The following is a 57,671-nucleotide window of genomic DNA, read 5'->3' on the forward strand; positions in this document are numbered from 1 at the left end:
GTGCTTAGTGGTGGTCTCAAACACGAAGAACGGTAATACTCGTCATAATTCGCGCTGTGGCGGTGTTGGCTTCGCTCGACTACTCGGGTCACATACTTGTGTATGCTCCCCGAGATATCCTCGTTCGCCGCCTTGCCACAACGCAAATTATTTAGAGTATTACGGGCATTAATTATTAAATAAAACCCATTAAAATAATTAAAGTTTTAAGAAAAAACATATCCGAACATAGATGGTTTCTCGAGGAGTTGCTGTGGCTAAAGGTGCAAAAAGGGCGTTTGTGTGTAATGACTGCGGGGCGGACTATCCGCGTTGGCAGGGGCAATGTAGCGCTTGTCAGGCATGGAATACCATTACGGAAGTGCGCCTTGCTGCCAGTAGTTCATCATCTCGTACTGATCGTTTGACGGGGTATGCCGGAAATTCAGCAGGTATCAGCAAAGTTCAAAAATTGTCGGATATCAGCCTTGATGAATTGCCTCGCTTCACAACGGGTTTTAAAGAATTTGATCGGGTACTTGGCGGTGGTGTGGTGCCGGGTAGTGCCATTTTGATTGGAGGAAGCCCCGGCGCAGGGAAAAGTACCCTATTATTGCAAACCATCTGCTTGTTATCTCGTGAGATGAAAACTCTGTACGTCACCGGGGAAGAGTCACTGCAACAAGTTGCTATGCGAGCACATCGCTTAGGGTTGCCGACGGATTCTGTCAATATGTTGTCGGAAACCAGTATTGAGCAAATTTGCCTAACCGCAGAGCAAGAACAACCTAAACTGATGGTGATTGATTCCATTCAGGTCATGCATATGGCGGATATTCAGTCTTCGCCGGGCAGTGTGGCACAAGTAAGAGAAACTGCCGCGTATTTGACTCGCTTTGCCAAAACCCGGGGTGTCGCCATTATTATGGTGGGCCACGTCACCAAAGATGGCTCATTAGCTGGCCCAAAAGTGCTCGAGCACTGTATTGACTGTTCGATTATGCTTGATGGTGATGCAGATAACCGTTTTCGCACCTTACGCAGTCACAAAAACCGTTTTGGTGCAGTGAATGAACTGGGGGTTTTTGCCATGACCGAGCAAGGGCTAAAGGAAGTGAGCAATCCATCAGCCATTTTCTTAAGCCGTGGTGATGAAGTTACCTCGGGTAGTTCAGTCATGGTGGTGTGGGAAGGTACAAGACCGTTGCTGGTGGAAATCCAAGCCTTGGTTGATCACTCGATGATGTCCAATCCGCGCCGAGTTGCGGTAGGGCTTGAGCAGAACCGTTTAGCGATTTTATTAGCCGTACTGCATCGTCACGGTGGTTTACAAATGTCCGACCAAGACGTTTTCGTCAATGTCGTTGGGGGCGTAAAAGTCACCGAAACCAGTGCTGACCTTGCTTTATTATTATCGTTAGTTTCAAGCTTTCGCGATCGCCCATTACCTAGAGATTTAGTGGTATTTGGTGAAGTTGGGCTAGCCGGGGAAATTCGTCCTGTACCGAGTGGGCAAGAGCGTATATCCGAAGCGGCAAAACACGGGTTTAAACGCGCAATTGTGCCACATGCAAATATGCCTAAAAAGTTACCGACTGACATGAAAGTGTATGGTGTAAAAAAGTTAGCGGATGCGTTGAGCATATTAGATGATCTCTAAATACTCGTCATAATTCATGCTGTGGCGGTGTTGGCTACACTCGCAAGCCCTAGTCACGTAGTTATCTACGCTCCTAAGCTCTTGCTCATTTGCCGCCTAGCCACAACGTGAATTATTTAGAGTATTGCTGAATTATTTAGAATTTAAGGAAAAATAAATGGCTGAGTTTGACTATCTAAAAAACGCAATCAAGCGCGCTGGCTATACGCTACAGCAAGTTGCAGATGCGACAGAGATGACCAAAGGCTACCTCAGCCAATTGATAAATAACAAAATAAAAAGTCCGAGTGCGCAAAAAATTGATGCATTACATCGTTTTTTGAGACTCGAATATCCCAATAAACAAAAAAATATTGGGGTCGTTTTCGGAAAATTCTACCCTTTGCATACAGGGCATATATACCTTATTCAACGTGCTTGCAGCCAAGTGGACGAGTTACATATAATCTTGTGCCATGACGAACCTCGCGATAAAGATTTATTCGTCCACAGTTCTATGTCACAACAACCGACCGTTAGCGATCGACTACGTTGGTTACTGCAAACCTTTAAGTATCAGAAAAATATACATATTCACTCCTTTGATGAGCAAGGCATCGAACCCTATCCGCATGGTTGGGAAGTGTGGAGCGATGGCATGAAAGGATTCTTAAAAAAGCACAATATTAGCCCAAGCTTTATTTATTCTGGTGAACCCAACGATGTACAACGCTACAAAAAACACCTTGGAATAGAAACGGTATTAATTGACCCTGAACGCAGTTTTATGAATATCAGTGGTAACCAGATCCGCCAGGCGCCATTTCGTTATTGGGATTATATCCCAACGGAAGTTAAGCCATTTTTTGTGCGTAAAGTGGCGGTTTTAGGTGGTGAATCAAGTGGTAAATCCACCTTAGTTAACAAGCTTGCCAATATTTTTAATACCACCAGTGCGTGGGAATATGGTCGCGATTATGTGTTCAGCCATTTAGGCGGTAATGAGATGGCATTGCAATATTCTGATTATGATAAAATTGCACTAGGTCACGCTCAATATATTGATTTTTCAGTTAAATATGCCAATAAAGTTGCCTTCATTGATACGGACTTTGTCACCACTCAAGCATTTTGTTTACGCTATGAAGGTAAAGAGCATCCTTTTGTTCAGGCTCTGATTGATGAGTATCGCTTCGACTTAGTGATTGTATTAGAAAATAATACGCCGTGGGTCGCAGATGGGTTACGCAGTTTAGGCAGTGATAAAGACCGCCAAGCATTTCAAACATTACTGATAGAAATGCTTGAAAAAAATAATATTGAATTTGTTCGTGTTAAATCCCCAGACTACGATTCTCGGTTTTTAACATGCGTATCATTAGTTCAGCAATTATTAATGTTGGATGATTAAAACCTAAATATTTTCAATAAAAAAAACGGCATCGAAATTTATTCAGATGCCGTTGTTGTTGATTAAAAAATAAGCTACTTAACCATTCTTTTATATTTGATTCTGTGCGGCTGAAGTGCTTCAGCGCCTAAAGTGCGTTTTTTATAATCTTCATATTCAGAGAAGTTACCTTCGAAGAACGTAATATTACCTTCATCTTGATAATCAATGATATGTGTTGCAATACGGTCAAGGAACCAACGGTCATGGGAAATAACCATGGCACAGCCCGGGAACTCTAACAAGGCGTTCTCAAGCGCTCGCAAAGTTTCGATATCAAGGTCGTTGGTTGGTTCATCGAGAAGCAGTACGTTACCGCCAACTTGCAGCAGTTTTGCTAAATGCAAACGTCCACGTTCACCACCAGATAGCTCGCCAACGCGTTTACCTTGGTCAATACCTTTAAAGTTAAAGCGGCCAACGTATGAACGGCTCGGGATCTCAAAGTTACCGATACGCATAATATCTTGACCGTTAGAAATTTCTTCCCAGACAGTCTTGCTATCATCCATGGAATCACGGAACTGATCGACAGAGGCAATTTTAACAGTATCACCTAAAGAGATAGAACCTGAATCGGGTTGCTCTTGGCCTGAAATCATGCGGAATAGCGTCGATTTACCTGCACCGTTAGGGCCGATAATACCGACGATAGCCCCTTTGGGAACTGAGAAACTCAGGTTATCGATCAGTACGCGGTCGCCGTAGGATTTGCTCAAGTTTTCGATTTCGATGACTTTATCACCTAAGCGAGGTCCCGGTGGAATGAACAGTTCGCTGGTTTCGTTACGTTTTTGGTACTCAACGTTATTAAGCTCTTCAAAGCGAGCCAAACGCGCTTTACCTTTCGATTGACGACCTTTTGGATTCTGACGGATCCACTCGAGCTCTTTTTCGATAGATTTACGACGAGCCGCTTCGCTTGATGCTTCTTGCGCGAGACGTTCATCTTTTTGTTCCAACCAAGAAGAGTAGTTACCTTCCCATGGAATACCTTCACCACGGTCAAGTTCAAGGATCCAGCCTGCTACGTTATCAAGGAAATAGCGGTCATGGGTAATCGCCACGACAGTTCCTTCATAGTCATGTAAGAAACGCTCTAACCAAGCAACGGATTCAGCATCCAAGTGGTTAGTTGGTTCATCGAGCAGCAGCATGTCCGGTTTTTCAAGCAACAGACGGCAAATGGCCACACGGCGGCGCTCACCACCCGATAAATTTTCAACTTTTGCATCCCAAGGTGGGAGGCGTAGCGCGTCAGCTGCCCGCTCTAGTTGATTATCAAGGTTATGACCATCTTGTGCCGAAATAATCCCTTCAAGGATACCTTGCTCTTTAGCTAATTTATCAAAGTCAGCATCAGGTTCGGCATAAGCAGCATAAACTTCATCCAAGCGAGTCAATGCATTTTTAACTTCACTAACCGCTTCTTCTACCGCTTCACGCACGGTATGTTCAAGATTCAGCTTAGGTTCTTGAGGCAGATAACCAATTTTAATACCTGGTTGAGGACGAGCTTCCCCCTCAATGTCAGTATCAATACCCGCCATAATGCGCAGTAGGGTTGATTTACCTGCTCCGTTAAGACCTAAAACACCGATCTTTGCGCCAGGAAAGAAGCTTAAAGAGATATTTTTTAAAATATGACGTTTCGGTGGAACAATTTTTCCAACCCGATACATAGAGTAGACGTATTGAGCCAATTTATTTTACCTTTTGTTTTATAAAGGGAATTTTGAAGTTTTTATTTGTTTATAATGCTTAAGCATTAATGCGTCGAAAAGCATTTGATAAACAGCAATAAATTGTTTGGTAGAACTATACCTTAACATGTGTGGATCATCCATCCCTCCCCATCATACTTCGAGCCGCAGCGTTGTTGGCTACGCTCGTTAACCTCAGTCACATACTTGTGTATGCTCCTAAGGATTAACTCTCTTGCCGCCTAGCTGCAACACGAATTATAACGGGGAGGATGTCGCATACTCCGAGCCGCAGCGTTGTTGGCTACGCTCGTTAACCTCAGTCACATACTTGTGTATGCTCCTAAGGATTAACTCTACTTGCCGCCTAGCTGCAACACGAATTATAACAGGGAGGATGTCGTATACTCCGAGCCGCAGCGTTGTTGGCTACGCTCGTTAACCTCAGTCACATACTTGTGTATGCTCCTAAGGATTAACTCTACTTGCCGCCTAGCTGCAACACGAATTATAACGGGGAGGATGTCGCATACTTCGAGCCGCAGCGTTGTTGGCTACGCTCGTTAATCTCAGTCACGTGTTTACTTTATGAACTGCTTTTCGTATAGTGATGCTATACGCTATACAGGGAGTTTGCCGTGATAAAAAGTTTTAAGCACAAAGGAATAGAGCGGTTTTTTAAAACGGGAATAACATCGGGTATTCAAGTAAAGCATATAACTAAACTACGGATACAGTTAACGGCGCTGAATACGGCTAAAAAACCTAACGACATGTCTGCGCCGAGTTGGAAGTTACATCAATTAAAGGGTGCTGATTTACAAAATCATTGGTCAATATCCGTAAATGGAAATTGGCGGTTAACGTTTAAATTTGAGGGTGAGAATGTCATTCTCGTCGACTACCAAGATTATCATTGAGAGGAAGATGATGAGCAAAATGCATAATCCAGAGCATCCAGGTTTAGTATTACGCGAATATTTAGATGGTATTTCTGTCACTGACGCAGCAAAAGCATTGGGTGTGACTCGAGCTACTTTATCTCGAATTTTGAATGGAAATAGTGGAATTTCAGCGGATATGGCATTAAGGCTTGAAATTGCGCTAGGGACGAGTGCAGAAATGTGGGTTAATATGCAAGCCCAGTATGAATTATGGCAAGCAGCCCAAGGTACAAGGCCTGTTGTAAAGGCAATCTTTGCGCACTGATTGCTTAGGTAAATGGTCATACTTCGAGCCGCAGCATTGTTGGCTACGCTCGTTAATCGCTTCAAATCATCACTCTTTCGTAAAAGACTGTAAACTCGGTTAATTCAAGAAATCTCCGCTGTTGCTCATTGAAAACTTTCGGTAGCATTAACATCATTAATATATATTTCGTTAGGGTTCTGACTAAATTTGGCATGGAGCGAGTGGATATGAAACGTTGGTTGGCGGCAGTTCCAGTGACGATGATGCTGGTATCCAGCACAGTATGGGCAGATTCTTTGCAGGCGCAGCGTGAGCGCTACCAAGCGATTAAAGTCGCTTGGGATGCTAAAAAAATGGATGAAGTGGAGCGTTTAATGCCCACTTTATATGAATATCCATTGTATCCTTATTTGGCTTATCGTGAATTGACGCAAGACCTTGATATTGTCTCTCCGAGTCAAGTTCAAGAATTTATTAATACCTACCCAACCTTACCGGTCGCAAAAAATTTAAAAACACGTTTTGTGAATGAATTAGCGCGTCGCCAAGAATGGAAATCACTGCTTGCATTTAGTCCGGAAGCACCAAAACCGGCAGAGGCTCAATGCAACTTTTACTTTGCAAATTGGGCTGAAGGTAACAAACAAATTGCTTGGCAAGGGGCAGAAAAAGCATGGTTGAACGGGCGTTCGATGCCGTCGGCTTGTGACAAACTGTTTAATGAATGGGAAAAAGCAGGTTATTTGACCTCTGAAATGATCCTTGAACGTATTAGCCTTGCGATAAAAGAAGGAAATACCGCGGTCGCAACCTACCTAGCAAAACGTTTACCGGCAAATTATAAAACTATCGGTGATGCTTTAGTTAAGCTACAAAACGATCCTGCATCAGTGGTCACCTTTGCTAAAACCGTTACTCCGACTGACTTTACTCGCCAAGCAACCCTTGCTGGCTTTAGCCGCTATGCAAGACAATCACCTGATGAGGCACGCGCTGCATTACGGGGTATTAGCTCGGCACAGAAAATGAATATGGCTGAAAGCCAGCAAATGAAAGACAGTATTGCTTGGCAATATATGGGGGATGTAACGCCGGAACAGGCGACGTGGCGCGATGAAACCATTCGTGAAACTAATTCCACATCGCTCAAAGAACGTCGTGTCCGTTTAGCATTAGGGCAAGGGGATAAAGCGGGTGTAGCAACATGGCTTAAACAATTGCCTGCTGAAGCTAAAAATAAAGAAGAATGGCAATATTGGCAAGCCATTACTTTGCTTAATGAAGGTAAAAAAGCCGAAGGGGAAACCATTTTACGTCAGCTCACAGAAAAACGTGGCTTTTACCCGATGGCGGCAGCACAAAAGCTGAATATTAGTTACCCAGTGAATGTTCAAAGTGCGGTTAAACCCGATGATAGCGTGGCTAAATTGGCACAAGTACAGCGTGTACGTGAATTGATGTATTGGGAAATGGATAACCTCGCACGTTCAGAGTGGGTAAGCTTAGTCGCATCATTACCAGCAAATCAACAAGAGCAATTAGCCCGTTATGCATTCGACAATAAATGGGCCGACTTGAGTGTTCAAGCCACTATTACTGCGAAATTGTGGGATCACTTAGAAGAGCGTTTCCCGTTAGCATGGGATAAAGAATTTAATCAATACACTAAAAATAAAGCTATCCAAAAAAGCTATGCGATGGCAATTGCACGTCAAGAAAGTGCTTGGAATCCACAAGCGCGTTCTCCTGTTGGCGCAACGGGACTAATGCAATTAATGCCTGCGACGGCGAAGCATACAGCGCAAAAGCAAGGTATCAGCGATTACGTGAATGTGAGCCAGCTAACCAATCCAACTAAAAACATTGAGATAGGAACTGCGTATCTTGATGATGTTTATCAACAGTTTGGTAATAATCGTATCTTAGCGAGTGCGGCTTATAATGCCGGTCCTTCTAGGGTTAATCGTTGGTTAGGCAATAGTGCAGGGCGTATTGATGCGATAGCCTTTGTCGAAAGTATTCCGTTCTCTGAGACTCGTGGTTATGTGAAAAATGTTTTGTCATATGACTTGTTCTATCAACACTTTATGGGACAGAAAGGCGCAACAGTCTTGAATGATAATGAGTGGAATATGAAATATTAACCTTCACAATATTTCATATTCGCTGAAATTGCCGACTCGGGGCTCATATCGAATTATGTGACCCGAGATGGCCTATTTTAGAGAATATGAGTGAAAGTTGAATAGTTTCATTTATTGGTGATTTATTGGAACGATGTGTTATTATTTGTACTAGTTAAATAGTATGGATGGACAAAATGATGACTGCGGATAACCAACATGACCCGGCATTAACTGCCGATGAAAACGATGACTGGCAACGTTTTGTGAACCTGTTGCAGTTGGCATTTGAGCAAAATATCCAGCATTCGGTTCTTCAGTTATTACTGACACCTGATGAGCGTACCGCACTGGCGACTCGTGTAAGGATAGTGCAAGAGTTAATGCGAGGGGAAATGAGCCAAAGGGAATTGAAAAATGAGTTAGGTGTAGGAATAGCGACGATAACACGGGGTTCGAATAGTTTGAAGTCGGCGCCCATTCCGGTTAAAGAGTGGTTAGAATCTAAATTACTTTGATTTCCTATTATATTGTTATTTAATCAAAAAACAGGGCTCCTAATTATAGAGCCCCTAGATGCAATTTAAATTATTTTGAGTATAATTAATCTTCTATCTGGTTTAGCTCTTTATAAATTTCGTGCTTAATAGGAACTAAGGCCAGTATCAAGGCTTGTTGGTAAACACTCGTGCGTGTTAACACGCCATCAGTGAAGAAACCAATAGCACCGCCTTGCTGTTTGATATTATCAATACCGGTCAGAAACGCCATTTCATCACCAAGTTCACGACCTTCGCGGATACCTGCCAGAATTTTCTCTGGGATCATAATACTTGCAGAACGAGATTCCCCGCGTATTTGCTTGTGCTCGATAACAATCCAAGCAAAAGTCATATCATCTTCAATACCCGCTTCGATACCGACCCAAAAATCAGCTTCTGGGCGAACTTGCCTTGATGCCATCACACGTTGTCTTGCACCTGTGCGGGTTTCATTATTACCGATAGGTTGTTGTGGAACGCTGCTATCAACATTAATATCTTCAATTTGATAACTGCCAGGCCCAAAAACAGCATCGAAAGCAAGATGAATTGCTTTAATTTTGGCAGGATTAGTCGTTGCAGCTATAACTTGGTACATTAATTATTTTCCTTTGAACACATACTTCGAAAAGTAATAACGGAACACATCTATGTTACAGGTTTATCTTGTTCGCCATGGCGAAACTGAATGGAACGTGGCTCGTCGCATACAGGGACAATCTGATAGCCCTCTGACAGCCACTGGAAAACTGCAAGCTCAGCAGGTTGCCAAAAGAGTTAAGTCAGAAGGTATTACCCATATTATCACTAGTGATATGGGTCGCACACGTGAAACTGCACAAATTATTGCAGATGAGTGCGGATGTGAAATTATCACAGAACCGCGCTTACGTGAACTAAATATGGGTGTTCTTGAACAGCGAAAAATAGAATCCCTCACGCTGGAAGAAGAACAATGGCGTAAAAGCTTGATCGACGGCACTCAGGGTGGGCGTATTCCTGAGGGAGAGTCCATGGAAGAATTATACTCTCGTATGTTTGCTGCGCTCAATTCTTGTCGTGAATTACCCGAAGGTAGTCGCCCACTTCTAGTGAGTCATGGGATTGCGCTAAGCACACTTGTGAGCCGAATTCTTGGGGTTCCTGCTTATTCTGAACGACGTCTACGCCTGCGTAATTGTTCTCTTTCTCGAGTGGATTATCAGAACAGCCCTTGGCTGGCGAGTGGATGGATTGTTGAAACGGCAGGGGAAGTGACTCATTTAACCCAGCCCGCATTAGATGAGCAGCAATAGTGAGGCGAAAAATAGGGAGCTTCAACATCTTTGAAACTCCCGATTATTAGCGTCGAGCTTTTACTGACATATCTGTTTTTATAGGAACACCTGTTTTTATAGGAACATAGTAGTCAAATGCGTTGATATGCGCTTTAGGGTCGTCATTACGAGCTTCTTTCGGATCAATATCTTTGATTTTATAGTGTTCAATATCATAGCCAGGCCGACGTGTTAAATTCAGCTTAGGCAAATAAACCCCATATATTTGATACAAAAATTCTTGTAAAGCGTCTCGCGTTGCTTCACCACTAAAGCTAAATTTCACATACTCACCAGCGGGAATGGTGACATGGCTGTATTGCGTCGTATTAAAGCTCGCATCTTCCGGTCTAACTGCGGTGGTATAAAAAACAGTTTGCTCGTCTTCTTTTTCTGCATTATGGATCGCATGATGCAAACCAAAAACTTCCGAGGCTACCTGTGTGGTGTGATCTAAATAGTAATGCCAGAATGACTGACGCATCGCAGAGCAAGCGGTTGACCATTCTTCCAATGCATATGAGCAACTTTGCTCTAAGCCAACTAGCGGTTGTTCTGGCATTTGGATAAATTCATGATCCACATGCTTATGATTATCTAAAATAATCGGTGGACAAATACCCGTAGCGCACCACTCTTCACTACGACGATAAAAAGCCGGCGTTAGGTTAAATTGTTTCTTAAACGCACGGGTAAACGTTTGTTGCGAGTCAAAGCGGTATTGCAACGCAATATCAAGAATCGGGCGGCTAGTTAAGCGAAGTGCAACTGCGGCACGAGAAAGTCTTCTGGCTCGAATATAAGCACCAATCGCTTGCGAGGTAACGTCTTTGAACATTCTTTGTAAATGCCACTTAGAGTAACCTGCTTTAGCGGCGACATTATCGAGTGATAGTGGCTTATCAAGGTTATCATCTATCCAACGAAGAAGATCGCGAATAATATTAGTTTGATCCATGTATATCCCTAGCCAATGCGACTGATAGAACAAATACGGGTTATCAATGAGTAGCTATTCTATATCAAGTTACCTTTTTCGTTTATAGTAAATGAGTTGTATTTGAAATTTTGTTACAAAAGATAATGGTTGCGTTTTTAATTGTTATATATACAAACTCATTTAGCGTTACAAGTAGGCACCAAGCGAAGATAGCCGATTAGCAGAGTTAAACGATATGATTCGGGTAACGAGGTATGCTGTAACTTGAAATATGATGAGGTATAGGTACTAACAGTTAGGGACACTGCGCGTTTAAGCATAAAAGGAAATCCTACATGCGTTTTTCCACGTTAAAAAAAATGACATTAAAAAATATTGTCCTCGCCTCCTTTTTGTCGGTAATACCGATCAGTACTGTATTTGCAGAAGAAATCGGCTCAGTGGATACCGTATTTAAAATATTTGGACCTGACCATAAAATCGTCGTGGAAGCATTTGATGATCCGGATGTTGAAAACGTGACCTGTTATTTGAGCCGTTCTAAAACAGGGGGGATCAAAGGGGGTTTAGGTTTAGCGGAAGACACTTCGGATGCGGCTATTTCATGCCAACAAGTCGGGCACATTGAGTTAAGCGAACGTGCTAAACGTAATCCGAAAAAAGGCCAAGTAGTTTTTCAAAAAAGAACCTCTTTAGTCTTTAAAAAGCTCCAAGTTGTCCGTTTTTATGACCCAAAACGCAATACGCTAATTTATTTAACCTATTCGGACAAAATGATCGACGGCTCTCCAAAAAATGCCATCAGCGCCGTGCCGATTATGCCGTGGTAAGCATGATATAAGTTAACAAAGTAAAACCTACCGCTAAAAAATGATAGCGGTGGGTTTTGCTGCGATTTTTTGTTCAAATGAAACATAAAAAAAAACCGCAATCTTAAGATTGCGGTTTTCAATACTGGCGCAGTTATTTACTCGTCTAAATCACCACAAAAACGATAACCTTCACCATGGATAGTGGCGATAATTTCAGGTGTATCAGGTGTTGATTCAAAATGCTTACGGATACGACGAATAGTTACGTCAACCGTTCTGTCGTGAGGTTTTAATTCACGGCCAGTCATTTTTTTCAGCAAGTCAGCGCGAGTCTGAATTTTACCTGGGTTTTCGCAGAAATGTAACATCGCACGGAATTCGCTGCGCGGTAACTTATAATGCTCACCTGTTGGGCTAACCAATGAACGGCTATTAATATCGAGTTCCCAGCCATTAAATTTATAGCTTTCGACTAAACGACGTTCTTCCGTTCCACCCGCCAGATTCATCGTGCGAGACAGCAGGTTGCGAGCACGGATCGTCAGTTCACGTGGATTAAACGGTTTAGTGATGTAGTCATCAGCACCAATTTCAAGGCCAAGAATTTTATCAACTTCATTATCACGGCCAGTCAAAAACATCAGTGCAATACTCTCTTGCTCACGTAATTCACGTGCAAGCAGAAGACCATTTTTACCGGGTAAGTTAATATCCATGATGACAAGGTTGATGTCATGTTCGGACAGAACATTATTCATCTCTTCACCATCAGTGGCTTCATGAACCACATAGCCTTCCGCTTCAAAGATACTTTTCAGCGTATTGCGTGTGACAATCTCATCTTCAACAATCAAAATGTGTGGGGTCTGCATAGTTGCTACCTAAAGTATTAAAATAAAAATACTGAACTCACAAGCCGTTTTCAGTTAGGTGGTTATTGATATTTTTCTCTGAAAAAACAGGTTTATGAGTATAAATTTGTCCATTAAATTTAACAGTGACTTTATGTTGCCTCTTTGGGCAAAAGATTCAAAAAATGAACCAAAATATAAGCACTTTCCCAATATTGGGCTGTTAACAGCAATATAACAGCTAATACTGCATTTACCACCTAAAAAACTAACTTTTGTTGATACATATCAAAATCAATTGTAGCACGTTAACAAAAATTGTTAGGTAGAGAATTATATAAATTAACAGAGCATTTAGGTATCAGATAGAGGCTAAAAATATCGGATAGGTTCAAGGAAGGGGCTGGCTTTGGTATGGAAATAAACAACTAAGCGATAAGCCACCTAAATATACCATTATAAATTATATCGGATTTGTGACTTGGCTCTTATTCTGAATGGTTATAACAAGCGGTATCAATGGGTGCATGATTTTACTGTTATCAACCCAAGATACTAATGAATTAAGTTGGGGCGATTTTTTATCGTTATAAGTGTGTTCATTTGGATATTTTATTTCTGTTTTTTCTTTTTAATTACATTTTATTTACATAATGACGTTTGTGCCGCTCAAAAATATTTATCGAGATAGTGCAATATCCACATAAGATATAATCTTAGAGATAGATTAGATAAGTAAATTGACTCGGCGGCTAAAAAAGGGAATTGGTTACCCTAAGTTATATTTTTAGCTTGCTTATTGAATGATTTTTCGCATTTTTGCTTTTAGAATAAAAAGGGAGCAAAAATGAATAAAAATTATGTTTGCTTATTTTATAACCATAAAAACAAATAAATATCTAAAAAAATATATTCCTAATTATTTTGAATTATGTAGCGATTAAATCTACTGTGCGATTTCAATCTCACTATTTGTGGGGGTATTTCTTTTTTAACTAGAAGATTTCACATTGAAAATAGATGCTTTTTTATGTGATCTTGAGCAAAAAAATTTGACATTTTTGGTCAATTGCTTTAACCGTATAAGGAGAAAGCTAATGAATCAAGAGACAGACAGAATCTATGCGTAATATCAGCCTGACAACGATTATTATTACCACCACCGTAACCACAGGAAACGGGGCGGGCTGACGCATCCAAAAAATAAAAACGAAAAAGCCCGCATCCAACAAGATGTGGGTTTTTTTTTGGCGCTAATTCAGGAGAGAAATACCATGCGTGTGCTTAAATTTGGCGGTACTTCGGTTGCAAATGACCAACGGGTACTCAATGTTGCTGACATCGCGGAGAGCAAGTTAGCGGATGGACAAGTGGCTCTGGTGTTATCAGCACCGGCAAAAATCACTAACCATCTGGTTGCTATGATTGAAAAAACAGTTGCAGGTCAAGATGTCATCACGCATGTGAATGATGCCGAAATGATTTTTGCAAATCTTTTAAAGGGACTAAAAGAGCAACAACCCGGTTTTGATTATGAAAAACTAAAGAAACTGACTGAACAAGAATTCGCGCAAATTAAACAAGTACTGCATGGTATTACTCTTCTCGGCCAATGTCCTGATAGCATCAATGCATCGATAATCTGTCGGGGTGAAAAATTATCGATTGCCATTATGGAGTCAGTATTAAAGGCTCGTGGTCACAAGGTCACGGTAATTAACCCGGTTGAAAGCTTGCTTGCCAATGGGCATTATCTTGAATCCACCGTTGATATCAATGAATCCACAAAGCGCATTGCTGAATTAAATATCCCTAAAGATCACTTTATTTTGATGGCTGGCTTCACGGCGGGCAATAATAAAGGAGAGCTTGTCGTCTTAGGGCGTAATGGATCCGATTATTCGGCTGCTGTTTTAGCGGCTTGTTTACGTGCCGATTGTTGTGAAATTTGGACCGATGTGGATGGCGTTTATACTTGTGACCCACGCCTAGTACCGGATGCAAGGTTACTGAAAGGTATGTCCTATCGAGAAGCGATGGAGCTTTCGTATTTTGGTGCCAAAGTTCTCCACCCTCGCACTATCGCGCCAATTGCGCAATTTCAAATTCCTTGTCTAATTAAAAATACAACCAACCCAAGTGCGCCAGGCACATTAATAGGTAATGGCCAAACGGATGACAGCACGCCAGTCAAAGGGATTACTAACTTAAATGATATGGCGATGATCAACGTATCAGGCCCTGGTATGAAAGGGATGGTGGGAATGGCTGCCCGCATTTTCTCTGTGATGTCGCGTAAAGGAATTTCGGTCGTTCTGATCACTCAGTCCTCTTCTGAATATAGCATTAGTTTTTGTGTGCCACAGGGGGAACTGCAACGTGCTCGTGCTGCACTTGAAGAAGAGTTCTATTTGGAACTTAAAGATGGCGTATTAGAGCCGCTCGATATTATGGAGCAGCTCGCTATCATTTCTGTTGTTGGTGATGGTATGCGTACACTGAAAGGCATCTCAGCGCGTTTCTTCTCGGCATTGACTCGTGGCAACATTAATATCGTTGCCATTGCTCAGGGCTCGTCAGAGCGCTCTATTTCAGCGGTTATTGCCAATGAATCAGCGACTGCCGCAGTCCGTTTATGTCATCAGATGCTATTCAATGCGGAACAAATCATTGAAGCCTTTATTGTGGGCATCGGTGGTGTGGGTAATGCATTGATTGAACAAATCCGTCGCCAGCAACAATGGTTGAAACAAAAGCATATCGACTTGCGTGTTTGCGGTATCGCAAACTCAAGGGCAATGTTGACCAATATGCAGGGTATTGATCTGGCGAATTGGAAAGAAGAATTAGCTCAAGCTAAAGAGCCTTTTAGTTTAAGTCGCTTGATTCGATTAGAGCGTGAATATCACTTTTTAAATCCTGTGATTGTTGACTGTACTTCGAACCAAGAAATTGCTGAACAGTATGTGAATTTCTTGAACGATGGTTTTAACGTTGTAACACCGAACAAAAAAGCCAATACATTATCGATGGACTATTACCATCAACTGCGTGTCGCGACAGAGAAATCTAAACGTAAATTCCTCTATGATACTAACGTTGGTGCGGGGTTGCCGGTTATTGAAAATCTGCAAAATTTACTTAATGCAGGGGATGAACTGGCTCACTTTAGCGGGATCCTTTCCGGTTCACTGTCCTTTATCTTTGGTAAACTTGATGAAGGTATGTCGTTATCCGCGGCAACAACCCTTGCGAAAGAAAAAGGCTTTACTGAGCCAGACCCACGTGATGATTTATCCGGTATGGATGTTGCACGTAAATTGTTGATCCTTGCTCGTGAAGCAGGCTATGAATTAGAACTTAACGATATTGAAATAGAACCTGTTTTACCTGCTGATTTCGATAGTTCTGGAAGTGTGATTGAGTTTATGGCGCGCTTACCACAACTTGATGAGCAATTTGCTCAGCGTATAAAAGCGGCAGAAGCAGAAGAAAAAGTGTTACGCTATGTGGGTCTGATTGAAGAAGGCCGTTGCCAAGTTAAAATGGTTGCTGTTGATGGTAATGATCCGCTCTTCAAGGTGAAAAATGGCGAAAACGCACTGGCTTTCTATACGCGATATTATCAACCAATTCCTTTAGTACTAAGAGGTTACGGTGCTGGTAATGATGTTACTGCTGCTGGTGTATTTGCAGATATGTTACGTACCCTGTCATGGAAATTGGGAGTTTAAGAAGTGATTAAAGTTTATGCACCCGCTTCAATTGGTAATGTTAGCGTCGGGTTTGATGTGCTTGGTGCGGCTGTATCGCCAGCAGATGGCTCATTATTAGGTGATTGTGTCACCGTTGAGGCTGCGGAGACCTTTTCTCTGACAAATAAGGGAACATTCGTTTCGAAGCTGCCTAAAAAAAATGAACACAATATTGTTTATCAGTGCTGGCAATTATTTTGTGAACGCCTTGGCAAACAGCTCAATGTTGCGATGACCCTCGAAAAAAATATGCCAATTGGTTCAGGACTCGGCTCAAGTGCTTGTTCTGTTGTGGCGGCATTGATGGCTCTGAATGAATTTGCTGATAAGCCTTTTGATCAAACCCAACTATTAGGCATGATGGGGGAATTAGAGGGGAGAATTTCAGGTAGTGTGCATTATGATAATGTAGCACCTTGTTATTTAGGTGGTTTGCAACTAATTATCGAGCAAAATAGTATTATTTCTCAGCCAGTGCCGGCCTTCGAAAATTGGTATTGGGTGATGGCATACCCAGGAATAAAAGTCTCAACAGCAGAGGCGAGAGCGATCTTACCAAATAGTTATCCACGCCATGATATTGTCAACCATGGGCGCTATTTATCGGGCTTTATTCATGCATGTCATACTAACCAACCATTGCTTGCAGCGACGATGATCCAAGATGTCGTTGCTGAACCTTACCGTACTCAATTGCTACCGGGCTTCGCTGAAGCACGCCAAAATGCGAAAGAAATCGGGGCATTGGCTTGTGGTATTTCAGGCTCAGGGCCAACACTATTTGCTATTTGCGATGATAAAGTTATCGCAGAAAAAATGGCAGACTATTTGCAACAACATTACATTCAGAATAATGAAGGCTTTGTGCATATCTGCCGTTTGGATCTCGCAGGGGCAAGGATAATAGGGTAAACGATGAAACTGTATAATTTAAAAGATAACAATGAACAAGTCAGCTTCGCGCAAGCAGTAAAACAAGGACTTGGTAAGCAGCAAGGTCTGTTTTTTCCACAAGACTTACCTGAATTTAGTGCGGACGAAATAAACGAATTATTAAAATTAGATTTTGTCACGCGCAGTAGCCGTATTTTAAGTGCATTTATTGGTGAGGAAATACCTCAAGATGAATTAGCCGCAAGGGTTAAAACAGCTTTTGCTTTTCCTGCACCTATCGCAAAAGTGGAAGATGATATTGCAACATTGGAACTTTATCACGGCCCAACGTTAGCATTTAAAGACTTTGGTGGGCGCTTTATGGCGCAGGCGCTGGGGCAAGTTGCAGAGGGGTTGCCTGTTACCATTTTAACGGCAACTTCAGGGGATACTGGCGCGGCGGTTGCTCATGCTTTTTATCGTTTGAATAACGTGCAAGTTGTTATCTTGTATCCAGAAGGGAAAATTAGCCCACTACAAGAAAAACTATTTTGTACATTAGGTGAAAATATTCACACCGTTGCAATCAAAGATGACTTTGATGCATGTCAGGCACTGGTAAAGCAATCATTTGATGATGAAGAGCTCAAAAAAGCGCTGTATTTAAATTCAGCTAACTCTATCAACATTAGCCGTTTATTGGCGCAAATTTGTTATTACTTTGAAGCAGTTGCCCAAATTCCTGAAGAGAAACGTTCACAGTTGGTGATTTCTGTTCCAAGTGGTAACTTTGGTGATTTAACGGCAGGATTATTAGCCAAATCAATGGGGCTGCCCGTTAAGCGCTTTATTGCTGCAACCAATGTGAATAATACGGTTCCTCGTTATTTAGTTGATGGCCAATGGAAACCGCATCAAACGGTAGCAACACTGTCGAATGCAATGGATGTTAGCCAACCCAATAACTGGCCACGTATTGAAGAATTATTCCGTCGTAAGGGATGGTCATTAAAAGAATTAGGTTACGGCACGGTGAATGATGAAGTAACAAAAGAAACGGTACGTGAACTTGATAAAAAAGGTTATTTATCAGAGCCGCATGCAGCCGTTGCTTATCGAGTACTACGTGACCAGCTGCAAGATGGCGAGTATGGCTTATTCTTAGGCACCGCGCACCCAGCTAAGTTTAAAGAGAGTGTCGAGGCTATCTTAAATAAAGAGCTACCGTTACCAAAAGAGCTTGCAGAGCGTGCAGAGTTACCCTTGTTGTCACACTTTTTACCTTCTGATTTTGCAAAATTACGTGAGTTTCTAATGAAGCTTGCACCTAAGCAATAATCGAAAATATAAATAAAAACGGAAGCTTAGGCTTCCGTTTTTATTTGAACGAGGAAGCCTAAAAAAAATGATCCATATTACGACATCACTGATTATTTTTATTTAGGTTGAGCTGATCCCGTTAGAACCATTTTGCCCTCCATTAGAACCGCCTCGACCGCCTTTTCCTCCTTGACCCCCTGTTGAGCTTGAATTGCCACCATTGCCACCATTCCCATTACCGGAACCATCCCCTCCATCGCCTCCATTCCCTCCGTTTTGCCCCCCATTACCGCCATTTCCACCGTTTCCATTCGCTGAACCACTGCCGCCATTACCGCCATTCCCACGCCCATCTCCATTACCGCCATGGCCACCGTTACCTCCGTTGATACCACCACTTCCTCCATTGCCACCATTCCCATTACTCCCTGGAGAAGCGTTTCCACCATTACTACCGTTACCGTTTACTCCCCCATTACCGCCATTTCCACCATTTTGACCTTCACCGCCAGAACCGCCATGACCACTGCCAGAATTTTGGCCGTTTTGACCATTATTGCCATTGCTTCCGTTATTCGCATTATGACTTTGAGCATGAAATTTTTTACTGTTCATTTGGATGCATAGCTTTTTAATGGGTATTTCAATTATGCTTGATGAGTTATTTAAGGAAGGGCAGGTTAGTGAATTTTGTATTAAGGGCATTGAGTTACTTGATGCAGTCGCGATAATAAAAAGTAATGCACTAAATAATAATATAATTTTATAAATCATATGTTTCTCCATTCCCCCTCTTATGAGGGAGGGGGAATAAAATTAATGAGACAATTTAATTACCATTACCACCATTACCGCCGTTTCCACCATTCCCCCCGTTACCTCCGTCATTACTGTTACCGCCACTACCCCCGTGTCCGCCATTACCACCATTACCGCCATTATTTTTAAAATAATCAATGGAGATTTGGCTTGATATTAATTTGGCTTGTTGATGTAGAGATGAGCTTTTAATATTATTTGCAGATGCTAATAGTGGGAATAATAAAGTTAAAAATATAATAGATACTTTTTTCATATAAATACCTCTGGTTAGCTTGGATTTAATTAACTGCATGGAGAGTGTAATTTATCAGAGGTAATAATCAATAAGCGATTAAGGTAATCACGTAATTAAATTTATGGATGGAGGTGTGAAAGTTAATAATATAGTTTATTTATGTTTTTTGATTATATATTTATTTCTATTATGGATTTTGGCTTTACTTGTCCATTAGTGTAGGGTTAAATAAAAAGCCATATTATTAATAAATAACTAATATGGCTTAGAGGGTAATTAGTTCATTTGTTTTAAGTGGTCAGCTATCTCGCGTTGAATTGTTTCTGATGCGCTATTATTACGCAAAGATAACATCACTATGGCTTTCTCATGTTCATTCATATCAGCAAATGTTTTAGCCGTTTCTGATGGGCTATTCTTGAAGTTTGATGATTGTTGTTGATGTTTTTTTATCATTTTATCCATCATAGGAGAGGTGTTATTTTCTGAAAAACTGAGTGAAATTGCTGTTTGAGCATGGCTGTCTAAATCATTAAATTTTTCACCTTGAGCAATATTGCTATCTACTCTAATACCGGCTTGATTTAAATGGCCTTTAATTGCTTTTTGGTTTGATACTGAAGTATTGTTTTCAGTAAACATTAATGCAGTTGCAGCATTGGTGTGCATATTAATATCAGTTTGTGCCTGAGCAATGTTAAATGTGAAAAGAGATAGACTCAGTGCAAAAATAATCTGTTTCATGGTAAATCCTTATTGAATGAAATGAATTTCGTTGTGGCTATAATAAGGTTTTACTTCTGTCATAATGCTGACAGGTAAATGACAAAATTGCCATTTACCACTATTATGATAAAAACTAAATTTTATAACTTTTATATGGTATTAGGTATAAATAAAGTAAATCGGGTGGAATAACTATCCGAAGTTACTTTAATTGACCCCTTGTGCGCTAAAATAATTGATTTTACGATGGCTAAGCCAATACCACTGCCTTCATTTTTACGTTGTCTGGATTGATCAACTCGATAAAAACGGTCAAAGATTTTAGGTAAATGCGCCTCTGGGATTTTTTGACCTGGATTACTAATAATAATTTCAATTCCATTTTTTAGATTTGAAATATTAATACTAATCGAGTCTCCTTTAGGAGTATAACGAATTGCGTTAGAGAGCAAATTCGTTATTGCCCTTCTCAACATATCCTTATCCGCGAATATAAGCTGAGCCTCACCGATCAACTTAAGTTTTATCTCATTATCTTCAGCTAAAAATTCAAAATAATCGAAAATTAATTCTATTTCAGTTTTGATATTGATCAGTTTCTTTTCGGGAATAAGCATATTATCGTCAGCTTGTGCTAAAAAAAGCATATCCGAAATCATACGAGAAAGTCGATTGTATTCTTCTAAATTTGAGTAGAGAACTTCTACTAACTCTTCTTTCGTGCGATTTTTATTTAATGATATCTGCGTTTCTGTCATTAAGTTGGTAATAGGCGTTCGCATTTCATGGGCAATATCGGCAGAGAAATTAGTTTGCCGAACAAAAACATCTTCAATTTTAACTAACATTTGATTAAATGAAATAGTTAATTGCTTTAGTTCATTTGGCACCGTCTCAGGGTCTAAGCGAATACTGAGATTCTCAGATGTAACAGTTTTAATTTTATCACTCACATCTTTTAATGGTTTTAAGCCGTTTATAACTAATATATAGACTACAAAAATAGTGAATAAGCACAGTACAATTGCGCTAATGATTAAGCTATTAATTAGAGAATTGAGATAGTCATGATGAAAATTAAGGGATAGAGCAGTAACCAATCGGTATTGCTTTGGGGTGCTATCAAAATTAACATCGATATAAGACTCTGATAATCGGTAGTTCTCCAAATATTGTTCAGTATTATTTTTTGCTGGATTATATTCTTTTAGTCGTTGAATAATATCACTATCGGCATTAGGTGAGGCTAATACATTACCCTCATTATCATCAAGATAAACAATAATATCTTGATGTTCGCTAACAATTGTTTTTATACGATTTAAATGCTCATTTTTAGGATGAGTGTTTTCACTTAATAACCCGCTGATGGTTAAATTCATTTGATTCAGAGTGTATTCATCTTGTTGTTTAAAATGTAAAACAACGGAATTGATCATGATCCAACTGAATAATAATAAGGCAAGAGATAGAGCTATGCTGATCAAAAAAATGAGACGGGTAGAAATAGATATTGGTGATTTAAATAATTTACTCATCTTGTGGGATCTCAAGTAAATAACCCATCCCTCTGATTGTATGGATCAATTTTGGTTCATAGTTCAGATCGATTTTTGATCTGAGTCTTTTTACTGCAACATCAATGACGTTAGTGTCACTATCAAAATTCATATCCCAAACTTTTGATGCAATGAGCGAACGAGACAATACTTCGCCTTGATGTAATATAAAAAACTCTAATAATGAAAACTCTTTACTGGTTAAGGTTATTTTTTCATTTGAGCGAGAGACCCGTCGTTTAATTAAATCGACATGTAAATCTGCAATGGTAAATTGTGTTTTCTGAATATTATTATTACCACGGCGTAATAATGTTCTCACGCGAGCCAATAATTCTGAAAAATCGAAAGGTTTGACTAAATAATCATCCGCACCTAATTCTAGTCCTTTAACACGATGTTCTACATTCCCTAATGCAGTTAACATCAAGATTGGCGTATTTTTTCCTAAAGTACGTAGATTTTTTGCAATATCCCAGCCGTTGATATCAGGCAGCATTACATCAAGAATAATTAAATCATATTCTTCTGTAGATGCTAAATGAAGACCCGAGATCCCATTTTCAATTGCATCAACAATAAAACCAGATTCGGTTAAACCTTTAGATAAATATTCTCTGGTTTTTTGTTCATCTTCAACAATAAGTAATTTCACAGTCGCCTCAATGCTATGCAGATAATATCTTGACCAATACCATTCTAAGCACTGAAACATCGAAATGTAAAATGACAAATTTGTCATTTTCATGTCATGAATCTATCAGCATCTATTTTTTACTATAGCTAAAAATACAAATAAACATTGAGGCATGGCTATACCATGTATTTTCCTAAAAAATTATTACCAAAAATTGTATTGGTAGCTGGTTCGTTATATCTCAGTGGATGTGTTTCCCTTGCCCCTGAATATCAACGCTCAGGCTTAAAAGTACCTAATCATGTCGAAAACGATCCTACTTCGTTGGTGCAAGGTAAGCCTAGCGAATTATCCATTCCAAGCTGGCAAGCGTTTATTGTTGAACCCCAATTACAAAAAACAATTCAGCTTGCACTGAATAAAAACAATGACTTATATCTAACCGCCTTAGAGGTGGAAGAGGCTAGAGTACGCTTTGGTATAACAGCATCTGAAAAATACCCGCAAATTATGGCATCAATGGGGGGAGACTATAGTCGAGGTTTCAATAGCGACTCTTCATTAGAAAAAAAGTATAGCTCTGGTGTTGATATTAGTTATGAACTGGATTTTTTTGGTCGTATAAAGAATTTATCCGAAGCGGATAAAGCTAAGTTCTTAGCTTCTCAAGAAATGAACCGTGCGACACAAATAATCACAATAAAAACAGTCGCAGAAGCTTATCTTGATGTTATTTATAATCAGCAATTGCTGTCGATCGCTGAAGAAACTAAAGCAAATTATCTTAATAGCCAATCCATCGTTATGCAAAAAATTGTGGCAGGTAAAGCGAATCTTTCAGATTTAGAACAGGCCAAAGGCCAAGTGCAGTCTGTAGATATACAAATTGAAAAGATAAGAAGCGAAATTACGAGAAATAAAAATTTAGTCGATTTTTTGACTAATGATTATACAGATAAAATAAATTTCCAAGCATCAAGCTATGTACCTATAACTGTTCCATACAATATTCCATCAGGGGTTTTACTTAAACGTCCTGATGTCATGGCCGCAGAGCAAAATATTATTGCAGAAAATGCCAATATTGGTGTAGCAAGAGCGGCATTCTTTCCTTCTATTTCTTTTAATACGGGTATAGCGAGTAGTAATGATTCTTTATCTGGGCTATTTGATTCATCAAATGGTGTTTGGAATTTTTTGCCAAAAATTACATTACCTATTTTTACCGGTGGCAAAAATAGTAAAAATTTAGAGTTGGCAAATATTAGAAAAAATAAAGCCATTGTTAATTACGAAAAAAGTATTCAGGTCGCATTTAAAGAAGTGAAAGATACATTAACGATAAAATCAAGTTTAGAGAAACAACTTTTATCGCAAAAAAATTATGTGAATACTTTAAATAATATTTTGACTCAAAAACAAACCAGTTACCATTATGGTGGGATAAGTTACCTCGATGTACTTGAAGCTCAAAGAGATTTATTCACAGAAAAACAAAATTTATTATTATTAGAAATTGAACAACAGAAGAATGAAATTAATTTGTTCTCTGCCCTTGGTGGCGGATTAATTTAAAAATAAGGATTCATATGAAAAAGTTAAATAAAGTCGTTTTTGCTCTATCCCTTACCTTCTTCACAGCTATTGGGTATGCAAATGCTCTTGAGCATAACCATTCGGTTTATCCTGAACATACGGCTGAACCGATTATAAATACAGAAGGTAAGTTAATATCTATCGATAAAGAAAATAAAAAACTCACTATAAATCATAAAGAAATCGAGAGTATTGGCTGGCCACCAATGACAATGCGGTTTACCTATGAAAATGAAAAAATGATAGATGGACTTAATGTCGATGATGAATTGAAATTTTCTTTTTCCCAAAAAGGTAATATTTCATTATTGAAGTCTGTCGAAAAGAAAAACTAAATAGGTAGAGATGTTATGTCAATAGTTAATCTTAGTAAGCTGCTCTTAGTTATTATTTTCTCTAGTGCAGTTTCAATATTTCTTTACCGTTATTTTTTTTCGGTCGATCAAAATATTGAAAAAACAGAAAAAAAGGAACGCACAGTTTTGTATTGGTATGACCCTATGTATCCCAATACTAAATTTGAGCAACCGGGTAAATCACCTTTTATGGATATGGATTTAGTCCCTAAATATGAAGAAGAGCATTCATCTTCTACTCATAGTCAGGGCATTACAATTAATCCGGCTCAAACCCAAAATTTAGGGCTTAAAACGGTTGATGTGAAATGGGGAAGATTAAACTATGACTTAACATTTCCGGCTGAAATTGCATTCAATGATCATCAATTTGCGGTAGTACAAGCACGGGAAAATGGTTTCGTCGAAAATGTTTATCCATTAACCATTGGCGAAAGAATTCAAAAAGGTGTTCCTATTGCTGATTTGACGATACCGGCATGGGTTGAAGCTCAAAGTGAATTCCTTGCATTGAAACAAATGGGTGCGGCTCAAACGGATCTTAATAGTGTTCTTGAGCGTTTGCGCCTAAATGGAATGCCAGAAGAAGCCGTAACTCGTTTTATTAAAACAGGAAAAGTACAAACTCGTTTTGTGATTAAAGCACCTATTTCAGGCGTAGTTACTGTTTTAAATTTACGTCAAGGAATGAACGTAACAAAAGAAGGTGTAATTGCGCAGATTCAAGGAACTAACCCGCTTTGGATTAATGCCTCAGTATCTCAATCAATTGCAGATTTATTGAATAAAGACGTTCAATTTACAGTTTCTATTCCCGCTTATCCAACCCATAAGTTTGTAGTAAATAATTGGCTAATATTACCCAGCGCGGATGTCGCTAGTCGCACAATTAATATTCGTGCCGAAATTAAAGATGATACTTACTTATTAAAACCGGGTATGACAGCGTATTTAAATCTAACAGCCGAAGGGAATGAAAGTATGTTAATTCCTTCTCAAGCGATTGTTGATTCAGGTAAAGAGCAACATGTTATTGCCGTTGGGGAAAATGGTGAATTTATCCCTAAGAAAATTCGTATGATTAATGAATTTCAACAAATGGCAGCAATTTCAGAAGGACTCCAAGTTGGTGAGCGTATTGTTACGCAAGGTATATTCCTTATCGACTCTGAAGCGAATATTGCTGGCGCTCTTGAGCGAATGAATGCACTGCCTAGTAAAGAAGTCTCTGCTAATCATTCATCACATGAAGCTCAGGGGTAAAATATGTTGGAATGGATTATTCGCCGCTCAGTTGCAAATCGTTTTCTGGTTTTAATGGGCGTTGTTTTTTTAGTTATTGCAGGGATATGGAGTATTAAAAATACCCCTGTAGATGCCTTGCCTGATTTATCTGATGTGCAAGTGATCATCAAAACAACCTATCCGGGACAAGCGCCACAATTAGTTGAAGACCAAGTCACTTATCCAATTACAACGACGATGCTTTCCGTTCCGGGTGCCAAAACAGTTCGTGGTTTTTCCGCTTTTGGCGATTCATATGTCTATGTTATTTTTGAAGATAACACAGATTTATATTGGGCTCGCTCACGGGTTTTAGAGTATTTAAATCAGGTACAAACGAAGCTACCTAAAGGAGCTATCGCGTCGATTGGCCCTGATGCGACAGGAGTGGGTTGGATATTTGAATATGCGTTGGTTGATAAAACGGGAAAACATAATTTAGCTGAGTTACGTTCTTTGCAAGACTGGTTTCTTAAATATGAATTAAAAGCTCTGCCTAATGTGTCGGAAGTTGCGACCGTTGGTGGTGTTGTTAAAGCTTATCAAATCATTGTCGACCCTTTAAAGTTAACCCAATTCTCAGTCACTTTACCTGAAATCAAGCAAGCGGTAGAGATGGCAAACCAAGAGGCGGGCGGTTCTTCCATTGAAATCGCTGAAGCGGAATACATGGTGAGAGCCAGCGGTTATCTTCAATCGATGGATGATTTTAATAAAATATTTCTTAAAACGACGCAAGCTGGCGTACCTATTTATCTACAGGATGTCGCCCGAGTTCAGGAAGGGCCTGAAATGCGCAGGGGCGTGGCTGAACTGAATGGTGAAGGTGAAGTTGTTGGTGGTATTATTTTATTACGGTCGGGGGAAAATGCCCGTGACGTTATTGATAATGTAAAACAAAAGCTTACGGAGCTTAGTGCCAGCTTACCTGAGGGTATTGAAATCGTGACAACTTACGATAGAAGTATCCTAATTGATAATGCAATTGATAACTTAAGCTATAAATTGCTTGAGGAATTTATTGTCGTGGCATTAGTCTGCGCTATTTTCCTATGGCACTTCCGCTCTGCATTAGTGGCAATTATATCATTACCTTTAGGCTTATTTATTGCCTTTATCATCATGCGTTACCAAGGAATAAATGCAAATATTATGTCTCTCGGTGGGATAGCTATTGCAATAGGTGCGATGGTTGATGCTGCGATAGTGATGATCGAAAATGCCCATAAAAAATTGGAAATATGGCAACACCAAAATGAAGGTAAATCGTTAGATAATAATCAGCGTTGGAAGATTATTACCGATTCAGCGGTTGAGGTAGGACCTGCGCTATTTATTAGTTTGTTGATTATAACGTTATCTTTTATTCCTATTTTTACTTTAGAAGGTCAGGAAGGGCGTTTATTTGGGCCGCTTGCTTTCACAAAAACCTATGCAATGGCGGGTGCAGCCGCATTAGCTTTAATTGTGATCCCAATTTTAATGGGATATTGGATCCGTGGAAAAATCCCGAGTGAGAATAAAAATCCACTAAATCGTTTTTTAATTTCAATATACAGCCCAGTCTTAATAAAAGTGTTGGCTTGGCCTAAAACTACGTTATTGATTGGTTTTTTCTCATTATTTACCGTGATATGGCCATTAAAACATTTAGGTGGGGAATTTCTTCCGTCGATTAATGAAGGTGATTTATTATACATGCCTTCAACGTTACCGGGGGTATCGCCTGCCCAAGCGGCATTTTTATTGCAAAATACCGATAAACTGATCAAGACAATTCCAGAAGTGGATACTGTATTTGGTAAGGCTGGAAAAGCTGAAACTGCAACGGATTCAGCGCCAATGGAAATGATAGAAACCACTATCCGATTGAAGCCGCAAGACCAATGGCGTGAAGGAATGACGCTGGATAAAATCATTGAGGAACTCGATGAGACCGTGCGATTACCAGGAGTCGCTAACCTTTGGGTTCCGCCCATTAGAAACCGTATTGATATGCTATCAACGGGGGTAAAAAGCCCGATTGGGATTAAGGTTTCAGGTAAAGATCTTGAAGAAATCGATGCATTAGCCAAAGAAATAGAAAAGGTCACTAAATCCGTTCCCGGCGTGGTTTCAGTTCTTGCAGAACGACTTGTTGGCGGGCGCTATATTGATGTAAAAATCGATAGAGAAAAAGCGGCACGTTACGGAATGAGTATTAGTGATGTACAAGCTTATATCTCAATGGCAACCGGTGGCGAAATGATCGGTGAAACGATAGAAGGTATTGAACGTTATCCTATTAGTATTCGTTATCCTCAAGATTATCGAAATAGTGTTTCTGCTATGCGCTTGTTACCTATTTTAACACCAAATAAACAGCAGATTGTCTTAAGTGACGTAGCTGATGTTATGGTGCAAATGGGCGCACCAATGTTGAAAACAGAAAATGCGCGACCAACCAGTTGGATTTATATTGATGCGCGTGGCAGAGATATGGTTTCTATTATTTCCGATATTGATAAAGCGATTAAAGATAATATTCAAATGAAGCCGGGAGTAAGCTATTCATTCACTGGTCAATTCGAGTTATTGGAACGCGCAAATCAAAAATTAGCCCTCATGGTTCCTGCAACCATCATGATTATTTTTGTTTTATTGTATTTAGCTTTTAGGCGGTTTAGCGAAGCTCTGCTTATTTTACTCAGCTTGCCATTTGCATTGGTTGGTGGAGTTTGGTTTTTATACTGGATGAATTTTAATTTATCTGTTGCAACTGGAACGGGATTTATTGCCTTAGCCGGTGTTGCTGCTGAATTTGGTGTCGTGATGCTCATTTATTTAAGACACGCGATTGAAGATAAAGAAAAGGCCCAAGATATTTCTAAATTATCAACCAAAGATTTGGATGCGGCACTTTATGAAGGCGCGGTGTTAAGGGTTAGGCCAAAAGCAATGACCGTGGCGGTTATTTTAGCGGGTTTATTGCCAATTTTGTTGGGGACAGGTGTTGGTTCTGAAGTCATGAGTCGCATAGCTGCACCAATGATTGGTGGGATGATAACAGCACCATTATTGTCACTATTTATTATTCCAGCAGCATACAAATTGATTTGTCAGTTTAGAAATAAATGACAACGATGAATTTTTATCAACGTCCTATTATGTGTAAGGTAGATTTAATGAAGAAGATAATTTTGAGCGGAATGTTATTACTGTCATTCTCTGCATTTTCACAAGCAAGTACTGTTCAATTATATAAAGATGCCAACTGTGGTTGTTGCCAATTATGGGGTGAGGGCATTCAAAAAGCGGGTTATAACGTTGTTGTCAATGAAATTAGTTATGATGAGCTAAGCAAGCTTAATGATGAGTTAAATATCCCTTATAATTTACGCAGCTGTCATATTGCAAAATATAAAGGCAAGGTTATGGTCGGACACGTACCTGCGGAGAGTTTAGCTTCAATTGAATCACTGCCGAATGATGTAGTTGGTATATCTGTGCCAGGAATGCCGGCGGGGAGTTTAGGTATGGAGCAACCGAGTGGTTTCAAACAGCCTTATTCTATCGTAAAATTTAAATCAAACGGTGAATATTATTAAGTTCTTGTTTGATTATTAATGACAGATTATCTGATGCTATCTCTTGTTGATTTTCTCAAGAGATAGCCATCAATCAACCATTTTTGGAATTAATTATCGCCTTCTAAAATTATTTCGATTGCCTTGAGTTCTTCTTGGCTGAATTCGTGGTTTCCAATGATCCCCATTGCATCATCAATTTGACTGACTCGGCTAGCGCCAATTAGCACCGAGGTTATTCGATCATGACGAAGCAACCAAGCGAGAGACATTTGACTCAGTTTTTGACCACGATTAAGTGCGAGTTCATTAAGTTGCTTAACTTTTGATAAAACCGCAGACGTCAACCTTTCTGGTGGTAGGGAAGAGTTACCTGCCGCTCTTGAATCGGAAGGTATTCCATTGAGGTAGCGGTCGGTAAGGATCCCTCCCGCGAGTGGTGAATACGCAATGGAGCCGATACCTTCTTCTTCAAGTAGATCGAGCAAGCCTTCTTCCGGAGTGCGTTCCAGCATGGAGTATTTGGGCTGATGGATTAGACAAGGTGTGCCTAATCTATCCAAAATACTAATGGCTTCTTTCGCTAAATCAGCAGGATAGTTTGAGATGCCAACATATAGCGCTTTACCTTGGCGTACAATGAGATCTAATGCCCCCATAGTTTCTTCCAAAGGTGTGTCTGGATCGGGTCTGTGGTGATAAAAAATATCAACATATTCCAGCCCCATTCTTTTTAAACTCTGATTAAGGCTTGCGACTAAATATTTTTTACTTCCCCAATCGCCATAGGGGCCATCCCACATGGTGTAGCCAGCTTTTGATGAAATGATCATTTCATCACGATAAGGGAGAAAGTCTTGTTGTAGGATCTGACCAAATTTACTTTCCGCTGATCCGGGAGGCGGTCCATAATTATTGGCGAGATCGAAATGGGTGATCCCAAGGTCGAAAGCATGTCTGAGCATGGTTCGGCAATTATCGATCGGTTTATTGTCACCAAAGTTATGCCAAAGTCCCAGAGAAATGAGAGGTAACCTTAGTCCACTACGGCCACATAAGCGGTATTCCATATCAGTATAACGATGAGATGATGCGGTATAAGGCATATTTCACCCCTTAAATTGTTGGCAAAGAAACCTCATTGATATTGTCACAAACAAGCGGTGTTAACTGAGGAATGAATGCTAATTTTTAAGCGAATTGGTGGTTTTATAGGCAAAGTGTGATGGCGATAGAAAAATAGAGGAACGGTTAACGTTTAATGGGCATTCAATGTGACATGCCCAAAGTTAAAAAGAAGCTAATTAAGCTTGTTCAGCTCGAGTAAATATCAATTCATTTCCTTTAGATTGGTTTTCATCAAATTGATAACCATCTAAATTAAAGTCTGAAAGTTGCTCAGTTTTGGTTAATTTATTTTGAATAATAAAGCGACTCATCAAGCCACGTGCTTTTTTTGCATAAAAGCTGATAACTTTATATTGACCATTTTTTTCATCAAGGAAAACAGGCTTAATAATCACACCATCAAATTTTTTGCTATTAACTGATTTAAAGTATTCATCTGAGGCGAGGTTAACTAAAATTTGATCGCCTTGTGCCGCTAATGCTTGGTTTAATTGGGTGGTAATAATATCCCCCCAAAATGCATATAAGTCTTTACCTCGCGTATTTGTAAGGCGAGTTCCCATTTCTAAACGATACGGCTGCATTAAATCCAGTGGGCGTAATAACCCGTATAATCCAGAAAGAATACGCAAATGTGATTGTGCAAAATTAAAGTCAGCGTCAGAAAATGTTTCGGCTTGCATACCCGTATAAACATCCCCTTTAAAGGCTAAAATAGCTTGGCGTGCATTGTCTGGCGTGAAATCAGTATGCCATTCACCGAAACGTGCAGCATTTAGCCCTGCAAGCTTATCACTAATTTTCATTAGACTCGCAATATCGGCAGGAGCAAGTTTACGGCAGATCTTGATCAATTTTTCTGATTCCGCTAACAGCTCAGGTTGCGTATATTTATCGGTAACAAGTGGGCTTTCATAGTCTAATGTTTTGGCAGGTGAAATAGTAATAAGCATGACAGACCCCTTTTAAAATATGATGTCCTCTACTTTAGCAAAAATTCTTTTGAAATGGCTAATTGATGCAATAAGAACAATCAATTTCTCTTATTTGCGGTGTTATGCGTAAGATAATCTGTTGCTAAAAGGATTCAGTTTTAAAATGAGGCGCGAAATCGATTGCTAATCAAATAGTTGCTTTTGACTAGATTTCCTCTCTTGCAGCAACTGGGATGCGTGATATTATCATGGGACGGTGCGGCGTTAGCCACAATTCCTTTATATACACAAAGTAGTTTGAGTTGCGGTAGGCGGCAAGCGAGCGAGCCTCTAGGAGCGTACACATGTATGTGACTAGAGCGAGAAAACGTAGCCAACACCTCCTACAATTTGAAGCATGACGGGCTCACCCTAAATAATTCAAGTTGTAGGTAGGCGGCAAGCGAGCGAGCCTCTAGGAGCGTACACACGTATGTGACTAGAGCGAGAAAACGTAGCCAACACCTCCTACAATTTGAAGCATGACGGGTTCACCCTAAATAATTCAAGTTGTAGGTAGGCGGCAAGCGAGCGAGTCTCTAGGAGCATACATAAGTATGTGACTAGAGTGAGAAAACGTAGCCAACACCCCTACAACTTGAAGTATGACGGGTATAACAACGAGATGAAAGAAATGACCGATAAACTAACCTCCTTACGTAATTTAACAACCGTTGTTGCTGATACTGGCGACATCGAAGCGATGAAACTTTATAAACCACAAGATGCGACGACTAACCCATCGTTAATCTTAAATGCTGCACAAATTCCTGAATACCGTAAATTAATTGATGAAGCGGTAGAGTGGGCTCGTAAGCAAAGTAACAATCGTGAACAACAAGTTGTTGATGCTTGTGACAAACTGGCAGTGAACATTGGTCTGGAAATTCTAAAACTGGTTCCGGGTCGTATTTCTACTGAGGTTGATGCGCGTCTTTCTTATGATGAAGAAGCGTGTATCGCTAAAGCTCGTCATCTGATCAAGCTATATAATGAAGCAGGAATTAGTAACGATCGTATCTTGATCAAATTGGCTTCCACTTGGCAGGGGATCCGTGCGGCGGAAAAACTGGAAAAAGAAGGCATCAACTGTAACTTAACGTTGCTATTCTCCTTTGCTCAAGCACGTGCTTGTGCTGAAGCCGGTGTTTACCTGATCTCTCCGTTTGTTGGTCGTATCCTTGACTGGCACAAAGCCAATTCAGGCAAAACAGAGTTTGCACCACAAGAAGATCCGGGTGTGATTTCAGTAACTGAAATCTACAACTATTACAAAGAACATGGTTATAAAACTGTTGTTATGGGCGCAAGCTTCCGTAATGTTGGCGAAATCATTGAACTGGCAGGCTGCGACCGTCTGACAATTTCTCCAAACTTACTGAAAGAGTTGTCCGAATCACAAGGTGAAGTTGTTCGTAAATTAGTTGATACGGGTAAAACGAAAGAGCCAGCAGCAAAATTAACTGAATCTCAGTTTTATTGGCAGCATAACCAAGACCCAATGGCCGTTGATAAACTGGCTGACGGTATCCGCAAATTTGCTATCGACCAAGAAAAACTTGAGAAGATGATTGCAGAATTACTGTAATTTTTAGGATTTTTATTGAAGCCCAGCCGATAAGCTGGGTTTTTTTTGGACTAATTTTGACTATGCCTATTTTCATTGAGTGAGTTCTCAATTCAAATATATACACCTCACAACGCTGCATGCAAATACGCATCATGTTATGATATGGCATCTGTTTATCATCGAATAAATGGCTCCCAATGATTAATTTTTTGAGGTTTGTATGGATGAACTGCGCATAGGTCTGGTTTCGGTTTCCGATCGTGCTTCAAGTGGCATATATGAAGATAAAGGTATCCCTGCTTTAGAGGCGTGGTTAGCCAAAACGCTGACAACACCTTTTCGCATTGAAACTCGCCTGATCCCTGATGAGCAAATCATGATTGAGCAAACACTGTGTGAATTAGTCGATGAGTTTGCTTGCCATTTAGTTTTAACCACGGGTGGAACCGGGCCTGCTCGTCGTGACGTCACACCAGATGCAACACTGGCGATTGCGGATAGAGAAATGCCTGGTTTTGGCGAACAAATGCGTCAAATCAGCCTGAAATTTGTCCCCACTGCGATTTTGTCACGCCAAGTTGGTGTTATTCGTAATCAAGCTTTGATTCTTAACCTACCCGGTCAGCCAAAAGCGATTGCGGAAACGTTAGAAGGGCTAAAAGATAAAGACGGGAATGTTGAGGTATCGGGTATTTTTGCCAGTGTGCCATATTGCATTCAGCTACTTGATGGCCCCTATGTGGAAACAGATCCAACAATTGTTAAAGCATTTAGGCCAAAATCGGCGATCCGAGTCGCTGATTAATATGCAGCTATTTAAGTTGCAGGTATTGGCTGATCAGCATTTACCTGCAACTCGAATAATTTAAGCGAGATAACTAACTAGCTGCGCTGACCGATTGGCAGAACAGTTTTACCATATTGCTCATTTAATACTTCAGCCATCGCTAAATAAAATGCACTGGCGCCACAGATAATCCCTTCGAAGCCAGCAATTTTTAGTAGCATTGCATTATCGGTTAAATTACCAATAGCAAGCAGGGCAAAAAGCACAGTTAAACTACCAAAGACAAATTGCAGTGCAACGTTAGCTTTGAATGTAGCTAGGAACATAAAGAAAGTAAAAATTCCCCAAATTAATAGATAAACACCTAAAAAGGCGGGCTCTGTCGCTTCGGCTAGACCCATTGTCGGTAAGAAAAGTAAGCCGACTAAGGTTAGCCAAAACATGCCATAAGAGCTAAAAGCCGTCGCAGCAAATGTATTTCCTTTCTTATATTCAATAAGTCCAGCAATTACTTGGGCAATACCACCATAAAAAATTCCCATGCTCAAAATAACAGATGAGAGAGGAAAAAAACCTGCATTATGGATGTTGAGCAGGATTGTTGTCATACCAAAGCCTAATAAACCAAGTGGGCCCGGATTTGCAAGAGAGCTAGACTGCATATAACCTCTGGTAAAATATATAAAATTCAAATAGATATAATATATTAATGCCACCTGAAATTGAGGTGGTCGCGAATCATACGCAGTTTTGGTTGCTTAAACAATGATCGCAAGACAGGTTTTTTTGCAATAAATGCAAATTTTTTTTAATCATCCCCTTGATGAATGAATTTATGACCCCATCTTTAAGACATCAACTGTTATCAATCTAAATTATTAGCTATTACAAAAAATAATTAGGCTCAAAGGGAAAAACTCCCTTGAAAATGAAATATTGAGCCTCATATAGATTGATATCGAAATCATAGTGAAAAGAATTCCTTTGGAGGCGTTTTAGATGGGTAAAATTATTGGTATCGACTTGGGTACAACAAACTCATGCGTTGCAATTATGGATGGCACTACTGCGCGTGTTCTTGAGAACAGCGAAGGTGATAGAACTACTCCTTCCATCATTGCCTATACGCAAGATGGTGAAATTTTGGTTGGACAGCCAGCAAAACGTCAGGCTGTTACAAATCCAGAAAATACTTTATTCGCAATCAAACGTTTGATTGGTCGTCGTTTCCAAGACGAAGAAGTTCAGCGCGACGTTTCTATCATGCCATATAAAATTATTGCGGCTGATAATGGCGATGCTTGGTTAGATGTGAAAGGCCAAAAAATGGCTCCACCACAAATTTCTGCTGAAGTACTGAAAAAAATGAAGAAAACAGCTGAAGATTACTTGGGTGAACCAGTAACTGAAGCGGTTATTACTGTTCCTGCATACTTTAACGATGCCCAGCGTCAAGCAACAAAAGACGCAGGCCGTATCGCAGGTTTAGAAGTTAAGCGTATTATCAATGAGCCGACAGCTGCTGCGTTAGCTTACGGTTTAGACCGCGAAATCGGTAACCGTACTATTGCCGTTTATGACTTAGGTGGTGGTACATTCGACTTATCAATCATTGAAATCGATGAAGTTGATGGCGAAAAAACCTATGAAGTTCTTGCAACCAATGGTGATACTCACTTGGGTGGTGAAGACTTTGATAACCGTTTAATTAACTATTTAGTTGATGAATTCAAGAAAGAGCAAGGCTTTGATCTACGTAATGATCCACTGGCAATGCAACGTCTGAAAGAATCTGCTGAAAAAGCAAAAATTGAGCTGTCTTCTGCTCAACAAACTGATGTTAACCTGCCATACATCACTGCAGATGCGTCAGGTCCTAAACACATGAATATTAAAGTGACTCGTGCAAAACTTGAGTCATTAGTAGAAGATTTAGTTAAACGTTCTATGGAGCCAGTAAAAGTTGCTCTGCAGGATGCGGGCCTAAGCGTAAGTGACATCAACGACGTTATTTTGGTTGGTGGTCAAACTCGTATGCCAATGGTACAAAAAATTGTTGCTGACTTCTTTGGTAAAGAACCACGTAAAGACGTGAACCCAGATGAAGCCGTCGCAATCGGTGCTGCTGTACAAGGTGGTGTCTTGGCGGGTGATGTTAAAGACGTTCTGTTACTTGACGTAACTCCATTGTCTTTAGGTATCGAAACAATGGGGGGTGTGATGACTTCGTTAATCTCGAAGAATACCACTATCCCAACAAAACACAGCCAAGTGTTCTCAACTGCAGAAGATAACCAAGCAGCGGTAACAATCCATGTGCTGCAGGGTGAGCGTAAACGTGCAAGTGATAACAAATCACTGGGTCAGTTTAACTTAGATGGCATTCAACCTGCTCCACGTGGTATGCCACAAGTTGAAGTCACATTCGATATCGATGCTGATGGTATTTTGCATGTATCTGCAAAAGATAAAAACAGTGGTCGCGAACAGAACATTACGATTAAAGCTTCTTCAGGTTTGAATGAAGAGGAAATCGAAAAAATGGTACGTGATGCGGAAGCAAACGCAGAAGCTGACCGTAAATTCGAAGAGTTAGTTCAGACTCGCAACCAAGCTGACCAACTGGTTCACGGTACACGTAAGCAAATCGAAGAAGCAGGTGAGCAATTACCCGCTGAAGATAAAGCGAATATCGAAAAGGCAACATCTGAATTAGAAGCTGCATCGAAAGGTGAAGATAAAGCAGATATCGAAGCTAAAATTCAAGCTCTGGTAACTGCATCAGCTAAACTTCTGGAAATTGCACAGCAGCAAGCTCAAGCGGGCGGCGCAGCGGGTGCTGGCGCAGAAGCGAAGAAAGATGATGATGTTGTTGACGCTGAATTCGAAGAAGTTAACGACAAAGATAAAAAATAATGCCCTTAGCGGGCGCAGTGACTATAACTAATTGTTAATTAATGGTTACTGATACCGGATACGGGCGTTGAGGGAACTCTACGCCCGTTCCGCATGTTAAGGGTATATCAAATGGCAAAAAGAGACTTTTATCAGGTTTTAGAACTTGAAAAAAATGCTTCAGAAAAAGACATCAAAAGAGCGTATAAGCGCTTAGCAATGAAATTCCATCCTGACCGCAATCAGGATAATAAAGAAGAATCTGAAGTTAAATTTAAAGAAATTAAAGAAGCATACGAAATTCTTTCTGACGAGCAAAAACGTGCAGCGTATGATCAATATGGTCATGCCGCATTCGAGCAAGGTGGAATGGGCGGCGGCGGCGGCGGTGGTTTTGGCGGCGGTGGTGCTGACTTTAGTGATATCTTTGGTGACGTCTTCGGTGATATTTTTGGAGGCGGCCGCAGACAGCAACGCCCAAGCCGTGGTTCTGATCTACAGTACAACATGGATCTGACTCTTGAAGAGGCTGTTCGTGGAGTGACCAAAGAGATCCGTATTCCAACGTTAGAAACCTGTGATGTTTGCCATGGTAATGGCGCGAAACCGGGAACGAGTGCAGATACTTGTTCTACTTGTCATGGTATGGGACAAGTCCATATGCGTCAGGGATTTTTCTCTGTACAGCAACCTTGTCCAACTTGCCATGGTCGCGGAAAAGTCATTAAAGACCCATGCAACAAATGTCATGGCCACGGACGCGTTGAAAAATATAAAACCTTGTCAGTTAAAATTCCAGCAGGCGTTGATACTGGCGATCGTGTTCGCTTATCAGGCGAAGGTGAAGCGGGCGAAAATGGTGCACCAGCAGGCGATTTATTTGTTCAGGTTCATGTATTACCTCACAACATTTTTGAGCGTGATGGTAATAACCTGCACTGCGAAGTACCTATCAACTTTGCAATCGCCGCATTAGGGGGCGAAATTGAAGTTCCAACCCTTGATGGACGCGTGAAATTAAAAATCCCAGCTGAAACTCAAACCGGTAAGATTTTCCGCATGAAGAGCAAGGGCGTGAAATCAGTCCGTGGTGGTCTTCAAGGGGATTTGATGTGCCATATTGTGGTTGAAACCCCGGTTAAACTGAATGAGAAACAAAAAGAGTTACTCAAGGAGTTTGGCGAATCATTGGGTGGAACCAGTGGTGAAAAGAATAGCCCACGCTCGAAAAGCTTCTTAGATGGCGTGAAAAAATTCTTTGATGATTTAACTAATAAATAATTAGTTAATAATTAAATATATTAAAAATGGCTGACTTCACATTAAGCGTAGTCAGCCATTTTTTTATCTTATTTTACGGTTTCACCACTCTCAATCACAGTTTGGCGAACTGTATTGGCAAACCCTTGAGCTTCTTGAATAATTACACTTTCATCAGCAGTTAATAGTTTACGATCTTCCATTAAAATATTGCCATCTACAATGGTATGACGCACATTACCGCCGTTTGCACCATAAACGAGAGCGGCATATGGGCTATACATTGGAACCATATTAGGTGCTTTAGTATCGACAACAATAATATCTGCCAATTTTCCCGCTTCAAGAGAGCCTAATTTATCTTCCATATGCAATGCTTTTGCTGATCCCATTGTTGCCATTTCGACAACGGTAAGTGGCGGCATTGCCGATCTATCTTTATTTTCAAGCTTATGAATTTTACCCACTAAATTTAGTTCATTCATTGTTGTTAAGGTATTGCTCGACATCGGGCCATCCGTTCCTAGGCCAACTCGAACGCCTTTCGCCAGCATCGTTGTGACTGGTGCGACCCCTTTAGCTGACTTTGTGTTAGCACTAATATTATGTGCCACGCCAACATCATATTGTTTTAATAGGTCAATATCTTTTTCATCGACCATGATGGCGTGTGCGGCGATCACTTTATGATTTAACGCACCAATATCGGCCATATATTGAACAGGGCTTTTACCACCAGTACGTTTGGCTATTTCTTCTTGTTCACGATCCGTTTCTGCGAGGTGGATCATCACAGGAGCATCAAGTTCTAGAGATAGCTTTGCAATCTTCTGTAAGTGTTCAGTTGTATTGGTATAAGGCGCGTGAGGGGCAAAAGCAGGTGTTATTCTTGGATGATCTTGGTATTCTTTAATAAAATTAACGGCATAATTAATGCCTTCATCGGCATTTTTTGCATCAGCGACAGGAAATTGGATCACCGATTCACCAAGCACAGCCCTTAAGCCAATTTTATCAACAGTCTTAGCGACTTCATCTTCAAAATAATACATATCCACATATGTGGTGACGCCGCCTTTGATCATCTCTATATTGGCTAAATTTGCGCCTATTCTCACCATGTCGCGAGAAACCATTTTATTTTCAAGTGGGAAAATATATCGATGTAAGCGATCTGGAACATCATCAGCTAATGAGCGAAATACGGTCATGGATGCATGAGTGTGCGTATTGATTAAGCCTGGCATGACAATATCACCGTCGACATCCAATACCTTTTTTGCTTGATATTGTTTAGCTAATTCAGGCCCACCGACGGCAATAATTTTGTTTTTTTTAATAACGACCGTCCCTTTTTCGATTACGCTATTTTTGGGATCCATAGTGAGTACCGTACCATCCAAAATAATGATATCGGCTGGCGTGGCTGCAAAACCTGAGAAAGAGGCGGTGATAATCGCTAACGCTAATAAAGATTTAGAAAATAACATGTTTCCCTCGTGTATAAATAAAAACAACAATTAATAAAATAGATAGTAATAAAGAGTGCTGCCCTTAGGCTCCGAGTTTTGCCATTAATACACCCAATAAAATAACGATGCAGGCAATGACACGCATCGTATTGAATTTTTCTTTTAGAAATACAATTGAGAGGAACATGGCAAATAACACACTGGTTTCTCTTATTGCAGCAACAGTTACGATTGGAGCTTGGCTCATGGCCCAAATAGCAATTCCATAGCTTAATAGCTGCATTAAACCACCGAGTAATCCAGACCGCCAATATTGTCGTATTCCTAAAAAGAGTGAGCTGCGATATTTCATTATTCCAGGAATGGTTAATACAATTCCATTTAATAGAAAAAGCCATAGGGTATACACGACAGGGTCTTCACTGGCTCTTGCACCATGGCCATCAGATAAAGTATAGCAAGCTGTGAAAAATGCAGTACATAAGGCAAATAATAGGGCTTTTCCCTTTATATTTAGCGTAAATCGTCTGCCGGCAAAAGCGATAAGCACAACACCTGTAATGATTAGTAATATGCCTAAAAGCCCCATAAAAGGGATCAGTTCATTAAATAAAACTGCGCTCATTAGTGCGGTAATTAAAGGGGCTGAGCCTCGAGATATTGGGTAGACCTGGCTGAGATCGCCATGGGCATAAGCTTGGCTTAAAAAATAGGTATAGCCAATATGAAATAGTACAGATAGTACAAGCCAGTGAATTGCTTCAGGGGAGGGAAGACCAAACCAAAAAAGAGCAGGGATGGTAAGCACACCAGAAAAAAATGAAATCATGATTAGACCGAAAAAACGGTCGTTACCAAATTTAACTAAGGCATTCCACGTCGCATGGCAAAAGGCGGCGAATAGAACTGCAAGAAGGACATAAGTGGTCATAATTAAAGGATAGAGCCTAACATTGAATCAGTATTGTCTATCATAATCGTTTTGGGAAGCGCTTAGTGAGTATATTGTAAGCAAGGCTTTATGGGTTAATATTTTTGTGAAGCGACTCGCAGGAAAAAATTAAGTGTTTTTAAATCGAGTTAAAAAGTCATATTTTTTCGTGGCTAGCAAAGCTTAAAAGTCATTAAGATATTTGTTAAATAAATTTATTGTTTGTTTCTAGAAAAATTGTCTATAGTGAAATTAACAATTTATTATCATTGGTCGTGATCTATAATTCAAAACACTCGGTTATATCGAGCTATTATGCATAAATAAACGATTTTTTACGAATTAATAATTAGCATAATATTAACATTCAAAAATATTTTGAGGTTAAACATATGACAGCAATTATTCGTAAATTTCTAAGGTTAGAAGCAGCAGGAGGCCTACTCCTGATTATTGCTGCCATAGTCGCGTTGATGATGGCTAATTCGCCACTTCAAGGGGCTTATCAGCAATTTTTAGATATTCCAGTATCAATTAAAATATCAACCTTTGGGTTGGATAAACCATTGATTCTTTGGGTTAATGATTTCCTAATGGCAATTTTTTTCCTTGTTGTTGGGCTTGAAGTTAAACGTGAATTATTGGAAGGATCCTTAGCTGGGCGTGATAAAGCCATATTTCCGGCCATTGCGGCTCTTGGTGGCATGATTGCACCTGCTTTAATTTACTTATTATTTAACGGGGCTGACGATATTACCCGCCAAGGTTGGGCAATTCCAGCAGCAACAGATATTGCCTTTGCACTTGGTGTGATGGCGCTATTGGGTAAACGTGTTCCAACAGAGCTTAAAGTATTTCTATTAGCTCTGGCAATTATTGATGACCTTGGCGTTATTGTCATTATTGCATTTTTCTATACAAGCTCTGTATCCATGATCGCACTTGGATTAGCGGCTCTGTGTATTGTCATTCTGTGCATGATGAACTGGCGACGGGTTGAGAATACTGCAGCGTATTTGGTCATAGGGTTAATATTATGGGTATGTATTCTTAAATCAGGGGTTCATGCCACTCTTGCGGGTGTAATTGTTGGGTTCTTGATCCCATTGAAAGGAACGAATGGAACTAAGCCATCAGAAGAGCTGGAGCACGTATTGCATCCATGGGTGGTTTATTTGATTTTACCCATTTTTGCTTTTGCAAACTCAGGGGTACAGTTAGAGGGCGTCACTTTAGATGGCTTATTGAGCCCATTACCTTTAGGTGTTGCTGCAGGTCTGATATTGGGTAAGCCACTCGGCATTTTCTTATTTAGCTGGGTTTCGGTAAAACTTGGGTTTGCAAAACTACCAGAGTCGATTAACTTGAAACAAGTTTTCGCAGTCTCTGTGTTATGTGGTATCGGTTTTACTATGTCTATTTTTATAACAGGCCTCGCATTTGAGGGACTAGATGAGGTGTATAGTACCTATTCACGACTGGGTATTTTAATTGGTTCAACCGTTGCAGCGTTTTTAGGTTACTTCCTGTTAAGGATGGTGTTACCGAAATCAAAAGAAGTATAACCAGCCATAAAATTAGATTATTTACAGAAATTATTAGTAAGAATTTCCGAATTAATCATCTATGATATACCCGCAGTATATGTTTTTTATACTGCGGTTTTTTTCAATATCAGTCCTAGAAATATGGGGCGCAGGTAAAACCGTATGGTTAATGGTTACTTTACTCCCAAAAATTCAATTTACTTGTCGGTGTAGAGCGAAGATAGCCTAGAGCGCCAATAAACGATTTATTATCGGATTGCTGAGCGAACGTAACACCCAAGCAACTTGTAGGATTAAGAGTATATAAATGGCTATTGGCGATACAAAAGGAATCGATATGCGGGTTTCACATCTTAATTTTAACCACCTTTACTATTTTTGGCATGTATGTAAAGAAGGCTCTGTCGTTGGTGCTGCGGAAGCACTTTACCTGACTCCTCAGACGATCACAGGACAAATTAAAGCACTTGAAGAGCGTTTGGGTGGCAAATTATTTAAACGGCAAGGGCGAGGTCTGGTACCTTCAGAGCTTGGACAGTTGATCTTCCGCTATGCGGATAAAATGTTCATGCTGAGCCAGGAAATGTTAGATATTGTGAACTATAGTCGAGAATCTAATTTACTGTTTGATGTCGGCGTTGCAGATGCACTTTCAAAACGTTTAGTGAGTCGAGTACTCGAAACCGCAGTGGTTGAGCATGAGCAAATTCATTTACGCTGCTTTGAATCAACCCATGAATTGTTACTCGAGCAATTGAGTCAGCATAAATTGGATATGATTTTATCCGATTGCCCAGTGGATTCATCACAGCAAGAAGGGTTGTTCTCGGTAAAATTAGGCGAATGCAGTGTCAGTTTTTTCTGTCGTCAACCAGCACCGAAAAAACCATTTCCAGAGTGTTTAGAAGAGCGTCCCTTGCTTATTCCTGGCAGACGTTCAATGTTAGGCCGCCATTTATTAACTTGGATACGCAATAAAAATTTACAAGTTAAGGTTCTCGGCGAGTTTGATGATGCTGCACTAATGAAAGCATTTGGCATGCATCACGATGCAATATTTGTCGCACCTTCTTTATATGCATTAGATATTTTTGCGGATAATAAAGTTGAGGAAATAGGGCGATTAGATAATGTAACGGAAGAGTATTATGTTATTTTTGCCGAAAGAATGATCCAGCATCCTGCGGTACAAAGAGTCTGTAATAAAGATTTTTCTGAGTTATTTTCAAATCCATTCGATAGTTTAGAACAAAAAGATTAGCAAACAAAAAAACCGGCCTAAGCCGGTTTTTTTAGCAATCAAGAAGCTGAATTACATCGCTTTGATTTGAGCAGCTAAGTTAGCTTTATGACGTGCTGCTTTATTCTTGTGGATCAGGCCTTTATTAGCATGGCGATCAACAATAGGTTGCATGTCATTGAATGCTTTCTGAGCAGCTTCTTTATCGCCTGCAGCGATAGCTACGTAAACTTTCTTGATAAAAGTACGTACCATAGAGCGACGGCTAGCGTTATGCTGGCGACGTTTCTCTGATTGAATGGCACGTTTCTTAGCTGATTTGATATTAGCCAAGTTCCAACTCCCAAATGTATTCTATGAGGACAATTCAAAGGTCGAGGAATATGCCCTCTTGCCCTTCATTTGTCAATGGATTTGTGCAAATAAACATCGTGTACTTCGATATTCATGCGCTGTGAATGGTGCAAGATTCTATCAGCAAATATAAGAAGAATACAGATCTTAGCGTGAAAAAAAGCATAAATGATTGCAGAAAATTAATTACCCTTTGGCAAAAAATAAATTTCCCAAGGAATTAGTTATCTACCAATCGCGCTTCTGTTCGAAAATAATACGCCATTTGGTTGCTTAGTAAACAATAAATATGTTTAGCTATAGGGTGCGCTGCTAAAACGATAAAAATTTAATATTTTTAGAGACCTCAGCGTTATTTTGTTGTATTGATAATCCATTGGTTATCCCAACTTTTTTGATATTTACATGGCACAAGCGAGTATCTGACAAAGCAAATTAGCATAATTGCTTATAATCAGGATAAAATCGGTGGGTAAAATAGTGTAGAGATCAAAAAAATAGGGTTTAATGAAACCTTTTACGAACTTAGGTTAACCTTATGCGTCGTACAAGGTATAATCCTGCAATTTCCTCGGTATTGAGCCTGTTATGGAGCTAATTCGCGGTATACAAAATATCCGGGCGTGCCATCATGGTTGCGTGCTGACTATTGGTAATTTTGACGGTGTCCACCGTGGGCATCAGGTTTTACTTAAAAATTTGAAACTTAAGGGTACACAGTTAGGCTTGCCAACTGTGGTGATGATATTTGAACCACAACCCCTTGAGTTTTTTATCGGCGATAAAGCGCCTGCGCGTTTGACGCGTCTACGAGATAAAGTGAAATATCTTGCAGATAGCGGCGTTGATTATCTTTTATGTGTTGAATTTAACCAGCACTTTGCGTCACTGACACCCCATGAGTTTGTGTCTGACTTACTGGTTAATAAATTGGGTGTGAAGTACCTTGCGATTGGCGATGATTTCCGTTTTGGAAAAAATCGTATGGGCGATTTCGCATTCTTGCAGCAAGCGGGTGATAAACTTGGCTTTGAAGTTGCAGATACAGAAAGCTTTTGTGATTCAGGCCTGCGCATTAGCAGTACAGCAATACGTAAAGCAATTCAGGATAATGACCTCGTATTAGCAGAAAGCTTATTAGGACATCCCTATCGAATTAGTGGGCGTGTTGTACATGGTAATCAGCTTGGGCGAACAATTGGTTTTCCGACGGCAAACCTACCGTTAAAACGTTTAGTCACACCGGTTACTGGTGTGTATGCTGTAGAAGTTCATGGTTTAGGGGACAAACCTTTACCAGGTGTGGCGAATATTGGCACACGACCGACTGTATCTGGAAAAGGAACGCAGTTAGAAGTCCATCTAATTGATGCCAGTTTAGATTTATATGGGCGTCATATTGATGTAGTGTTACGTAAGAAATTGCGTGATGAGCAGCGGTTTGCTTCGTTGGAAGCACTTAAGGAGCAAATTGCTAATGATGTAATTGCAGCAAGAGAATATCTTACTGCAATAGGAATCAGATAATTTAGCGGAAAATTGGAACTGAGAATCGATGAGTGACTATAAAAATACCCTGAATCTACCAGAAACAGGGTTCCCAATGCGTGGCGATCTCGCTAAACGCGAACCACAGATGTTAGAGCGCTGGAACAAAGAAGGTTTGTATCAAGCGATCCGTAAAGCAAAATCGGGCAAGAAAACGTTTATTCTGCACGATGGCCCTCCGTATGCTAACGGCAGTATTCATATTGGTCACTCAGTAAACAAAATTCTCAAAGATATTATTATCAAATCGAAAGGGTTGTCGGGCTATGACTCCCCTTATATCCCCGGTTGGGATTGCCATGGCTTACCGATTGAACACAAAGTTGAACAAATCGTTGGTAAACCGGGTGAAAAAGTTTCTGCCGCTGAATTTCGTGCACAATGTCGTCAATACGCTAAAGAGCAAATTGAAGGGCAAAAAGCAGATTTTATCCGTTTGGGTGTTTTAGGTGAGTGGGATAAACCTTACCTAACGATGGATTTTAAAACTGAAGCGCACATCATCAGAGCATTGGCTAAGACTATTGCTAATGGTCACCTTGTAAAAGGTGCTAAGCCTGTACACTGGTGTACAGCTTGTGGTTCTTCGTTGGCGGAAGCTGAAGTTGAATACTACGACAAAACATCACCTTCTATCTATGTTCGCTTTCCTGCAGTAGATGGCAAGGCCGTATGTGAAAAATTTGGTGTGGCTAGCGATAAAGTTCCTTCATTAGTGATTTGGACAACGACACCGTGGACATTACCCGCTAACCGTGCAATTTCCTTGAACCCAGAATTTAAATACAGTCTGGTGCAAGCTAATGGTGAATTGTCTATCCTCGCGGCTGATCTTGTTGAAGAAGTCATGAAAACAGTAGGGATCACCTCTTGGGAAATCCTTGGTGAATGCGAAGGTAGCGTACTTGAATTATTACGTTTCCAACATCCGTTCATGGGCTTTGATGTTCCGGCGATCCTTGGTGATCACGTAACATTAGATGCAGGTACAGGTGCGGTACACACTGCGCCAGGCCACGGTCCAGAAGACTATGTGGTTGGTCAAAAATACGGTTTGGAAACGGCAAATCCGGTTGGACCTAATGGCTGTTTCTTGCCAGATACTTATCCTACATTGGATGGTATGTTTATTTTTAAAGCTAACGATGTGATTGTTGAGTTGCTAAACGAAAAAGGTGCACTGCTGTATAAGCAAGCAATTTCTCATAGCTACCCATGCTGCTGGCGCCACAAAACACCGGTTATTTTCCGTGCGACACCACAGTGGTTTATTGGCATGGACAAAAATGGTCTGCGTGAACAATCGCTAAAAGAGATTGATATTGTACAGTGGATCCCCGGCTGGGGGCGTGCACGTATCGAATCCATGGTTGAAAACCGTCCAGACTGGTGTATTTCTCGTCAACGCACTTGGGGTACCCCAATGTCGTTGTTCGTGCATAAAGACACCGAAGAATTACATCCTCGCACATTAGAGTTGATGGAAGAAGTCGCTAAGCGTGTTGAGGTTGATGGAATTCAAGCATGGTGGGATCTTGATCCTGCTGAGCTATTAGGTGATGAAGCCGAAATTTATCGTAAAGTCCCAGATACACTGGATGTGTGGTTTGATTCAGGTTCAACTCACTTTGCAGTGGTTGATCAACGACCTGAGTTCCACGGTAATTCAGCTGATATGTATCTTGAAGGTTCGGATCAGCATCGTGGTTGGTTTATGTCATCTCTGATGCTTTCAACAGCAATGAAAGGTAAAGCCCCTTATCGCCAAGTTCTGACTCATGGTTTTACCGTGGATGGTCAAGGCCGTAAGATGTCTAAATCACTCGGTAATACGGTTAGCCCACAAGATGTTATGAATAAGCTAGGTGCTGATATCCTACGCTTATGGGTTGCTTCGACGGACTATACGGGTGAGATTGCTGTTTCTGATGAAATCTTGAAACGTGCAGCAGACTCTTATCGTCGTATTCGTAATACCGCCCGCTTCTTCTTGGCGAACCTAAATGGTTTCAATCCTGAAACGGATATGGTTAAGCCTGAAGATATGGTGGTGTTAGATAGATGGGCAGTAGGACGTGCATTAGAAGCACAAAAAGAGATAGCCAAAGCGTATGATGAATACGATTTTCTTTCGGTTGTTCAGCGCTTAATGCATTTTTGTTCAATCGAAATGGGCTCTTTCTACCTCGATATCATCAAAGATCGTCAGTATACAGCGAAAAGTGATAGCCTTGCGCGTCGTAGCTGCCAAACTGCACTGTTCCACATCGTAGAAGCGTTGGTTCGTTGGATTGCACCTGTACTTTCGTTCACTTCAGATGAAATTTGGAATGAACTACCGGGTAAACGCGCGAAGTTTGTGCTTACGGAAGAATGGTATGAGGGCTTGTTTAGTTTAGATGCATCAGAAGAAATGAACGATAGCTTCTGGGGTGAACTGCTTGCTGTACGTAGTGAAGTGAATAAAGTCTTAGAGCAAGCACGTACCGATAAACACATTGGTGGTTCATTGGAAGCGGCAGTTACTTTGTATGCTGATAAAGAATTAGCTAACAAACTCAATTGCTTAGGCGATGAATTACGTTTTGTTCTTTTGACTTCACAAACGTCAGTAGCAGATATAGCTAACGCTCCGGCAGATGCGGTGCAGAGTGAACTTAAAGGACTGAAGATCACCTTTAGTAAAGCTGAAGGTGAAAAATGTCCTCGTTGCTGGCATTATGCAAGTGATATCGGCTCAGTGGCAGCGCAGCCAGATGTTTGTGGCCGTTGTGTTACAAACGTAGCCGGTGACGGCGAAGTCCGTAAGTTTGCTTAATGAAGACGCCTATCTGCTCTACCGGTTTGCGTTGGATATGGTTAACCATTGTGATTATCGTGGCAGATTTAGGGATCAAACAATTAGTTTTGAGAGACCTGAATCTGTACGAGCCGCATCCGATTATGCCATTTTTTAACATAATGTATGCGCAAAATTTTGGTGCAGCATTTAGTTTCTTGGCAGATGAAGGGGGCTGGCAGCGTTGGTTCTTTGCGGGTATCGCGATTGCGATTTCAATTATCTTAATGGTAATGATGTACCGTCAAAGTGCACAGAAACGCTTGAGCAACATTGCTTATGCACTCATTATTGGCGGCGCAATTGGTAATTTATGTGATCGCCTCGTGCATGGCTTCGTTGTCGATTATCTTGATTTTTATGTCGGTAATTGGCATTGGCCAACCTTTAATCTTGCGGACATGGCAATCTGTATTGGTGCTGCTTTAGTTATTTTTGAAGGCTTCTTGCCGGATAAGCCAAAGCAAGAAAATGCTAAGTAAATTGGTAACACAATAGGTTACAATGCAATATCTCACAGCCCAGATTTTTCTGGGCTGAATTTTATGACAGAAAATAGGTTTGATTTATGTCTACTCAAATACAGCCACAGAGCTCTGTTTTACTCCACTTCACTCTGAAATTAGAAGATGGCTCAACGGCAGACTCTTCACTCGCACAAGGTAAGCCTACGCTGTTTGTTTTAGGGAATGATTCTCTATCGCCAGAACTCGAGGCACAACTTTTAGGGTTAAGCGAAGGTGAAAAGAAAAATTTCTCACTACCTGGCGATACTGTTTTTGGTAAGCATAATCCCGACCTAGTTCAATATTTCTCATTGCGTGATTTTACTGAAACAGGTATTCCTGAAATTGGCACAATTATGCTATTTTCCGCGATGAATGGCAGTGAAATGCCCGGTGTTGTAAAATCAATAGAGGGTGAATCAATTACGGTTGATTTTAATCACCCACTTGCAGAGCAGCAAATCAGCTTTGAAATTGAAGTGCTTGAAGTAGACCCGCAATTGGAGAGTCACAATGCAAATATTAATGGCTAATCCTCGTGGATTTTGTGCGGGTGTAGACCGTGCAATTAGTATTGTAGAAAGAGCCCTTGAAATTTATGGTGCGCCTATTTATGTTCGACATGAAGTGGTTCATAACCGCTATGTGGTGGATGATTTACGTCAACGTGGTGCTATTTTTATTGAAGAAATTTCAGAGGTTCCAGATGGCTCAATCCTTATTTTTTCTGCTCATGGTGTCTCTCAAGCCATTCGCCAAGAAGCACGTTCTCGTGATTTAACCATGCTATTTGATGCGACTTGCCCATTGGTGACGAAAGTTCATATGGAAGTTGCAAGAGCAAGCCGGAAAGGCAAAGAGGCCATTTTAATTGGCCACGCAGGGCATCCTGAAGTTGAAGGTACCATGGGGCAATACAGTAACCCTGAAGGGGGAATGTATCTTGTCGAAAGCCCTGAAGATGTTTGGAAGCTTGAAGTTAAAGACGAAAATAATTTGCGTTTTATGACTCAAACAACCCTTTCTGTGGATGATACTTCGGATGTGATTGATGCTTTGACTACCCGCTTCCCTAGCATTGTAGGACCACGTAAAGACGATATTTGCTACGCCACAACCAACCGACAAGAAGCAGCAAGAGAATTAGCAGAACGAGCGGATATTGTATTGGTTGTTGGTTCTAAAAATTCGTCAAATTCTAATCGTTTAGCTGAATTAGCCTCTAGAATGCAAAAACCAGCTTATCTGATTGATGGTGCTGAAGATATCAAAACACAATGGCTGGAAGGTAAGCAAATTATTGGCTTAACGGCAGGGGCATCAGCTCCTGATATTTTAGTCCGCCAAGTGATTGATAGATTAAAAGAACTAGGTGCAGATTCTGTAGTTGAACTGCAAGGACGCGAAGAAAACATCGTGTTTGAAGTCCCTAAAGAATTACGTGTAGACGTTAAAGAAATTAACTAAATACACAGAAGTACCATGGTAATCGCCATTTTTGTTTTGTGAAATGGCGTTTTTTCCCCAATTTATTCCTTTCTAACAACTTTTTCTGATAATCATTCCTCTTTCTACGTTTTTGTTAATAACTCAAGATTACTACTAGCAGAACATCATTATGATGGTTAATCTGTACATATTAGTCATGTTTCAAGTTATATGGACTGAGTCGCTATATTCATTGAATTAGGTCGTTTAGATAATTCTAGTTTATAGGGTTTGGTCGTCATTTTTGCATCAAAATTATTAAGGGATAACAAATGGCAGATTCAACAGTACGTGTGGCGATTGTTGGTGCTGGTGGGCGTATGGGGCGCCAATTAATTCAGGCAGCGCATGAGCAAGAAGGGGTTCGAGTTGGTGCCGTAATCGAACGTGAAGGTTCTTCACTGATTGGTGTTGATGCGGGTGAGTTAGCCGGCATCGGTCAACTGGGCGTTATAGTTGTCGATTCACTTGAGCAAGTCGTTAATGATTTTGATGCAGTTATTGATTTTACTCGCCCAGAAGGCACATTGAAGTATCTAGCTTTTTGTAAGGCAAATAATAAGGCGATGGTTATTGGGACGACAGGTTTTGATGACCAAGGCAAACAAGCGATTGCCGATGCAGCCAAAGAGATCCCTATTGTATTTGCCGCAAATTTTAGTGTTGGCGTTAATGTGGTACTGAAATTACTGGAAAAAGCAGCAAAAGTCATGGGTGATTACACTGATATTGAAATTATTGAAGCTCATCATCGTCATAAAGTGGATGCACCTTCTGGTACGGCACTTGCGATGGGCGAATCTATCGCCAGCGCGTTAGGTAAAGATCTGAAAGATTGCGCTGTATATGCGAGAGAGGGTTATACCGGAGAGCGTGAGCCGGGAACGATTGGTTTTGCAACTATACGCGCTGGGGATATCGTTGGTGAACACACCGCAATGTTTGCAGATATCGGTGAGCGTGTAGAGATAAGCCACAAGGCTTCGAGTCGTATGACTTTTGCGAAAGGCGCTATTCGTGCTTCTGAATGGGTTGTCGCTAAAAATAGTGGGTTATATGACATGAAAGATGTGCTTTGTCTTGATGATTTATAATTTTATTATAAAATAAACTGATTTAAATCAGGGTGATAAATATAATTACTCTGATTGTTCTTTCTTTGGATTATTTTTGTGGCTTAAGCCTTGTTTTTTGTATTTATCTGTGTTTTATCCCTCCTTTTTTTAGATAATTATACTTTATTCTCATTTTTAACTGCGTTATTATAAAATAATCACTTATCTTACTTTGCAATCGATTACTTAGTACATATGATGACTATTTTTACCGGTCATTGCCATTTAAATGGGGTAAGCAAGTAAAAAAGTAAGATAAATGTGTAAAAAATGAATTTTTTTCTAGACAAGACCTCATCACATCATTAGAATGCGCGCAATTTGCCAAAAATTGATTAAAAACTCATTTTGGCATTGATTTAGATCGCAAAATCTGAATTAATATGCAGTAATTATGATTTAATATTCTCTGGAGGATGTTTTGATAAAGTCAGCTATATTGGTCCTGGAAGACGGGACCCAATTCCACGGGCGTGCCATCGGTGCAGAAGGTGCAGCAGTTGGAGAAGTCGTTTTCAATACATCAATGACCGGTTATCAAGAAATAATTACAGACCCTTCCTATTCCCGCCAAATTGTTACTCTTACTTATCCCCATATTGGTAATGTCGGCACAAATGCTGATGACGAAGAATCCCCAAATGTACATGCTCAAGGTTTGATCATTCGCGACTTACCTTTGGTTTACAGTAATTTTCGTGGGAAAGAAGGTTTATCGGAATATCTAAAACGTCATAACGTCGTTGCGATTGCAGATATCGATACTCGCAAGCTAACTCGCTTGTTAAGAGAAAAAGGCGCACAGAACGGTTGTATTATCGCGGGAGATAGCCCAGATGTTGCGCTTGCACAGGAAAAAGCACGTGCATTCACAGGATTAAATGGTTTAGATTTGGCAAAAGAAGTCTGCACAAAAGAAATTTATAGCTGGACACAAAATTCTTGGAATCTCGATGATGGGCAACAAGCAGCGAAAAATGCAGAAGAACTACCGCTTCATGTTGTCGCTTATGACTTCGGTGCAAAACGCAATATTCTAAGAATGCTTGTTGACCGCGGTTGCCGTTTAACGGTTGTGCCTGCAACAACGCCTGCCGAAACAGTATTAGCGATGGAGCCAGATGGCATTTTCTTATCTAACGGTCCGGGTGACCCAGCTCCTTGTGATTATGCTATCAATGCAATCCAACAGTTTTTAGAAACAGAAATTCCGGTATTTGGTATCTGCTTAGGTCACCAATTATTGGCACTGGCGAGTGGTGCAAATACAATTAAAATGAAATTTGGTCATCACGGTGCTAACCACCCAGTAAAAGATTTAGATAAAGACGTTGTGATGATTACAGCGCAAAACCATGGTTTTGCCGTTGATGAGTCAACATTACCCGATACATTGCGTGTGACACACAAATCATTGTTTGATGGAACGTTACAAGGTATTCATCGTACAGATAAGCCAGCATTCAGTTTCCAAGGCCACCCAGAAGCAAGTTCAGGGCCTCATGATGCTGCGAACTTATTCGATCATTTCATCGATTTGATTAACGAATATCGCCAAAACACACCACGTCAAAACGTACAATAATCGGGAGCAAAAAAATGGGAAAACGTACAGATATAAAAAGCATCCTGATTTTAGGTGCAGGCCCAATCGTTATCGGTCAAGCATGTGAGTTCGACTATTCTGGTGCTCAAGCCTGTAAAGCATTACGCGAAGAAGGCTATCGCGTTATTTTGGTAAACTCGAACCCTGCCACCATCATGACTGACCCTGAGATGGCAGATGCGACTTACATTGAACCCATTCATTGGGAAGTTGTACGTAAAATCATTGAAAAAGAGCGCCCAGATGCTGTTTTACCGACAATGGGTGGGCAAACTGCGCTGAACTGTGCATTAGAACTTGAACGCCAAGGTGTCCTTGCCGAATTTGGCGTGACCATGATTGGTGCCACTGCTGATGCAATTGATAAAGCAGAAGACCGTCAACGTTTTGATAAAGCGATGAAAAAAATCGGTTTAGGGACGGCGCGTTCCGGCTTTGCTCACAATATGGAAGAAGCCTATGCCGTCGCTGATGATGTGGGCTTTCCTTGTATCATTCGCCCCTCATTTACCATGGGCGGAAGCGGCGGCGGTATCGCTTACAATCGTGAAGAATTTGAAGAAATTTGTACTCGTGGGCTCGACTTATCGCCTACCAATGAATTGTTAATTGATGAATCATTGATTGGTTGGAAAGAGTATGAAATGGAAGTCGTTCGTGACAAAAATGATAACTGTATTATCGTTTGTTCGATCGAAAACTTTGATGCGATGGGGATCCACACCGGTGACTCAATTACGGTTGCGCCAGCACAGACTCTGACTGACAAAGAGTATCAAATTATGCGTGATGCTTCGATGGCGGTATTGCGTGAAATCGGAGTGGAAACGGGGGGATCTAACGTCCAGTTCTCTGTTAACCCAAAAGATGGTCGCCTGATTGTTATCGAAATGAACCCGCGGGTTTCGCGCTCTTCGGCTCTCGCATCTAAAGCGACAGGTTTCCCGATTGCAAAAATTGCCGCAAAATTGGCGGTAGGATATACCCTTGATGAGCTGATGAATGATATTACAGGTGGTCGCACACCTGCCTCATTTGAGCCGTCAATTGACTATGTTGTCACTAAAATCCCTCGTTTTAACTTTGAAAAATTTGCAGGAACGAATGATCGTCTGACAACCCAAATGAAATCCGTAGGGGAAGTCATGGCGATTGGCCGTACTTTCCAAGAGTCGATGCAAAAAGCATTACGCGGTCTCGAAGTGGGGGCAACAGGTTTCGACCCTAAAGTGAATCAAGACGATCCTGAAGCATTAACACGTATTCGCCGTGAGCTGAAAGAAGCAGGGGCAGAGCGTATTTGGTATGTTGCCGATGCTTTCCGTGCAGGATTATCCGTTGATGGTATTTTTAATTTAACGAATATTGACCGTTGGTTCTTAGTCCAAATTGAAGAACTGGTTCGCCTTGAAGAACAGGTTGCCGAGCAAGGTATTAATGGACTGACTAAAGACTTCTTACGTGCACTTAAACGTAAAGGTTTTTCTGATGAGCGCCTTGCTAAACTTGTTGGTGTATCAGAAGCTGAATTACGTAAATTGCGCCAAGGGTATGATTTGCACCCAGTTTATAAGCGTGTTGATACCTGCGCTGCTGAATTCGCTACCGATACCGCTTATATGTATTCCACTTATGAAGATGAGTGTGAATCAAACCCTAACAATGATAAGCCAAAAGTGATGGTGTTAGGCGGTGGACCAAACCGTATCGGGCAAGGCATTGAGTTTGACTACTGCTGTGTCCATGCATCTCTGGCGCTACGTGAAGACGGTTATGAAACCATCATGGTTAACTGTAACCCTGAAACCGTATCGACGGATTATGATACCTCGGATCGCCTCTATTTTGAGCCTGTTACCCTCGAAGATGTTTTAGAAATTGTTCGTATTGAACAGCCTAAAGGTGTGATTGTGCAATATGGTGGCCAGACACCATTGAAGCTTGCGAGAGCGCTTGAAGCTGCGGGGGTTCCTATTATTGGTACTAGTCCTGATGCCATCGACCGCGCCGAAGACCGTGAGCGTTTCCAACAAGCAGTTAATCGCCTAAACCTTAAACAGCCCAAAAATGCCACGGTAGCAACGATAGAACAAGCTGTTGAGAAAGCCGTAGGAATTGGTTATCCGCTGGTAGTGCGTCCATCGTATGTTCTCGGTGGTCGGGCAATGGAAATCGTTTACGATGAAATCGATTTACGTCGCTACTTCCAAAATGCGGTGAGTGTCTCGAATGATGCGCCTGTGCTACTGGATCGCTTTTTAGATGATGCGATTGAAGTGGATGTTGATGCTATTTGTGACGGTGAGATGGTATTGATTGGCGGCATTATGGAGCACATCGAGCAAGCCGGTGTTCACTCAGGTGACTCGGCGTGTTCATTACCTGCTTATACACTTAGCCAAGAAATTCAAGATGTAATGCGTGAGCAAGTACGTAACTTAGCTTTCGAACTGCGTGTGCGTGGTTTGATGAACGTACAATTTGCGGTGAAAAATAACGAAGTATATCTGATTGAAGTAAACCCTCGAGCTGCAAGAACCGTCCCTTTTGTATCGAAAGCGACAGGTGTCCAGTTAGCGAAAGTTGCTGCCCGAGTGATGGTTGGCCAAACGCTGACACAACAAGGCGTTACAAAAGAAGTTATCCCTCCTTACTATTCAGTGAAAGAGGTGGTTTTACCGTTTAATAAATTCCAAGGTGTAGATCCCATTCTTGGGCCTGAAATGCGTTCTACGGGTGAAGTGATGGGTGTCGGCCGCACTTTTGCAGAAGCGTTTGCTAAAGCCATGTTAGGCAGTAGCTCGACCATGAAAAAGTCAGGTCGTGCGCTATTATCTGTGCGTGAAGGCGATAAAACCCGCGTAGTTGATTTAGCCGCTAAGCTGCTAAAACACGGTTTTGAATTGGATGCAACACACGGCACGGCAATCGTGCTGGGTGAAGCGGGAATTAATCCTCGCTTAGTGAATAAGGTTCATGAAGGTCGCCCGCACATTCAAGATAGAATCAAAAACGGTGAGTATGACTACATCGTTAATACGACAGCAGGACGCCAAGCAATCGAAGATTCTAAGTTGATCCGTCGTAGTGCCTTACAATATAAGGTGCATTACGATACGACATTAAATGGGGGCTTTGCGACGACGATGTCATTGAGCGCTGACCCAACAGAGAAGGTGATTTCAGTACAAGAGATGCATGCATTAATTAAGTAATTATTTAATTACCTATATTAACCTCAGTGATTGAAAAGTCACTGAGGTTTTTTGTTTTTTGACTAGCTTTCTTTCTTATTAAACCCTTTACGGTGTTTCCAATACATAACAATTGAGCCAATTAGCCCAGCAACGAGTAAAATAACGGGAATGATCATCAAGGCGCTAATAACGATTTGTTCGTGTTCTTTCACAAAAGGTATTTGGTTAAGTGCATAACCGAGTGTGACAATAATGCTTACCCACAATAAGCCGCTTAACCAATTAAATAATTGGAAGCGACGGTGGCTTAAATCAGAAAGGCCAGCGAGTACCGGTAATAGTGTGCGAACAAAGGCTAAGAAACGACCGATAAGCAGTGCATATAGGCCTTGCTTATTAAACATATTATTCGCTTTTGTATGATATTCATCGGGGATCTGTGATAACCAGCGTTTGACCATGTTGGTTTCGCTTAGCCATCTTCCTTGGAGAAAACCAAGCCAACAACCAAGACTAGCAGCGGTGGCTAAGAGCAGGATGGTGGGAATAAAATGCAACACACCTTTTGCAATTAATGCGCCGGAGAGGATCAGCAGTGTATCACCGGGTAGAAACGCGGCGGGAAGCACCCCATTTTCTAACACGATGATAATAAAAAGCACGGTATAAATAACCCAAAGGACTTCAGGGTTGGATAGTTTAAGGAAATCGTGTTGCCAAAGTGCTTGTACGATTTCGCGTAGGACTTCCATAGTCGTTCCTGTATCTGCAAAAGCGAATTTCTGAATCTATCTTACAGGAAAAAGAATGGTGGAGTTTGATTTGTTTGGACTATTAGGTTGTTAGCGAATAAATAATATTGTTGATATATAAGTGCCATACTTCAAGTCGGAAACTTGTTGGCTACACTTAGCGGTTTTAGTTATATCGCTTATCTATGCTCTTCGCTTACTTCTGTTTATCACCGACTTGCTGTTCGAATTATTTTGAGTATAGGACGCGATTATTTAGATAATTGCGCCCTTAAACACACATTAGATCCGTTGAAATGCTAATTGTAAGTCATCAATTAAATCTTGTGGGTGCTCAAGACCGATATGAACACGGAAAAAAGTGCCCTTATTTGGTTGATAGTCATACTGTCGCATACTGAGTAAATCTTCAGTTTGGTAGCCTAATATCAGTGATTCATAGCCACCCCATGAATAGCCCATTTTAAAATGCGTAAAGTTATCGAGAAATTCACTGAATTGCTCTGTGGAGAGCCGTGATTTAAGCTGAAAAGAAAACAACCCATTGCAGCCAGAAAAATCGCGAATAAAAAATGCATGACCGGGGGATGAAGCTAACGCGGGGTGGAAAACTTGCTCAACTTGGGGCTGTTCAAGCAACCAATTTGCGACAATTAAGCTATTGGTTTCATGCTGCTTTAAACGAGTAGCTAAGGTATGAAGACCTCTGCCCGCCATATAAACAGTATCAGGATCTGCAGTTTGACCTAAAAGATAAGAGTTTTCGCGTAGTGTTTCGATGCAACGCTCATTGGCGACAGCTACCCCTAACATACCATCAGAATGGCCATTAATGTATTTAGTGGCAGACTGAATCGAAATATCCACGCCTAATAATAACGGTTTGAGCAAAACACCCGCAGCCCAAGTGTTATCAATCATAATAATAATATCAGGTGATTTTTGTCGGATGGCTTTTACGATTGCCGGGATATCATGGACTTCCATAGTGATAGAGCCGGGAGATTCTAAGAATACAATTGAGGTATTCGGGCGAATTAAATCACCAATATTTTCACCAATTAAGGGATCAAAATAGGTCGTTTCGATATTGAGTTTGGTGGCAATTTTGTCACAAAAATTCTGAGTTGGGTCATAAGCCGAGCCGGTTACAAGAATATGCTCACCTGAACAAGCAAATGATAAAA

At 40.7% G+C, this 57,671-nt stretch carries 49 protein-coding genes and 1 other annotated feature (2 of these 50 cut by a window edge); of the genes, 32 read left to right on the top strand and 17 right to left on the bottom strand.

Annotated elements, in window-relative coordinates; all coding sequences use genetic code 11:
- The 3 genes from serB to nadR all read left to right on the top strand — a co-directional run.
- Positions 1-36, top strand: the 3' end of a protein-coding gene (serB, locus tag M998_RS13660; protein ID WP_068439140.1) for a phosphoserine phosphatase. Its footprint begins 942 nt before the window's first position; 36 of the gene's 978 nt are visible here — the last part of the coding sequence; its start codon lies off the left edge, out of view; it ends in the stop codon at positions 34-36.
- Positions 37-253: 217 nt separating this feature from the next.
- Positions 254-1,639, top strand: a complete 1,386-nt coding sequence (radA, locus tag M998_RS13665) for a DNA repair protein RadA (protein ID WP_068439142.1) — start codon at positions 254-256, stop codon at positions 1,637-1,639.
- A gap of 157 nt (positions 1,640-1,796) precedes the next feature.
- The gene (gene nadR, locus M998_RS13670; protein ID WP_068909366.1) at positions 1,797-3,029 is read left to right on the top strand and encodes a multifunctional transcriptional regulator/nicotinamide-nucleotide adenylyltransferase/ribosylnicotinamide kinase NadR; all 1,233 of its coding nucleotides are present in this window, start codon (positions 1,797-1,799) and stop codon (positions 3,027-3,029) included.
- 74 nt (positions 3,030-3,103) lie between these two features.
- Here nadR and ettA read toward each other — a convergent pair whose 3' ends face one another.
- Entirely contained in the window at positions 3,104-4,771 is a 1,668-nt protein-coding gene (ettA, locus tag M998_RS13675; RefSeq protein WP_068909368.1) for an energy-dependent translational throttle protein EttA, read from the bottom strand.
- 638 nt (positions 4,772-5,409) lie between these two features.
- Here ettA and M998_RS13680 point away from each other — a divergent pair.
- From M998_RS13680 to trpR, 4 genes are all read left to right on the top strand, one after another.
- Positions 5,410-5,691, top strand: coding sequence for a type II toxin-antitoxin system RelE/ParE family toxin (locus M998_RS13680; RefSeq protein ID WP_068909369.1), 282 nt, complete (start codon positions 5,410-5,412; stop codon positions 5,689-5,691).
- Positions 5,692-5,701: 10 nt separating this feature from the next.
- On the top strand, positions 5,702-5,980 hold the full coding sequence (locus M998_RS13685; RefSeq protein ID WP_068439151.1) for a HigA family addiction module antitoxin: 279 nt from the start codon (positions 5,702-5,704) through the stop codon (positions 5,978-5,980).
- A 209-nt stretch (positions 5,981-6,189) separates the two neighbouring features.
- Positions 6,190-8,106: a murein transglycosylase gene (gene sltY, locus M998_RS13690; protein WP_068909371.1), complete on the top strand. Its 1,917-nt coding sequence runs from the start codon at positions 6,190-6,192 to the stop codon at positions 8,104-8,106.
- Between the two features lie 179 nt (positions 8,107-8,285).
- Positions 8,286-8,603: a trp operon repressor gene (gene trpR / locus M998_RS13695; protein ID WP_068439659.1), complete on the top strand. Its 318-nt coding sequence runs from the start codon at positions 8,286-8,288 to the stop codon at positions 8,601-8,603.
- 85 nt (positions 8,604-8,688) lie between these two features.
- On the opposite strand, the gene yjjX is transcribed toward trpR, so the two are convergent.
- Positions 8,689-9,225: an inosine/xanthosine triphosphatase gene (gene yjjX, locus M998_RS13700; protein ID WP_068439155.1), complete on the bottom strand. Its 537-nt coding sequence runs from the start codon at positions 9,223-9,225 to the stop codon at positions 8,689-8,691.
- Positions 9,226-9,277: 52 nt separating this feature from the next.
- On the opposite strand from yjjX, the gene gpmB reads away from it, so the two are divergent.
- Positions 9,278-9,922, top strand: coding sequence for a 2,3-diphosphoglycerate-dependent phosphoglycerate mutase GpmB (gpmB, locus tag M998_RS13705; RefSeq protein ID WP_068439157.1), 645 nt, complete (start codon positions 9,278-9,280; stop codon positions 9,920-9,922).
- A gap of 46 nt (positions 9,923-9,968) precedes the next feature.
- On the opposite strand, the gene robA is transcribed toward gpmB, so the two are convergent.
- Positions 9,969-10,901 carry an MDR efflux pump AcrAB transcriptional activator RobA gene (robA, locus tag M998_RS13710; protein WP_068909373.1) on the bottom strand — a complete coding sequence of 311 codons (933 nt, stop codon included), beginning with the start codon at positions 10,899-10,901 and terminating at the stop codon, positions 9,969-9,971.
- Positions 10,902-11,218: 317 nt separating this feature from the next.
- Between robA and creA the strand changes: the two genes are divergently transcribed.
- A complete protein-coding gene (gene creA / locus M998_RS13715; protein ID WP_073889967.1) occupies positions 11,219-11,713 on the top strand; it encodes a protein CreA in 495 nt (164 codons plus the stop codon).
- A 137-nt stretch (positions 11,714-11,850) separates the two neighbouring features.
- On the opposite strand, the gene arcA is transcribed toward creA, so the two are convergent.
- Positions 11,851-12,567: a two-component system response regulator ArcA gene (gene arcA, locus M998_RS13720; RefSeq protein ID WP_068439161.1), complete on the bottom strand. Its 717-nt coding sequence runs from the start codon at positions 12,565-12,567 to the stop codon at positions 11,851-11,853.
- A gap of 1,101 nt (positions 12,568-13,668) precedes the next feature.
- Here arcA and thrL point away from each other — a divergent pair.
- From thrL to thrC, 4 genes are all read left to right on the top strand, one after another.
- Positions 13,669-13,737, top strand: coding sequence for a thr operon leader peptide (gene thrL / locus M998_RS20175; RefSeq protein ID WP_071599685.1), 69 nt, complete (start codon positions 13,669-13,671; stop codon positions 13,735-13,737).
- Positions 13,676-13,796: a sequence feature (Thr leader region), on the top strand. It overlaps the preceding gene by 62 nt.
- Positions 13,797-13,820: 24 nt before the next feature.
- Positions 13,821-16,280 (top strand): bifunctional aspartate kinase/homoserine dehydrogenase I, encoded by a 2,460-nt coding sequence (thrA, locus tag M998_RS13725; protein WP_068909375.1) that lies wholly within the window; start codon positions 13,821-13,823, stop codon positions 16,278-16,280.
- A gap of 3 nt (positions 16,281-16,283) precedes the next feature.
- Positions 16,284-17,213 carry a homoserine kinase gene (gene thrB / locus M998_RS13730; RefSeq protein ID WP_068909377.1) on the top strand — a complete coding sequence of 310 codons (930 nt, stop codon included), beginning with the start codon at positions 16,284-16,286 and terminating at the stop codon, positions 17,211-17,213.
- Between the two features lie 3 nt (positions 17,214-17,216).
- Positions 17,217-18,512 carry a threonine synthase gene (gene thrC / locus M998_RS13735; protein ID WP_068909378.1) on the top strand — a complete coding sequence of 432 codons (1,296 nt, stop codon included), beginning with the start codon at positions 17,217-17,219 and terminating at the stop codon, positions 18,510-18,512.
- Between the two features lie 102 nt (positions 18,513-18,614).
- Here the strand turns inward: thrC and M998_RS13740 are convergent, their stop codons facing one another.
- The 5 genes from M998_RS13740 to M998_RS13760 all read right to left on the bottom strand — a co-directional run bounded on the left by M998_RS13740 (position 18,615) and on the right by M998_RS13760 (position 22,491).
- A complete protein-coding gene (locus M998_RS13740; RefSeq protein WP_197467540.1) occupies positions 18,615-19,268 on the bottom strand; it encodes a hypothetical protein in 654 nt (217 codons plus the stop codon).
- A gap of 55 nt (positions 19,269-19,323) precedes the next feature.
- Positions 19,324-19,569, bottom strand: a complete 246-nt coding sequence (locus M998_RS13745) for a hypothetical protein (RefSeq protein ID WP_068439170.1) — start codon at positions 19,567-19,569, stop codon at positions 19,324-19,326.
- A 258-nt stretch (positions 19,570-19,827) separates the two neighbouring features.
- On the bottom strand, positions 19,828-20,295 hold the full coding sequence (locus tag M998_RS13750) for a PcoE/SilE family metal-binding protein (protein WP_068439172.1): 468 nt from the start codon (positions 20,293-20,295) through the stop codon (positions 19,828-19,830).
- Between the two features lie 131 nt (positions 20,296-20,426).
- Entirely contained in the window at positions 20,427-21,815 is a 1,389-nt protein-coding gene (locus M998_RS13755; protein WP_068909380.1) for a Cu(+)/Ag(+) sensor histidine kinase, read from the bottom strand.
- Complete coding sequence (locus M998_RS13760; protein ID WP_068439176.1) at positions 21,808-22,491, bottom strand: heavy metal response regulator transcription factor; 684 nt, start codon at positions 22,489-22,491, stop codon at positions 21,808-21,810. Before M998_RS13760 ends, M998_RS13755 begins: the two co-directional genes overlap by 8 nt.
- Before the next feature lie 165 nt (positions 22,492-22,656).
- On the opposite strand from M998_RS13760, the gene M998_RS13765 reads away from it, so the two are divergent.
- The 5 genes from M998_RS13765 to M998_RS13785 are packed head-to-tail and all read left to right on the top strand — an operon-like array spanning position 22,657 to position 29,296.
- Positions 22,657-24,048 (top strand): efflux transporter outer membrane subunit, encoded by a 1,392-nt coding sequence (locus tag M998_RS13765; protein ID WP_068909382.1) that lies wholly within the window; start codon positions 22,657-22,659, stop codon positions 24,046-24,048.
- 14 nt (positions 24,049-24,062) lie between these two features.
- On the top strand, positions 24,063-24,404 hold the full coding sequence (locus M998_RS13770) for a copper-binding protein (protein ID WP_068439180.1): 342 nt from the start codon (positions 24,063-24,065) through the stop codon (positions 24,402-24,404).
- A gap of 15 nt (positions 24,405-24,419) precedes the next feature.
- The gene (locus M998_RS13775; protein WP_068909384.1) at positions 24,420-25,688 is read left to right on the top strand and encodes an efflux RND transporter periplasmic adaptor subunit; all 1,269 of its coding nucleotides are present in this window, start codon (positions 24,420-24,422) and stop codon (positions 25,686-25,688) included.
- A 3-nt stretch (positions 25,689-25,691) separates the two neighbouring features.
- On the top strand, positions 25,692-28,826 hold the full coding sequence (locus M998_RS13780; RefSeq protein WP_068439183.1) for an efflux RND transporter permease subunit: 3,135 nt from the start codon (positions 25,692-25,694) through the stop codon (positions 28,824-28,826).
- 47 nt (positions 28,827-28,873) lie between these two features.
- A complete protein-coding gene (locus M998_RS13785) occupies positions 28,874-29,296 on the top strand; it encodes a DUF411 domain-containing protein (RefSeq protein ID WP_068439662.1) in 423 nt (140 codons plus the stop codon).
- Between the two features lie 89 nt (positions 29,297-29,385).
- Here M998_RS13785 and M998_RS13790 read toward each other — a convergent pair whose 3' ends face one another.
- Positions 29,386-30,381: an aldo/keto reductase gene (locus M998_RS13790; protein WP_068909385.1), complete on the bottom strand. Its 996-nt coding sequence runs from the start codon at positions 30,379-30,381 to the stop codon at positions 29,386-29,388.
- A 198-nt stretch (positions 30,382-30,579) separates the two neighbouring features.
- Complete coding sequence (yaaA, locus tag M998_RS13795) at positions 30,580-31,356, bottom strand: peroxide stress protein YaaA (protein ID WP_068439187.1); 777 nt, start codon at positions 31,354-31,356, stop codon at positions 30,580-30,582.
- A gap of 655 nt (positions 31,357-32,011) precedes the next feature.
- On the opposite strand from yaaA, the gene tal reads away from it, so the two are divergent.
- Together tal and mog are read left to right on the top strand one after the other, a co-directional pair.
- Complete coding sequence (gene tal, locus M998_RS13800; RefSeq protein WP_068439664.1) at positions 32,012-32,965, top strand: transaldolase; 954 nt, start codon at positions 32,012-32,014, stop codon at positions 32,963-32,965.
- A 202-nt stretch (positions 32,966-33,167) separates the two neighbouring features.
- Positions 33,168-33,752, top strand: a complete 585-nt coding sequence (mog, locus tag M998_RS13805) for a molybdopterin adenylyltransferase (protein WP_068439189.1) — start codon at positions 33,168-33,170, stop codon at positions 33,750-33,752.
- A 77-nt stretch (positions 33,753-33,829) separates the two neighbouring features.
- Here the strand turns inward: mog and satP are convergent, their stop codons facing one another.
- Positions 33,830-34,396: an acetate uptake transporter gene (satP, locus tag M998_RS13810; protein ID WP_068909387.1), complete on the bottom strand. Its 567-nt coding sequence runs from the start codon at positions 34,394-34,396 to the stop codon at positions 33,830-33,832.
- Between the two features lie 337 nt (positions 34,397-34,733).
- Here satP and dnaK point away from each other — a divergent pair, with 337 nt between their 5' ends.
- Together dnaK and dnaJ are read left to right on the top strand one after the other, a co-directional pair.
- Positions 34,734-36,650 carry a molecular chaperone DnaK gene (gene dnaK, locus M998_RS13815; protein WP_068439193.1) on the top strand — a complete coding sequence of 639 codons (1,917 nt, stop codon included), beginning with the start codon at positions 34,734-34,736 and terminating at the stop codon, positions 36,648-36,650.
- Between the two features lie 111 nt (positions 36,651-36,761).
- Complete coding sequence (gene dnaJ / locus M998_RS13820; protein WP_068909389.1) at positions 36,762-37,910, top strand: molecular chaperone DnaJ; 1,149 nt, start codon at positions 36,762-36,764, stop codon at positions 37,908-37,910.
- A gap of 68 nt (positions 37,911-37,978) precedes the next feature.
- Here the strand turns inward: dnaJ and M998_RS13825 are convergent, their stop codons facing one another.
- The gene (locus tag M998_RS13825; RefSeq protein WP_068439198.1) at positions 37,979-39,379 is read right to left on the bottom strand and encodes an amidohydrolase; all 1,401 of its coding nucleotides are present in this window, start codon (positions 39,377-39,379) and stop codon (positions 37,979-37,981) included.
- A gap of 64 nt (positions 39,380-39,443) precedes the next feature.
- Complete coding sequence (locus M998_RS13830; RefSeq protein WP_068439200.1) at positions 39,444-40,292, bottom strand: EamA family transporter; 849 nt, start codon at positions 40,290-40,292, stop codon at positions 39,444-39,446.
- Positions 40,293-40,684: 392 nt separating this feature from the next.
- Between M998_RS13830 and nhaA the strand changes: the two genes are divergently transcribed.
- Positions 40,685-41,857: a Na+/H+ antiporter NhaA gene (nhaA, locus tag M998_RS13835; RefSeq protein WP_068909391.1), complete on the top strand. Its 1,173-nt coding sequence runs from the start codon at positions 40,685-40,687 to the stop codon at positions 41,855-41,857.
- Positions 41,858-42,176: 319 nt separating this feature from the next.
- Positions 42,177-43,100, top strand: a complete 924-nt coding sequence (gene nhaR, locus M998_RS13840) for a transcriptional activator NhaR (protein WP_068439666.1) — start codon at positions 42,177-42,179, stop codon at positions 43,098-43,100.
- A 51-nt stretch (positions 43,101-43,151) separates the two neighbouring features.
- Here the strand turns inward: nhaR and rpsT are convergent, their stop codons facing one another.
- Complete coding sequence (rpsT, locus tag M998_RS13845) at positions 43,152-43,412, bottom strand: 30S ribosomal protein S20 (protein ID WP_068439203.1); 261 nt, start codon at positions 43,410-43,412, stop codon at positions 43,152-43,154.
- Between the two features lie 609 nt (positions 43,413-44,021).
- Between rpsT and ribF the strand changes: the two genes are divergently transcribed.
- The 8 genes from ribF to carB all read left to right on the top strand — a co-directional run bounded on the left by ribF (position 44,022) and on the right by carB (position 55,750).
- Complete coding sequence (gene ribF / locus M998_RS13850; protein ID WP_068439205.1) at positions 44,022-44,960, top strand: bifunctional riboflavin kinase/FAD synthetase; 939 nt, start codon at positions 44,022-44,024, stop codon at positions 44,958-44,960.
- 28 nt (positions 44,961-44,988) lie between these two features.
- On the top strand, positions 44,989-47,799 hold the full coding sequence (gene ileS, locus M998_RS13855; protein ID WP_068909393.1) for an isoleucine--tRNA ligase: 2,811 nt from the start codon (positions 44,989-44,991) through the stop codon (positions 47,797-47,799).
- Positions 47,799-48,302, top strand: a complete 504-nt coding sequence (gene lspA, locus M998_RS13860; RefSeq protein ID WP_068439209.1) for a signal peptidase II — start codon at positions 47,799-47,801, stop codon at positions 48,300-48,302. Before ileS ends, lspA begins: the two co-directional genes overlap by 1 nt.
- An 86-nt stretch (positions 48,303-48,388) precedes the next feature.
- Positions 48,389-48,859, top strand: a complete 471-nt coding sequence (fkpB, locus tag M998_RS13865; protein ID WP_068439211.1) for an FKBP-type peptidyl-prolyl cis-trans isomerase — start codon at positions 48,389-48,391, stop codon at positions 48,857-48,859.
- Entirely contained in the window at positions 48,840-49,793 is a 954-nt protein-coding gene (gene ispH, locus M998_RS13870; RefSeq protein ID WP_068909395.1) for a 4-hydroxy-3-methylbut-2-enyl diphosphate reductase, read from the top strand. Before fkpB ends, ispH begins: the two co-directional genes overlap by 20 nt.
- 293 nt (positions 49,794-50,086) lie before the next feature.
- Positions 50,087-50,908 carry a 4-hydroxy-tetrahydrodipicolinate reductase gene (gene dapB, locus M998_RS13875; protein ID WP_068909397.1) on the top strand — a complete coding sequence of 274 codons (822 nt, stop codon included), beginning with the start codon at positions 50,087-50,089 and terminating at the stop codon, positions 50,906-50,908.
- A gap of 442 nt (positions 50,909-51,350) precedes the next feature.
- A complete protein-coding gene (gene carA / locus M998_RS13880) occupies positions 51,351-52,514 on the top strand; it encodes a glutamine-hydrolyzing carbamoyl-phosphate synthase small subunit (RefSeq protein WP_068439218.1) in 1,164 nt (387 codons plus the stop codon).
- A 14-nt stretch (positions 52,515-52,528) separates the two neighbouring features.
- Positions 52,529-55,750, top strand: coding sequence for a carbamoyl-phosphate synthase large subunit (gene carB / locus M998_RS13885; RefSeq protein WP_068439220.1), 3,222 nt, complete (start codon positions 52,529-52,531; stop codon positions 55,748-55,750).
- Positions 55,751-55,812: 62 nt separating this feature from the next.
- Here carB and M998_RS13890 read toward each other — a convergent pair whose 3' ends face one another.
- Entirely contained in the window at positions 55,813-56,484 is a 672-nt protein-coding gene (locus tag M998_RS13890; protein ID WP_068909399.1) for a DedA family protein, read from the bottom strand.
- A 282-nt stretch (positions 56,485-56,766) separates the two neighbouring features.
- Positions 56,767-57,671, bottom strand: the 3' portion of a protein-coding gene (gene metC, locus M998_RS13895; protein WP_068439224.1) for a cystathionine beta-lyase. Its footprint extends 280 nt past the window's final position; only the last 905 of its 1,185 coding nucleotides appear in the window; its start codon lies beyond the right edge, outside the window; the stop codon is at positions 56,767-56,769.

This window comes from Providencia heimbachae ATCC 35613 (genome assembly GCF_001655055.1).
Taxonomy (GTDB): Bacteria; Pseudomonadota; Gammaproteobacteria; order Enterobacterales; family Enterobacteriaceae; genus Providencia; species Providencia heimbachae.

Excerpts from the sequence above, each read along its gene's own strand:
- nadR (WP_068909366.1), top strand. The coding sequence starts at position 1,797 with ATGGCTGAGTTTGACTATCTAAAAAACGCAATCAAGCGCGCTGGCTAT.
- M998_RS13685 (WP_068439151.1), top strand. The coding sequence starts at position 5,702 with ATGAGCAAAATGCATAATCCAGAGCATCCAGGTTTAGTATTACGCGAA.
- sltY (WP_068909371.1), top strand. The coding sequence starts at position 6,190 with ATGAAACGTTGGTTGGCGGCAGTTCCAGTGACGATGATGCTGGTATCC.
- trpR (WP_068439659.1), top strand. The coding sequence starts at position 8,286 with ATGACTGCGGATAACCAACATGACCCGGCATTAACTGCCGATGAAAAC.
- yjjX (WP_068439155.1), bottom strand. The coding sequence starts at position 9,225 with ATGTACCAAGTTATAGCTGCAACGACTAATCCTGCCAAAATTAAAGCA.
- gpmB (WP_068439157.1), top strand. The coding sequence starts at position 9,278 with ATGTTACAGGTTTATCTTGTTCGCCATGGCGAAACTGAATGGAACGTG.
- robA (WP_068909373.1), bottom strand. The coding sequence starts at position 10,901 with ATGGATCAAACTAATATTATTCGCGATCTTCTTCGTTGGATAGATGAT.
- creA (WP_073889967.1), top strand. The coding sequence starts at position 11,219 with ATGCGTTTTTCCACGTTAAAAAAAATGACATTAAAAAATATTGTCCTC.
- arcA (WP_068439161.1), bottom strand. The coding sequence starts at position 12,567 with ATGCAGACCCCACACATTTTGATTGTTGAAGATGAGATTGTCACACGC.
- thrA (WP_068909375.1), top strand. The coding sequence starts at position 13,821 with ATGCGTGTGCTTAAATTTGGCGGTACTTCGGTTGCAAATGACCAACGG.
- thrC (WP_068909378.1), top strand. The coding sequence starts at position 17,217 with ATGAAACTGTATAATTTAAAAGATAACAATGAACAAGTCAGCTTCGCG.
- M998_RS13740 (WP_197467540.1), bottom strand. The coding sequence starts at position 19,268 with ATGATTTATAAAATTATATTATTATTTAGTGCATTACTTTTTATTATC.
- M998_RS13745 (WP_068439170.1), bottom strand. The coding sequence starts at position 19,569 with ATGAAAAAAGTATCTATTATATTTTTAACTTTATTATTCCCACTATTA.
- M998_RS13750 (WP_068439172.1), bottom strand. The coding sequence starts at position 20,295 with ATGAAACAGATTATTTTTGCACTGAGTCTATCTCTTTTCACATTTAAC.
- M998_RS13755 (WP_068909380.1), bottom strand. The coding sequence starts at position 21,815 with ATGAGTAAATTATTTAAATCACCAATATCTATTTCTACCCGTCTCATT.
- M998_RS13765 (WP_068909382.1), top strand. The coding sequence starts at position 22,657 with ATGTATTTTCCTAAAAAATTATTACCAAAAATTGTATTGGTAGCTGGT.
- M998_RS13770 (WP_068439180.1), top strand. The coding sequence starts at position 24,063 with ATGAAAAAGTTAAATAAAGTCGTTTTTGCTCTATCCCTTACCTTCTTC.
- M998_RS13775 (WP_068909384.1), top strand. The coding sequence starts at position 24,420 with ATGTCAATAGTTAATCTTAGTAAGCTGCTCTTAGTTATTATTTTCTCT.
- M998_RS13780 (WP_068439183.1), top strand. The coding sequence starts at position 25,692 with ATGTTGGAATGGATTATTCGCCGCTCAGTTGCAAATCGTTTTCTGGTT.
- M998_RS13785 (WP_068439662.1), top strand. The coding sequence starts at position 28,874 with ATGAAGAAGATAATTTTGAGCGGAATGTTATTACTGTCATTCTCTGCA.
- M998_RS13790 (WP_068909385.1), bottom strand. The coding sequence starts at position 30,381 with ATGCCTTATACCGCATCATCTCATCGTTATACTGATATGGAATACCGC.
- yaaA (WP_068439187.1), bottom strand. The coding sequence starts at position 31,356 with ATGCTTATTACTATTTCACCTGCCAAAACATTAGACTATGAAAGCCCA.
- tal (WP_068439664.1), top strand. The coding sequence starts at position 32,012 with ATGACCGATAAACTAACCTCCTTACGTAATTTAACAACCGTTGTTGCT.
- mog (WP_068439189.1), top strand. The coding sequence starts at position 33,168 with ATGGATGAACTGCGCATAGGTCTGGTTTCGGTTTCCGATCGTGCTTCA.
- satP (WP_068909387.1), bottom strand. The coding sequence starts at position 34,396 with ATGCAGTCTAGCTCTCTTGCAAATCCGGGCCCACTTGGTTTATTAGGC.
- dnaK (WP_068439193.1), top strand. The coding sequence starts at position 34,734 with ATGGGTAAAATTATTGGTATCGACTTGGGTACAACAAACTCATGCGTT.
- dnaJ (WP_068909389.1), top strand. The coding sequence starts at position 36,762 with ATGGCAAAAAGAGACTTTTATCAGGTTTTAGAACTTGAAAAAAATGCT.
- M998_RS13825 (WP_068439198.1), bottom strand. The coding sequence starts at position 39,379 with ATGTTATTTTCTAAATCTTTATTAGCGTTAGCGATTATCACCGCCTCT.
- M998_RS13830 (WP_068439200.1), bottom strand. The coding sequence starts at position 40,292 with ATGACCACTTATGTCCTTCTTGCAGTTCTATTCGCCGCCTTTTGCCAT.
- nhaA (WP_068909391.1), top strand. The coding sequence starts at position 40,685 with ATGACAGCAATTATTCGTAAATTTCTAAGGTTAGAAGCAGCAGGAGGC.
- nhaR (WP_068439666.1), top strand. The coding sequence starts at position 42,177 with ATGCGGGTTTCACATCTTAATTTTAACCACCTTTACTATTTTTGGCAT.
- ribF (WP_068439205.1), top strand. The coding sequence starts at position 44,022 with ATGGAGCTAATTCGCGGTATACAAAATATCCGGGCGTGCCATCATGGT.
- ileS (WP_068909393.1), top strand. The coding sequence starts at position 44,989 with ATGAGTGACTATAAAAATACCCTGAATCTACCAGAAACAGGGTTCCCA.
- lspA (WP_068439209.1), top strand. The coding sequence starts at position 47,799 with ATGAAGACGCCTATCTGCTCTACCGGTTTGCGTTGGATATGGTTAACC.
- fkpB (WP_068439211.1), top strand. The coding sequence starts at position 48,389 with ATGTCTACTCAAATACAGCCACAGAGCTCTGTTTTACTCCACTTCACT.
- ispH (WP_068909395.1), top strand. The coding sequence starts at position 48,840 with ATGCAAATATTAATGGCTAATCCTCGTGGATTTTGTGCGGGTGTAGAC.
- dapB (WP_068909397.1), top strand. The coding sequence starts at position 50,087 with ATGGCAGATTCAACAGTACGTGTGGCGATTGTTGGTGCTGGTGGGCGT.
- carB (WP_068439220.1), top strand. The coding sequence starts at position 52,529 with ATGGGAAAACGTACAGATATAAAAAGCATCCTGATTTTAGGTGCAGGC.
- M998_RS13890 (WP_068909399.1), bottom strand. The coding sequence starts at position 56,484 with ATGGAAGTCCTACGCGAAATCGTACAAGCACTTTGGCAACACGATTTC.